Genomic DNA, 46,680 nt, shown 5'->3' on the forward strand with positions numbered 1-46,680 from the left:
TTTAGATATACACATTAGTTTGCATATACTGGGAATTTTGCACAAACAGCTTCAACTTTTGCTTTCACATCAGCGATAACTTTTTCCTCACCTTTGCTGTCGATCACATCAGCGATCCAACCAGCAAGTTCGCGAACTTCCGCTTCACCGAAACCACGTGTTGTAACTGCTGGCGTACCAATACGGATACCAGAAGTGACAAATGGTGAACGTGGATCATTTGGAACCGCGTTTTTGTTTACAGTGATATGTGCAGCACCTAACCAAGCATCAGCATCTTTACCCGTTACGTCTTGCTTAATTAAAGACAATAAGAATAAATGGTTTTCTGTACCACCAGAAACAACATCATAACCACGCGAAATTAATACTTCAGCCATTGCTTGAGCATTTTTCACAACTTGTTGTTGGTAAGTTTTGAATTCATCAGACATCGCCTCTTTGAAGCAAATTGCTTTAGCAGCAATTGCATGCATCAAAGGACCGCCTTGGTTACCAGGGAATACAGCTGATTGAAGTTTTTTCTCGATTTCTTCGTTTGCTTTCGCAAGGATTAAACCAGAACGAGGACCACGAAGTGTTTTATGAGTCGTCGTTGTTGTTACATCAGCAATTTGAACTGGGTTAGGATAAACACCAGCAGCAACCAAGCCTGCAACGTGAGCCATATCAACAAAAAGATAAGCACCTACTTTATCCGCGATGTCACGGAAACGCTGCCAATCAACAACTTGGCTATAAGCAGAGAAACCAGCAACGATCATGCGTGGCTTATGTTCTAAAGCTAAACGTTCTACTTCTTCATAATCGATTTCGCCAGTTTCAGGGTTTAAGCCATACTGAATCGCATTATAAGTTTTACCAGAAAAACTTACTTTAGCACCGTGCGTCAAGTGACCACCGTGAGCTAAGCTCATACCCAAAACTGTATCGCCTGGGTTGAGAAGCGCTAAATAAACAGCAGAGTTTGCTTGTGAACCTGCATGTGGTTGAACGTTTGCATAGTCAGCACCAAACAACGCTTTTGCACGATCAATGGCAAGTTGTTCGATGACATCAACATATTCACAACCGCCGTAATAGCGTTTGCCAGGATAACCTTCTGCATATTTATTCGTAAGTTTTGAGCCTTGAGCTTCCATTACAGCTTTAGAGCAATAGTTTTCAGAAGCAATTAACTCGATGTGAGCTTCTTGGCGTTCACCTTCAGAAGCGATCGCTTGAGCTAATTCTGGATCAAATTCAGCAATAGAGATATTGGCAAACATTAGCGGAGGGTCCTATAAATTAGGGCTTTTAAGCCGTGCTAAAGATTGGTCCGAATTATAGCATGAAGTTTGCTGTTACAGAGCTTGATATTTATTTAATTATTGGTGAATTTTATTCATGCATGGCTATTTATTTCTTTTTTGAGAAACCAATTATTTCTTTTTTATACAATTCTATTTTTTAATTATTGAATCATTAAAGCCCAGTTATCTAAGACAATAGAAAACTGGGCTTCCCCTACCATGAAAATTATTAGTTCATTGGTGGCATAGCTGTTTTCACATCATTCACGATGTTTTGAATATTTAGGGCATAAGCTGTACCGTGATCCCAATCAGCGTTCGTTATATATTGCACCTGAGAACCCTTCAGCGTTGCAGCTGAAACTAGCGCATTTGTCGCAACCATCGGCACAGTTGTATCTTTAGCACCTTGATAGATCGTAACAGGTTGATCTAACTTAACCTGTGCAGGTTGCGAATCGCTCTCCAAGAAAGTTTTCACCAACGGTAATAACATGAAATTTTCTTGTGTCCGCGGGTAGTTTGTTAAATTACCATTTTGACCTGCATAGGTTTGCATCGCAGCAGCAAATTTACCTCCCAGAACATCATAACAATCTGACTCTGCATTGCTCGCAATTAAATCTGTTGGTGATTTAAAGACATTTGAATAGTTAAATGTTGGTTGAAGATTTCTCAAACCAGCTGTAATCAAAGCTGTAAAAGTATCCAATTGTGCATAAACAGGTATTTGCTGAGCAACTGGTGCATCTTTAACAGATAACTCTCCACCATATAAAATCGTACCTAAATTTGATGCTGGAGCGACAGCAACAGTCCCCTTATAGTCCAACTTTGCACGACTTGCATATTGAGCCGCACCTAGCGCTGCTTGACCACCTTGAGAATGACCTACAGCCATCCATTGACGTGATATAACTTTCCCTTGTCCTGCTAAATAAGAACGTGCTGCAACTACCGCATCAGTAATAGAATATGCTTCGCTTTTCACATTTAAGAATGGATGTAATTCTCGTCCGCTTGGCTCACCCAAACCTTCATAGTCTGGTGCAACAACTACATAACCCTCTGCAAGAAATTGACTAATCATTGCTTTAATATATGGATTTGTTTCGTTACGACTGGGTGCGCACTGATCTGCTACACCAGTTGTACCATGTGCCCACGCAACAATTTTCCATCCTCCAGCTGGCATAGGACCACCAGGAACAAATACTAAGCTCGTAGCCGTTGTTACTTTTCCATCCTGTCCTAACATTTTATAAGTCATGACTGAACTTTCAGAAGCAACTGCACTGAAATCCGACTTTACATAAGGGACAGGAATACCAACGACTGGATCAGCAATATTATTTTCAGGTACATCAGGTTTTGAAGAATAATAGTATGTATCACCATCACCACCACATGCTGTAAGCAATAAGCTAGAACTCAGCATAACCGCCGTAAGTAATTTCATCTTCATGAAGTTTTTCCTTAACTCTTTTATTTATTGTTTTCCTTAGGTCTGAATTTCTAAGGCATTAACCTTTATAAGAATTACGCCCAATATTGCTTTGATTCAAGTACTTTTTTCATTTTCATCATTTTTTGACTTTTATTTAGGCAGAAAGCACACTAGAACATATAAAATATCGTTATGCCTTCCCTTAGTGATTGTCTTATGTAAATTTCTTGTAAGATAATAAAATTCTAAATTCAACTCGAGCCATTTTTTATGCAAGCCATTATTTTAGATACAGAAACACATACATTAAATGGTTTGCCTATTGAAATTGCTTACGCGCCCATTGAAATTCAAGCTGGCAAATTAAGTTTAGATAAGTCACAAATCTTTGACCAACTCTACCAAGTTGGACAACCGATCTCATTTGCTGCAATGGCGGTACATCACATTTTAGAATCTGATTTAATCGATCAGCCCTTTTATAATGAATTTCAACTTCCACCAGAAACTCAATATATTATTGGCCATAACGTTGATTATGATATTGCTGCTATTGCTAGATGTGGGGTAGATACTTCAGCTCTAAAACCTATTTGTACTTTGGCTTTGGCTCGTCGCGTATGGGAAAATGCAGAAGCTCATAACATTTCGGCTTTGATTTATTTAATTTCAAAAGGCAGTGACAAAGCGCGGGAAATGTTAAAAGGTGCACATCGTGCGGATGCTGACATTATTTTAACGGCCAATATTTTGATGCATATCATTCATCAATTAGATATCCAAAATATAGAAGAACTCTATATTGCTTCAGAAGAAGCGCGTGTTCCTAAAAGTATTACTTTTGGAAAACATAAAGGTACAGCTATTCAAGACCTCCCTGCCGATTACATTCAATGGCTTTTACGCCAAGAAGATCTTGATCCCTATTTACGTAAAGCTCTTGAAGCAAAATTGATTAAATAACCCCTGCTCATAGAACATTTGGAACTGTTTTCCAAACAATCTATTCAAGACAATGATATTTAATAATTTGTTAACATTATTGTCATTTTTTAACCTTATCTTAATCTCCATCTAAATCTTGGTTGGGGGAGATTAAGAAATGTCACATTTTTTCAAAACAGAACTCGGGCAAAGTGCCTTGCAACAACGCAATATTGCTTTGACAGCACGTCAACGCCGTTTATTACTTTTGATAGACCATGATGATTTCAAAGATCTTGATAAAGACTACAAAGAAAGAATTGCACCCTCTGAGTTAGTAAAACAACTCATTGACATGGGACTTTTAGCTGAGCAAGAGACTCGTTCAAATAAAGTTGAAGCTAAAGAAAACGACTCATTCATACAAGAAGAAATTGTCAAAGCTGAAAATACTGAGGCCATTCATAAAGAACAGACAAAAGAAATTTCAGAAGTTAAAACACCTGCTTCTGAAACCATTGAATTAGAAAAATTACCTTTTATCGAAATTCAGCAAGTTATGATTCAAACACTAACAACGTTTTGTGGACTAATGGCACGTCCGCTAATACAAAAAATTCAGTCCATAAAAACCGTACAGCAATTAAAAGCATGTCAAATGCAGTGGATTACTTCTTTGCAAGAATCTCGTATTCCACCCGCACAACTGAATCAGACTCTTAAACTCATTAATTATTCAGTTCAGCATTTATGATTGAGATATTGTTAAACATCTCGATAAGTTGAGAATAAAATTGATGTTTTAATAAACAAGAAGCATCTTTGTTTCATGCTATATATTTACCTGCATGTATTTTTTGCCTATGATGTGGCACGCATGCGCTCATAGCTCAACTGGATAGAGTACAGGTCTCCGAAGCCTGTGGCGTGGGTTCGAGTCCCGCTGAGCGCACCATTTTATGGTCTAATTCAGTATCTACATAGATATACAATACAATAAATTAATATAAATCAATATTTTAATTAATATAAAAGTTAATAACTGTCTCTATTGATCTACCAAAATCCATGTTTCTTTACGGTAATTTATACGGTAAACTCGTTTTACCGTATAAACTAATACCGCAAAAATGCCAAAAGTTGTTGTACCACTTACAGATACCAAAATAAAAAAGACCAAAGCTGATCCTGAAAACATACAAAAGCTATCTGATGGAAAAGGCTTATTTTTAATGATTACCAAGAATGGAGAAAAATTCTGGCGTTTTGACTATGCTCGTCCTTATACAAAGAAACGTAACTCTATAAGCTTCGGTAATTACCCTATCATTGGTTTGGCAGAAGCAAGGCAACGACGTGATGACGCTCGTACATTACTTGCTCAGAACATTGATCCTCAAGTAGAGAAATTAAGAATTGAGAATGAGATTCTAAATGCAAATAAGAATATATTCTCAATTGTAGCTCTAGAATGGGCAACAAAGCAGAATTTTGCTGAAGCTACAGTTAAAGGACAACAACGTTTATTTGAAGTGATTTTCAAACATATTGGCAGGATTCCTATCCATGAACTAAAGCCAATGGATATTTTAAATATTTGTCGTATTTACGAAAAAGAAGGCAAACATGAAACAGCAAAGAAGGTAAAAACTAAATGTGGTCAAATTTTCCGTTACGCTGTCTCATTAGGCTTATGTGAACGCGATGTAACACAAGATTTAAGAGGGGTTTTAACTACACCTGAGACTAAACATATGGCAGCAATCATAGATCCAGATGAGTTTGCTAAACTTCTAAATGATCTAGATCATTATGATGGTTCAGTTATCACGCAATATGCTTTGCGTATTGCTCCTCTAGTCTTTGTTCGCCCAGGCGAATTACGCCATGCGAAATGGGCTGATATTGACTTAGGAAAAGGTCGTTGGGAATACACGCCACCTAAAACCAAGAAAAAAACAGGTGTATCACATATCGTTCCATTATCGACTCAAGTCGTTCAAATGCTGAAAGAGCTTGCCAAAATAACTCAGGCAAACAGCGAATACGTTTTCCCCTCTCTTACCACATGGCAACGCCCGATGTCTGAAAATACAGTTAATCAGGCTTTACGTCGCTTAGGCTATACATCAGAGGAAGCATGTGGGCACGGTTTTCGAGCTTCTGCTAGAACTATTTTAGAAGAAGTACTTGAATACCCTGTTGAATGGATTGAGCAACAACTAGCTCATAAAGTCAGAGATATGCATGGAACAGCTTACAATCGTACTAAGCACTTAGACAAACGTACTGAAATGATGCAAGCTTGGGCGGATTATTGTGAAAATATTAAACTGCTTCATTCAACTCTTTAAAGAAGTATCCATCTACTTTCGTATTAAGTTAAACTAACATCCATAAGATTAAAATTACTTAACCATCAATCTATTAAAGAAATTTGATAAACTATACTTCACTACAACAAGGTAAGTAAATGCTTCAACTAGACTAGAGATAATATTCATCACAGCGTAGATAATTTAGAAAAAAGAAAAATTACTTTCTAGTAGTTTTTCCCTTATTAATTGATAAGATAGCTAAAAAATTTCGGTAGATAAATTATGAAAATTAACTCCATCGAACTAACAGATGTAGGTGGAATACCCCATCTAAATTTGGAATTTTTGAATACACAGATGAACATTATTTGTGGTGAAAATGGTGTAGGCAAGACAACCTTATTGGATAGTATTGGACATATTTTTACAAATCAATATTCACATATTCTCAAAAAAAACATTAATTCGAATAGGGCTACAATTAATGGGAATGTAACCGATGATAGAGGGAATAAACTTAACCCTATATTACTTTTTAATCAATCCAGACCAGATCAAGGGAGTCCTATGAATGGATTAGGACATTTATCCTTTAAATTAATATCCTTAAAGGTTGATCGTACATTTTCTTATCAAAAGTTAGATGCTATAACTAAAGATCAGACTAAACAAGAAGATCATGCTTCCCATCAATCAATTAATGGAATTGATTATAGAGATATTAAAAGTTGGTTTTTACATAGGCATTTATACTCAGCTCATCCAGAAGCATTAAAAAAAGAGCAATTAGAAAATTTTGCACTTGCAAAAAGATGTTTTTCTATTCTAAATCCAGCTTTTAATTTTAGTAGGGTTGATGCAAATGATAATGAAATCATGTTAAATACTCCGAGTGGAGAGATCTATTATGAGTATTTATCATCGGGTTTTAAATCTACAATATCGATTGTATTTGGAATAATAAAAGAAATTGAGTTGCGATTTAAATCACCATATATGCTAGCACATGAATTTGATGGAATTATTTTAGTTGATGAAATTGAATTACATCTTCATCCAGAATGGCAAGGTAGAATTTGTTCTGTTTTAAAAGAAGTTTTTCCAAGAGCGCAATTTTTTATTTCCACACATAGCCCACATGTTGTACAAACTGCTTTACGTGGTGAAGTTATCGCCTTGGAGCGCAATGAAACTGGCGTGTCAAAACGCGAATTGCCAACATCTGAATATGGCTATCAAGGTTGGACTATTGAGGAAATTCTAGAAGATATAATGGGAATGCCAGATCTTCGAACACAGAAATATAATGAGATTAAAAAAAGATTTGAAGATGCTTTGGATGAGATGAATAAAGTTGAAGCACAAAATGCATATAATGAATTGAATAAGATGTTACATCCTGATTATCCATTACGTCCTGTTTTCCAAATGCAGCTTGACAGTCTTGGGGAATAATCCATGATTAAGCTGGAAAGAAAAGAGAAGCCTGAATACTTAAGTAATGAAAAAGTAGCTGAACTAACTGAACGATTTAAGATAAACAAAAAAGATACTGTTTGGAAACATACTGACATCCATAGTGCCCTGCTTTTATCTAGTTCATCTAAATGTGCATTTTGTGAAGCACAATTACAAACTGGTACAGCTTACATGGAAATTGAGCATTTTAAAGATAAGGATACATACCCAGAGCATGTAGTTGATTGGGAAAACCTTTTACCATCTTGTAAGCGTTGCAATACTACGAAAGGAACTCATGATGTAGTTACTGAACCAATTATTAATCCTTTTGATACCGATCCCAAAGAACATTTAACTCAAGCTGTATGTAGGATTTATTTTAAGACACAACTTGGAGAGTCAACGAGGGATGTATTAAATCTTAATGATGATCGTTTATTGCGCCTCCGATTTGAGACTTGGAACTATGTTATCAATCAGGTTGAAAGTATCTATTATGATATGGAGAGAAAAACTACTTTAAATAGACGAGAAAGGAATAAACTTGCAAATTTATTAACTTCTTGCCAATCTGATCGTGCATTTTCGGGATTTGCATCTACAGCATTGCATCAATCGGTTGAATATACAAAGATTATTGCGTTACTAAAAAACCATAACCTGTGGGATGATCATTTAGAGTTATTGCACACTAGCTCATTAAACCTTATCCTAGATTGTCGCACATAAACTAAAGTCCGGAATGGGGCTTTTATGATCTAGGCGGTATAACTATTATATCACTACACCACAGATTGTTATTAACAGCTTAAACGATGACTTAGAAAACAAATTTTGCATTCTATTAGGTTCATGTACTAGTTCAATCCTAGTCTGACAGTCAGCATTTTTCAATGTATCTATCAGGCTAAATTGAGGTAAGCAACTTTCGCAAATCAACAACTGCTTGTTTTTTCGTAAGATCAAGTACAGACTTAGGAAAAAGTATCATATAGCTCTTTGCTTCTGTTGGTTGACCTGCTAATTGAGGGTGTAAAGACTTTTTGCATAATTCAGAAGTTTCAGGAATTCTTTGCCTTAAAATATCTAGCAGCATACCCTCTAAACATAAAGGCTCAGATAGTAAAATAATAATATTATTTCTCTTAGCTAAACTAATATCTTGCTGCTTTATAGCAACGTCACTATCCATAAAAATGTATTTTTTATCATAGGCAGCATGACTGGTCTTTTTAATTGCTGTCTTAATTACATCGTGAGGTGAACCACCATCTGCTGAATTAATCGTAACTTTTTGACCAGAATCCCGATGGTCATAAAGACTTTTCATGTGATCTAAAAAGGCTTTATCGTGCGCTCCCTCTGCAACAATGATGAGTGTTGTTTTTTTAATGTGACGAGTTCTAGCCATAATGCATAACCTCACACATTTGGAACAGCATCAAATGCGCCAGCCATGTACTTCGCATATAAATTATCATCTGCCCTGACACCAACTACATCATCTAAACGCCAAGCTTCTGATTCTTGATTTTCTTTCTGCACAAGATAAATTTGATGCTTCTGAAGTATGTTAAATACCTCAGGTGTGTGACAGCTAAAAATAAGTTGTGCTTGATAAGGATTTGTTTGTTCAAATTTAAATAAATCAATTAAATGAGGTAAAAGATGTGGATGCAAGTCGTTATCAATTTCATCAATAATTGCTAAACCACCTTTCTGTAAAATTGGCAAAATTATACTTAACAAAATAAAAGCAGAGCGAGTGCCATTAGATTCATTAATGAACCAGAATTTTAATTCTTCATTGCCATATTGATGTATTGCTACTGGCATTAAAACTTCTTTAGCTTGTTGATCTAAATCAAATGAAACAACCTGCTCAAATTTTAACTTTGAAATTCCAATATCGAACTTACACAGTAAATTTTCTACTTGATTTTTAAGAATTTCATTATCATTAAACAACTCAGCAGCTTCAATTAAAGCCTCGCTAGAGTGTTCCTCTCGTCCCGTTGGATGAACATTAAAAGCAAAACTGCTAAAGAAATGAACAACTTTTTTAGCTACCGGACTGTCTAACAAGTTAGCATAAGCAATCAAAGAAACATTTGTATTAGCATCATCAGCTAATGAGGGTGAAAGGAAATGACGGTGTTTATAACTTACAATTTCTTCATCATTTATTCTCTCAAAAATATAACTAAAACTACGACTAGTTTTCTGATACAAAGCTTCCCGATAAACTTTCTTTGTTGTAACACTTAACTCGTAACGATACTCGTCATATAAATCATCCTCGTTTTTTAATAAAAATCCAACTTCAAAATTTGATATCTTTTCTTCAGTACCTTTGAATGGAGAAAATAAAATAGCATCATTAGATTCTAGTCGTTTCGCAGAACGTGCAATAAACCAACTTAAAAAAGGTAAAACTTTTAAAAACTGAGTCTTACCAGAGCCATTTGCTCCCAAAACCCCAGTTACTTTATTTAACCGAAACTTATCATAGGTAGTTTTCAAATTAATATCATATAAAGACTCAGCTGGCTGTTTGCCAACTTTAAAAGACCACTCTCCCTCTCCTGCAAAGGAGAAGAAATTATTAAAACGAATATAGAGCAGCATAGAAACGCCTATTCAACAAAATTTTGTTAAGTTCTTTACAATATAGCACATAGAGTATACTTTCCTAGCTCAATTAACTACTGCAATCAATTTATCACCCAAATACAACACATTTTTTATCAAAAAAATAAGGAGGCTCTCGCCTCCCACTTATTTTCGACTAGCTAACTTAGTCTCAATCCATTGATTGATTTCTAAAGCTGACCAAGCGACACGATTGACAGATAACTTTATCGGTTTAGGAAAAGTCACATCATAGCGTGGCGATTTCTGATTCATCATTAAATATATAGTTGGTCGACTTAACCCCGTAATTTCACAAACTTGTGAGATTTTAAGCAATTGATTCATCTGAAAAGTTTGACCTGTGAACGCATTCATGATGTTTTTCTCCCAATCAATGATGCGAGCGCAATTTCGCTCAAATAATAGAGCTCGCTGTAAGAAAAAACGTCCTGCTTCCACCCAATCAATTCAAAGCCTGAACTGACTGCTGCAACCCTTTCTGAATATCCTGAACATGAGTCAAATCATGGGACTGCTGATGCTGTTCTGATTTAGATTCATCCGTGTAAAACTCCTCAACAATATCCAGACCCTCTTCACTTCCCACTTCAAAGCTGGCATTACTGTAACTCTGCCGTGCTACATGATATAAAGCCTCCTGATAAAACCCTGCTGCCTTACTCTATTCATCCATCAGCTTGGCTGAAGTAATTGATTCCTGCAAATTCACACCATCACGTAAAGTTAAGTGCACATACTAGATTGGGATACGGTAGCTTTAGTTGATAATTACGCCTCAGTAAGAAAAATCGCAATAAATAGTTGGTATAAGATTAAACCACCAAAAGTAATATGAATAAGTTTAGCTTATTAAATTTAGTTCATAATTATTATAGGAAATAAAAGTTGTAGGGTAGCTAACTACCCTACGACACTTAAATATTAATAGATGATGGACTGATTCATTGTTAAATCTGCTATAGACAATGAGTCAGCTTGGTTAGTAAAAATTAGAAGATCTTTCGAAAGTTCGGTTGGCTGATTACGAGCACTCAATGTATTAGTTTTTGCATTAGCATCATAAATAATCTCGATATAATCGGAAAGATTAGAGCTGTTTGCATGATTATCTAATATTTGAGACAAATCAATTTGATCTTCTGTCATATCAAAATCAGTCACAAAGTCGACAGGAGTTTCACCTGAAGCATTGAGCAACAATTCAAGAATATCATTGCCCTCATTTAGGACAAATAATTCACTCACAGCTGCATCACTGCTCAGAATATTGTTACCTGAATCACCCATTACAATACTGGTGACTTCGTCCTCAGCATTAACAGGACGGTCCACACCAAACACCTGATAAATCTGCTGTGAGGAAATACTGCCCCCTGTTTCGAAATTAAAAGATTCGACCTCATGCGCACCACCAAGGAAGAAGTCTTTTACCGTAATCTTGTCACTATTACTACCATTCACCTTAAGGATCAGGTCATCGCCTGATTTAGTTAAATAGTTACCCACCTGACTAAAGGCAATATCATTGCCAAAAAGCACCTGATCTGTACCCAGCTTTTCATCAATGACCATCACACCTGAACTATAGTTATAGATCGTGTTAAAGGCATCTGAATCTATATTTTCAGGTGGAATGTTTGCTGGCGCACTTTGCTGTGGCATGGTGATTCCAAATGCCCCAAAAATCTGCTCAGCAGTAATTTGTCCTCCAGTCTCAAACTGGAATGTCTCAACCAAATACTCACCAGCCAAGAAGAAATTTTTTACTGTGACTTTATTGGTGTTACTACCGTTCACTTTCAAAATCAGGTCATCACCTGATTTAGTCAAATAACTTCCCACCTGATTTAAAGTAATACCATTTTTAAAGATGACTTTATCATTGCCTGATTGTTCTGTGATAGTTAACGCACCAGAAGTGTAATTATAAGTCGTATCTCCAACAACTTCACTTGATCCTTGATTACCTGAACCACCAGTAGATGGAAGAGTGAGACCAAATGCATCAAAGATTTGCTGTGCAGTAAGCGCTCCACCCGTCTCAAACTCAAAGTTCTCAACTAAAGAATTTCCTGCGAGAAAGAAGTTCTTTACTGTGACTTTATTAGTATTACTACCATTGATCTTAAGAACTAAATCATCACCCGATTTACTCAGATAATTTCCAACTTGACTAAAAGTAATCCCATTTTTAAAGATGACTTTGTCAGTGCCAGATTGTTCATTGATCGTCAATTCTCCGGCTGTATAACTATAAATAGTATCCCCGACAGGATTAGCTGGTTGAGTACCACCACCAGTTGTTGGAATGGTTAAGCCAAATGCACCAAAAATTTGTTCCGCTGTCAGTTGGCCACCTGTTTCAAAGTCAATCGTTTCAACTAAATTGTTACCCGCAAGAAAGTAGTTTTTCAATGTAACTTGATTAGCTGAGCTGCCATTTACTTTCAAGATGAGATCATTCCCAGATTTCATTAGCCCAGATCCAACCTGATTGAAGGTAATTCCATTACTAAAACGTAATACGTCTATACCACCAACTTCTTGTAGAACATCTTTCCCCCCTGTGTAGAAGAAAATATTATCCTCATCACCACCAATCAATGAATCATTTCCCAATGTGTCATAAATTGCCCCAGGAATAGGTGTATTTGCAGATGGCTGAATATTTATATTCACGCCGACCCCTGTACCTACCCCATAGAGGTCAGTCCCCCACAAATAGAAATTTAATTGCCCAACATCAACTCCTTCAGGTGGACTGACAGTAATAGTTAAAGTCAGTGGGTCAAAGATGATCCATTCAGGAATATCTTGATAGTCACCACTGGCATCTTGAGTTTGTAGAGTCAGTTTAAAGCTGAGTTGGTCATCCGCATCTGGATCGGTAATAATATTACTAAAAGTATACTGGAGGACTTCTTCAATTTTTACATTTAGAGTTGAAGGATACTGTTGAATAACAGGTGCTTGGTTATTCTCAGCTCGAAGTAGAAGTGAGTCAATTTCACTTGTTGTCCATATCTCCCCTGAATCAAATACGATTTGATCAAATTTATTGCTAAATGTAGTATTTTCACTATCTTGATAATCAGCTAAGTTATAATTTGACAACCATATTTTATCAGTACTATTTCTAAATCCAATTAGAACACTTTCACCGAATTTTTGAGCATATAAGCTATTAGCCTCATGACCCTCAATTTTCAAAATATTTACAGCAGATAACTCATCCTCGAAACTAAAAGTATCCGTTCCTCCGCCCTTTTTGTAGATATAAGTATCATCTCCAGCAAGACCGTTAATAAAATTATCTTGCTCATTTCCTGTAATGATATTATCTAACTCGTTACCAAAAGCTACTTTGGCATCACCTTTTAAGATTACATTTTCTACATTAGATTGTAGGTTATGGTAATTCCCTGTATCGAACCAGTTTCCATTTGAATCTTGCGAATAAAATCTTTTATCATCCCATTGCTCAATAGTATCTATGCCACCACTATCACCAAAAACATAGCCAGCAGGGTTTAAAATACCTTCTACAACTTGATCACCTCGAATTAAAGTCGTAGTTCCATCAGAATTTGTTATGAGCTTGTCGTACTGGTTCACAACATAATAGTCGTCACCAGCGCCACCACTCATGATATCGGCACCACCTTTGCCATCTAGATAGTTATTTCCAGAATTTCCATAAAGCCCATTTTCTTTAGCATCACCGATAGCATTAAAGTCTCCACTTCCTTTTAAATGAATTTCCTCAAGATTAGTCCCCTCAAGATCAAAATTATTCTCGATGAAAATAGCATCATAACCCTCATCTTCATTTTCAATGATTGTGTCGGTTCCATTAACATCATAAGAGTCATCCCCTAATCCACCGATCAATATATTGGCTCCCTCATCACCTTGAAGCCAGTCTCTACCATTGCCACCAATAATTAGGTCATCACCCGCACCACCAAATAAAGTATCGTCGCCTTCACCACCATGTATTTCATCATTACCTGCTAAACCAAATATAAAATCATCGCCAAACCCGCCTTGTATATGATCTATTTCGTTCCCACCATGAAGTCGATCATCCCCTAAGCCGCCATCAATTAAATTTTGTGCGACTAGATTTCCACGAACTTCATCATTTCCATCGTAAGCATTAATAATATTTAGTCGATTATTTAATGTACCAACAATAACCTCACTGTTATCACTACCTTCAAAGGTAACTCTAGACATCAGATCACTATTGTTCCATATCGCTTGATCAGCAAACTGTATCTTTAAAGCTGAATTTTGAGAGTTCAGAATATAGTTTTTTAATACAATTGTGTCAGTTAAGCCATATTGAATAATGAGATCACTATCTTGGAAAGTAATATTGGAAATATCTGAAGTATATATATTTTGAAAAACTACTTTATTTTCTTCTAAAGAATAGTCAAGTTCATGAATCTCATCAATACCATCACCTAACTCAAAGTGATATGTATCGTTGCCACTGCCTCCATACAGTCGATCACTACCTTTTTTCCCAATTAATGTATCATTCCCATCAAAACCATAAATTTGGTTTCCTAAATCATTACCTGTAAGTAGATCTACACCTCTCCAGCCATTAATATATAACTCATCTGAAGAATCACTAATGTTTTGAAGGGGAGATTCAAGTATTGTAGTTAAAGAAAAAACTTGATCCTTGAACCTAAAAGAAATATTTTTTATTGAAGTAGAATCCAATGCCCCTAGCAGGGTTACTTCATCAGTTCCATATTTAATTACTAAATTATGACCTTGTTGAAAGAATGTAGCTTCAGTAGAAATAACATCAGTAAACGCAATTTTATCAGTACCAGTAGAGAGATTTTCATAATTGACAAAATCTTTACCTGCACCTTTAAATAGAATATAGGTATTGTTACCTTCACCACCATTTAAAAAGTCATTATTTTTTCCCGAAACTATAATATCATTACCACTGTCACCATTAACAGTTATACCAATATCGGTATCAATAATTACAATATCATCTCCACTTCCCGCATCGAAGATCGTATTTGCTGAATTACCAATTACACTAAAATCATTTCCATTCGTTCCATTAGTTGAAGGAGTATCTACATCAGCAAAAACTTGATCGATTAATAACTTTAAAGCTGGATCATTTGAAAAATCATCTCTCCACTGCTGGAGCAAAACAAAACCTTTCTCCCAACCAGCAATATCTAAAAAATTTCCATTAATTTCTAATAAATCTTTCAAATCTTCAATAGCGGCTAAAGGTGATAAGATAATTTTCTGCGAAAAAATTTGTTCTAAGTTAGAAAAATCAAAATAGACTTCATCCTCCTCTAACCCTAAGTACATATCTACAGAATCTAAATAAGGCTTTAGAATAGTTTGATTCAACAAGTCAGAAAATATAGATTCCTTAACAAAATCATAAATTTGCTCGACGCTAGATATTTGATCAGCAAGATATTGATTTAATTGGGTTGTAGGTTCCCTACCTAAAAATGCATCAACGAATCTAACCTTCGCTGTAAGATTAGCATCTGCAATTTCTGGTGGAGGTGGTGGTGTAGTTAAATAGGTTGGAACAGGATCACCTCTCCGTACATAAATTACATTTTCTGAGTTTGATGATTGATACCACTCTACATTTATTAACCGGATAATTTCAATAGGATCATTTGAATAAGCAGGATCAGACTTAGCCCAAGATTTAACTAAGCTGTCGAGTAACTCTTTTTGCTGAGATCTTGTAGTAGCATTAACATATTGTGATAATAAATTTTTAAATTCTGTAGATTGCATAGCAACCTGATGCAGATCTTGCAGTCGACCATAACCTTTTAATTGAGGGAGAACAGAGACATCTTGTGTAACCTCAACTTGGCTAGTAAATTTACTATAGATATCCTGATTTTCGAAATTAACATCAGCCATTTTCCCAAGGGAGCCATCTGCTTTAGTATATGAACCTGTTTCAGCTAAATAACCACCTTCTACTTGCTCATTTTTTATTTCATTAATATTTACGTTTAGACTCTGTATACCCACGTCATTTAAAGAAAAAAGCTCTGAAGCTTGACTGACACCATCTCCATTTATGTCTTTCCAAATTTTTAACTCATTAAAACTTGCGTCATTACTATCAACTTTTCCATCCCCATTACTATCTAAATCAGACAATGCTGCAAAACCATTTTTGGCATTTGTACCATTCGCTAATTTTGTACTGTCGCCAAATAGTTCAGCACCTGAGTTTATGGTTCCATCACTGTTTATATCTCTAACTAGAAGACCATCTTCAGGTGAAACCCACCCCGTAGCTGTTTTAATCCCATCATTATCCCCATCAAAAACAGCTCCTTGAAATTTATTTGCTGCAATTGTTCCTATCTCGCCATCCCCATTCAAATCTAGGATTAAAGGATCATAGTATTCAATACGATAATCCCTAGATGGGGGATTTCCATTGTTTGGATTTGATGAATTAGGATCAGGAAATAGAGGATCAAGCCATTGGGGATTCTCTTGTATTAAATCAATTATTTCATTCCAACCCTCCCCTGCATACCAAACAGCTCCAGCAACAGCTAATCCAGTAAGAATTACAGGCGATCCAGCAGCAATAGCGGTTGCGCCGACAGCACCAGCTGCTATACCCATAGCAGTTTGAAGTGCAGCGACACCAATATCTTGAGCAACATTTTCATATTCACCTGCCATTGCATGTTTTCCTGCTTGCAATGCTGTGGTCATATTCCCTAACTTTGCATATGCTGGTACTTCAGCAGCACCAACAGCTGCCCTTAGCGTATCCCTTGCTGTATCAAAACCATCAGCTATATTTCCTACTGCATCTGGAAAATCATTGTTCTGATCTGTCATTTTTATTTAATCCTATGTAGATAATGTTTGATCTCAAATGCCCAAACTATTAATATTGTAAAACTTAGAAAAACAGCATAAAAAAAAAGCGAATATATAATCGTAGTAAAAGTTCCAGACCCATATATCCAGTAATATTTTGGTGAATCTGATGCTGAAGTAAAAAACATTTTTATAAATAGCAAAAAATATATAAAACAAAGAAACCAAGACATATTTTTGAGATATACTCCTGTTTCTTTTTCTTTCTGCTTGAAACTAACAAAATTTATTGCTTTTAACATCCGATTATGAAGCTCTCTAGAAACCCCTATAAATCTATACTTTATAAAAATATATAGACTCATAAAAATTGTCATAAATAAAAATGTATCTGTTAAAATTTTAGCTTTTTCATCCAAAAATGAAGTTTGAGACTTTATACTGATTCCAGAGTAATCATCGTATGGGATAAAGACTGATATAGATATCATAAAAGGAACAAATATCAGAAAAAAATATTTTTGTTTAAAAGGAGACAACTCTTTTAGCAAATCTAAAGCATACTTATCATTACCCATTAAAAACTCCTAGGCACGAGGTACTAATAAAATCCCTTTTTTTAAAGGTTACTCAATTTTCTACTTTTAAATTCGTTCAATCTTCGACAATGCTACCTATTTATTCTCTGTCTAAAAAAATAGCAAAAATTGAGATATAAAATTTATGTAGGTTTTTCATCTTTTAGTATTACTTTATTTTTTTTATTAATCTATACAGACAAGTATATTTATTTTGACAAATTAAACAAATTCAATATATAATGTGATTCTCATCACTTTAAAATTACAAAAAAAAGAGAGTCGAAACTCTCTTTATCTTTGTACCATTTTAGATTCAATCCATTGATTTATTTCCCTCACTGACCAACAAATGCGATTTTGTGTCATTTTAATTTTCTTTGGAAAAGTAGGATCGTAGTATGGAGATTTTTCATTCATTATTTCATAAACAGTGGAACGATTAAGACCTGTATACTCTACAACTTGTTTAATGCTAATAAGTTTATGCATCTGAAAAGTTTGACCTGTGAACGCATTCATGATGTTTTTCTCCCAATCAATGATGCGAGCGCAATTTCGCTCAAATAATAGAGATCGCTGTAAGAAAAAACGTCCTGCTTCCACCCAATCAATTCAAAGCCTGAACTGACTGCTGCAACCCTTTCTGAATATCCTGAACATGAGTCAAATCAGGATTTTGTTGAGACTGTTCTGCTTTAGATTCATCGTTATAAAACTCCTCAACAATATCCAGCCCCTCTTCACCACCAACCTCAAAACTGGCATTTCCATAACCCTGCCGTGCCACATGATCCAACGCCTCCTGATAAAACCCTGCTGCCTTGCTCTGCTCATCAATCTGTTTGGCTGAAGTAATGGCTTCACTTAAGTTCACACCATCACGTAAGGTCAAGTCCACATAATAGATCGGAGTACGATAACTTTGAGTTGTGCTTTTACCTCTTAAGGTTAATTGCAATGGCAAACACGAAAGCAAATCACCTGATGCTGCATGATAGTAACGAAGTCGAGCGGCCAAAGTACGAATACTATTAAAGCCTGTGGTTCTAAAGATGAAGGTGCCAAACTCATCTGATTCATCTAGGTTGACGTAGAGCCGTCCATAAGGCTTGCACAGCCCACCTTGTGCCAGTGGGCATAGATCAGGTGATGGGCATGGATGTTGCTCAATACCATTCTGTCCGAGTCGCTGGCAGGTTTCGCCATTGCCTGAACAGATTAAACGTCCAGTCTGGCGGTCAAATAGACTGTACTCTGCCCGTAGGTTCAATTCAGGATCATTGAAGATCATACGGACAGGAATGCTTCTTAGCTTTTGGTTTTGATTCGGCGCTTTTGCTCGAAGCTGTTCATCCAGTGGATGTTTGACCCAGCCATCCTTATTTTGGATTTGGCTAGTAATGGTAAATTGGTCATCCTTTTCAGGCAGACGTTTACCGTTCTTTTCGACAATCTTGCCGATACTGATACGACCCAACACTGGTGGAGTGATTGCTAAACCTTTAATCATGGTGATGTCCTCTATATAGATGTTGAAATGGCGTTTAAATTTGGATAAATAAATTTTGGGCATAAAAAAACCCATACTTGTTTGGGGTATGGGATCATGGTAGTTGGATAATGAATTGTGGATGTCAGTAATATCCGTTTTATCCACCATTCGGATAAATCTGAAATCTTCGTGTGCCTGCTTTGGTCTGTGGAAATTGCTGTAGATATTCAGGGTGCTGTTTAAGCAAGGATTTACTGTCTAGACTGATGGAGTCCTGTGATTTCTTCCATGTCACTGAACCACCTGTAAATACCGCTCGCTCTGCTTCTTTCATCATCATTTGTAGTTGATGTTTGAGTTCATCAAAATACTGCTGATGTTGTTCAACCTTATGTCGCTCTTCTAACAATTGGTTAAATAAATAGTTGGCTTGTTCATTTTGAGTCAGGTCTTCTACCAATAATGGAATCTGTTCAGGATAAAGTTGTTGCAAAGCTTTAGCTGTTGAATCAGAGGCATCGACACTGGGCGGAATACCTGTTTCAACACATTGCCAAAAGTGACGTTCTGCATTGATGATGTGCTGGATCACCGTTTCATTACGTGTGACCTTATAGATTTTAGTTTCATGTCCACAGATCAAGGCACAGATATGCGCTGCCTGTTTGCCTGTCACCGCCAATTGATGCTGTACCTGACACAGCACATACAGCGGTACGCCATCTCGCCACAGTTTTGCTCCATATTCCCCTACGGTTTTACATTCAAGAATTTGCACCTCTTCATTACCTACCACGGCATAATCCAAATTGGCGAGCATAAAATGCTTGTCTTCATCAGGATGTTGTAGCACTGCATTGACTCGACGAACTTTATGATTGGTGTGCATGCTGTAGTACTCAGCGACTAAAGGTTCGAGTTGTTTACCCCAATACAAGGGCGCATAGCCTGCACTTTCATCCTCGATGTTTTGTTGCATTCGCCCTGTTTTGATCATCCATAGTTCCAGCATCGACATATACGGATTCAGTCCACAGGCGGTTGCGGCATCACTGCTACCAATACCCTGCTTTCGAACTTCAAGCCATTGCTGGTAATTCATCTGCTTGGTATTGGCGAGACGTTTCGCCACAGCGGTTTTGGTTTTTCGTGGTTGCGTATTCGATCGGTCTCGTTTGGTTCGGGTTCCTACCTCAACCTGTTGAGTCAATGAGTTCTGGATGGGTAGATTCAGGTTTGGTGAATACGGCTGTAATGGTGGATGATTTAAAGTGTTTTGAATTTGAGTATGGCTATTCATTAGAAATATTCCTGTATCGGTAAAAGTGTAAAAGCTGAATTTTGGGCATAAAAAAAGCAGCATCTGAGAGTGCGGCTAAAGATGTTGCTGTGCTTGTACGGTGTTACCGTATGCTTAGGCTAATGTAGAAGGTTTAACTGAAACTGAATTTAGGCAACCATTCGAAGTGCTTGTTCTAAGCCACGTTGCTTAATGGCTGCCCCTGCTCCAAACCATGCAGAATCGAGTCGGTGATCGGTACTCATGGCTCGGCGTTCATGATCGGTGAATTCGGTGATCGAACAGAGTAATCCATAAACGGTATCTTTGGCTGAACTCAGTTCTGCCCCACGCCCATGTCCGTTAAACATGGTCATGACTTTTGACATGGCACGTCCATTCTGTTCAGTTTTATTGTCTGATCGGGATGAGTTGGCTTGATTCGTCGTCGCTGCATTGCGGTAGAACTGAATGATGCTTTCATCCTGTTCGACACTGCTTAAATTAGTATTGTTAAATACTGCGTCAAAGTAGGCAGCAGCTTCCTGCTGAGTCACCTTACGCTGGCTCAGTTGCTTCATTTCATACATGTGTTCATCCCATGCACGGACTGAAATACCAAGTTGATGTTTGACTTTATCGGCATCGAATTTGGTACTGTGAGGGACTTTGACAATACCTGTATTGGTATTCTGTCCTTTGAGGGCAATCGCCAAAGTGTTATTACATACCACTCGGATACTGGTAAATTGGGCTGTCGTGGCAAGCGTGCCATCACAAGCGGTTGCCAATAAAATATAGCCATTACTGACATCCTTACCTTTTAAGGCGGAAGTTTGCCCTGTTCGTGCCAGTGCCCAGAATTTCTTACCGCCCTTGAGCACGCCTGCGGTTTCCAGTTCAAAGCCTGATTGTTCAGTCAGATCCCGATAAAATTCTAAAATCTCTTTGGGCTGAACTTCCTGAAATCTTTGGCTGACCACAGATAAAGGAGCATGGGTATCTGAACGATACAGTACTCGCTGTTCCTCAAAAGGCATGATGATGCTCTGCCCCCGATGATTCTGAGCCATGTAACTGACATCCGAGGATTCAATCCGCCAATCCATGCCTGCCTGCTGTGCCCAGACCTCAATCGGTTGGTTTGGGGTAAGTTGATTACCTAAGCCATGCCAAGGGGTTTGTCCAGTGAATGCCATTGTTTCAACTAAATGTGCCATAAGAATAATTCCTGTATCAATTTTAAATGGGTAAAAGGGTTTGGTTTGTGAATTTTGATAAATGCTTAATTGCGTAAATTTGGGCTAAAGCTGCGGTCACAGTTGTTGCAGTAATACTGCCTGCGAGAAATGGGTTGTTGCTGTTCATCTTCAGTGATCAACATCCAGATACCACCGATCAGCACTCCAACGAGTGCGCCTGCAATCGGAGGAATATTCAGACTTTTGGAAACACTGACACCTAATGTGGCAAGTGCCATTGGTGACATCACACTATTGGAGATAGAGTTATTTGTTGAGGTACTGGGTAAATGTTGGGTTGATTCAAGCATTACCGTCTCTCTAGACTGGCAATAAGGACATGGCAAACTCATCTGAATAATTCCTGTAATAAAAAATGAGCGAAATAAAAAAAACCTGCTGAGGGAAGCAGGCAAAATGATTGCGATGTAACTGAAGCATGTATTGGTGCGGTCTCAAATGGAGACGTACCGTTCTCATTTAGATGCTATGTATTTGTATTTTTTTAGAATGCGTTTTTTATCATCAGTTTTAGGTGATTTTTGAATGATGCTTAAACAGATCAATTGACCTGTTTTTTAGCAACGATTATGATGCAAGGGCTGACCTACATTGTCAGTCGGTTTTGACAGACCGCAGATCCAGCACGATATATGAAAGTAATTTTGTATGTTGTGGGAACCCTCGCGTCCCCCTTTTTTCTATGGTAGGGCGAGAGGGGGACGCCTCGTGCGTGCTGGTTCCTTGGATCCCAGTCTGTCAACCCCCTTTCGTTCTGCCACCATAATCAATTGACAGTGATTCGGCAGAACTTCTTGTAATTCCAAGGAGTCAACCATAATGCAATTTACTGTGCTTTATTCACCTGCACTTTCTCCGCCTCTTCGGCATTTCATTCCAATTCATTTATCACATGCTTTCACTGTGCCCTGATTGATTCAAGGCATTAATTAACTACTGCATCCTTTTTGGTCAGTGGTGTTTTGTGCTGGATAAAAATCATGGAACGTGCTGTACCGCTTATTCGGATTGTCCTTATTGTGCTCTGTAACAGCCTAGCTAGAGCCTATGACAGCCAAGCAGAATGTATTTGAAATTACAGTCAATTTCATAATTCATTTTAAAAAAATTTAAAAATATTGGATGGGGAAATAATAGGATGAAATACGTTTCAATTGCGCTGCTCACCAGCCTTGCGTTGGTCGGCTGCTCAAAACCACAACAAGATGATGTACAGAAAGAAGAGCTTTCTCAAAAGATCGAAAAAATGTCATTGAATGATGCTGCCCCTGGACAGGCTGTTTCTTCTCCTTTGATTATCGCTCGAAATCAAATTACACCTCCGCTAACAAAGACTGGAGAAAACTTTCAGGAACTCATCAAAGACGAGGGTTATTTTTCCTTTTATCCGCCGTATAAAACCATCTCTGGATTACAGATGTTTGCTGAAAATTCGGATGTGGCTGACTATTGTGCAAATTGCGTACATTTCCAGTCTGTTCTCAATGATTTAAGAAATGTGCTGGCTTTAAAAAACAATCAGGTTTTAGTGATCGGTCATCCAGGTCAACAGTTTCCTGCATTCACATTTGCTTTAGGTGACGACTATTCCATACGTGCAGCGCATGATACAGCCATCAATTATATAAGATCGACAATGCAGGTCATTCCACCAAAAAAAGATCAATTTGAAAGTACCGAACAATATCAACAACGTATTCAGACACTTCAAAAAGAATTGGATACAAAAAATACCCATCTAAATTATGACTTGAAGCTTTTAGAACTCAGTTTAAATGCGACTTCTTCACAAAGTCAGTTCATGCCGAGCAGCTATACACCCAATGATCGACCAAGTGGTTCGATTGATAACTTTGTTTATTACGATGCTGACTCGAAACAATTACATTTTGAGAATATGAATTTCTCATCTGATCTTATTGTGAATTTCACTGCCCCATCTACGCCTGAGTTAGCACAAAATATCATTATGGCTGGTGGACAAAAGTATGTCGGTTATATTTTCAACTTCAATAACCATAAATTGGAATTAGATAGCTTAGTCATTTATCAAACCAATATTACTCAAGCTGATTCTGCAAATGAGCCGATCGCAATCCTTGAACCGAGTACCATGTCCTTTCAACGCAAACATTTCAACGGCATAGAAAATGCTCGATTAAAGCAATTTGATGTGTCGCTGAAAAAGCCAATTCCTTTTGATTTTAGCTTGGAAAACTACACGCCGATCGAAAAGGTATTTAAAAAGATCGATGAGTAATTCCCACTTTTATAAAAAGTAAAAAATTGATTGACCAAACCATTAAATACACAGAGTTGGGCTTTCGCCCAACCCTGTAGATCACAATATTCAATTAAATATAGGCATGTGTAATGAATTTTATTCCATCTATTGTTTTATCCAGTGTGTTGCTACTGACTTTAACCGCATGTAATTCAGGCAATGATGCACCAAAGCCCAAAGATGCCCAAACTCAAACAACTGAAAATAGTACTGCTGAAACAACTGAAATAGCCCCTCAATCCGAAGATGATTTTCCAGCCGTGGATAAATCATTTCTGGAAGATGAGCCATATAATGCTGAGGAAGTGGCTGAACCCACTGTTCAGGAACAGTTTGAAGTCCGTGTTCGTCGTGAAGAATCACAATACTCCATGACAGGCTATAGCGATTTGTTAAACATCATGTCCTTGAACGATGCTCCAACCACCATTACAGGTGTGTTAATCAACCGTGGCAATTGTAGAAGTAAAGGTACTTACGATTACCAGAATATGCGCTATGGTTCGGTAGCAAAAGTTTACTTAGGCTGTTCGGCTGAATATGTCCGTGAAGTGACCATCACGACCAGCAGTGGCTTGACCTATACCTATAATTTCTAGGCATTCGTCCATTCATGCTTCAGTGGATTAGTGGTCTAAGCGCATTGTTTTTCTTAGACCATTATTCGATGACAACTCGCTTGATTTTTCTGAACAAAATTAATTCAGCTTTAAAGGGATGCGTTCACAGTCAAAAGTTTTGCGACGAGTTCGCATCACCCTTAAATAATGATTTTTACTATTCGCATTGAAATCACTCTTGAGCAATTGCAAGGTACGTTGAATCTGCCTGTCATCCTGACAATTCACGAACCAGCCTTTCTTGGCTTGCTCCTCAATGTGGGCTTCACCATAACCATTACTGAGTTCTTCCCACTTCGCTGCCAATTTATTGGCATGGTCAGATAAAGTCGTGTCCTGTGCCTGTCCTGCATAAATGAAGTAGATCTGGAGGTAGTAACCCCGATCAGGATGATGTTTCATTTTCCAAATCACTGAATGGATGCAACGGAATAAATTGATCTCCCTTGCCCTAACCTCTCTCAACAAGGCATAGACATAACATTCAAATTCGTGAAATGCTAATGACGATACATCTTCCCTGATACCCAACCGCATTGGAAAGATCATTAAGCAGTCCTTGTTTTGTACTAAATCCAAGAAGAAACGTTCAACCTTTTTCATTTCAGATTTATTCTGCTTCTGATCGTATTGATGACCATGCTGTATCAATTCAGATTTTGACTGAATATCGGCAATCATCAACTGAATGACATGATCAGGTAGGTCTTTAATATTTTCATACAGCTTAAATTTATTGGCTTGAAACAAGGCTCGTTCAATCTGCTTAAAAATAATGATGGAATCAACATAGTCATAACCAGCAATAAAAAAACGTCTAGACTTGATGATTAAAGGAACAATTTGTTGCTTGAATTGTTCACAACTGATTTGGTCATCCACCACATCCTTGATAAATTTTTCAATTTCACAAAAGGTTTGAGCTTCGTTGTAGGTCGTCATGAGAAAACACATCCTAGGTTATTTGTTCATATCACTAGGATTGCCGTAGTTTTTTAATCGTTGTTTGATTTAAATCCACATCGCTGCAAGGTTTGGGCAACACCTCTACGCCAATGCACTTCAAATTGACCTGTCCCGAAACTACGCATATACGGTATCTTTGCTCGTAGATGCTGTGCATACTTTTCAGGATTGACCAGATACATAGCAGCATTCAAGGCATTCGTTACTTCCACGGGGTTATCGCATCGAATAGGTCCTACCCCTAAGCGATCATTCCGCATAAAGTTCTGCTTATATTCCGTAGTATTACAATTAAAATGCACACCGATATTACCCGTAATATTGTTCCACATTTGCCAAACTTGATCAGCGAGATACCAGTCATTCTGACGTTTGGATGGATCATAAATCAGCAATAAGTGGCAATGGTAGCCTTTATCTACGCCTTGCTCTAATGCCCATGCATATCCTTGTAACCCCATGAAACAACCATCTTGATTGGCTATACGATTTCTCAAAATACTCATATGCTGTTGAACATTCTCGATACCAATATAAACCTGTTGCTCTTTGAGATAACCCAAATCGACACGTACAAATAACAGTTCAGAATAATGTGTCATGAGTTTAGTCAGATACTGATACAGTGACCTTCGATTCTGCTCTTCTTGCTGAATAAAACGAGCATGCTCATTCCAATAATCATTTCGATATCGGCCAAGTACAGAGTATAGGGTTTGAACCTGTTGAATATTAAAATTCAAGATATGTGTTGCAGATTGACCATTTAGAAAATGATCAATCCAATACTTACACTGAATAAAATATTGGATGGATTTCGTGTAGTGAATCTGTGCTGAATAGAAGTACTGAAAGGCTTCATATAATGTACTGAGTGTTTGTTTGAATTGTTGTTCACCCATCTGTTCAAAACAGACATCGTAAACAAAGTCTTCAATCGCAGTACAAACACTGGATTCATTCCAAATAACTGTAGTCAAATTCATGTCGTGATACTCATCATGTTAGGATTCATATCACTGACTGATCTGTAATTTATTAATTATGTCGCATATTTATGAGCAAATAATCATTTAAGATATTGATAAGTATATAATAACTTTAATAACCTGCTAAGAGTGATGAACCATTCGACAATAGTTTGAGATGCTGACCTTACCTTTACCCAATGAAAATACTGAATCAGGATAAGCTAAAGTTAGTTTTTAGCACTTTTTTCAATATTTACCTTTGACCCCTTGATTAATACCTTCCTAATAGGGACTACTGGTCTTGGTTGGAAAATCTCATTGTAGGCTAAATATTTGATGACTGTTTGTTTGAACAGGTTTTGCTTTTTTCTGTTCTTAGCATCAAATATTACGAATTTTGAATTAAATTCTGGTTGAGATAAAAATATCTCAATCGACTTCGAACTATTGATAATATCTTGAGGCTCACAATTAATTTTAGTTTGTATGTGTTTATAAAGAAATCTATCCCAATACTCTACTATAGATTCCCCTATTTTATCGGATTGCTTAATTTTTGTTCTGGGAAAGAAAAATAATACATCAGCAAATATCCTATTTTCATAACCGATATTCCAGCTTCCTAAATATCCTACGCCCATCGAAAGCGGCTTGGATCGTTTAGCAAAACGTACAAAACTGGTAAAAAGCTTGGAAAACTCCTCTTGAAGTAAGCCACTCCTGTATTTTTCCAATCTAAATTGCACCCTATACACCACTAGATCTTGCGTAAACAGATGATCGATATAATCAGTTGCTGTTACATAACGTCTCGCACAGACTTTGTGCTGAACAATATTTGCCTCAACTTTATTAAAATTTTGAGAAACTTGATTGGTCCGTATCTGAAGCCTACCATCATGAAAAGTTTGCACTTGATATCTTTTTTTCAATGCTAGACTTTTAATATTTAACTCATCGATTTTTTGTAAATCTAAATTAAACTTACCACCATCTTGTATTTTTGAAAAAAATGATCTGATTTGTATCGCAGTACTTGTAAGGAATAGGCTCGCCATACCATCAGATGAGTAGTCGAATAATCTCTTAATTTTTTCTTGCTCATCAAGTAGACTGAAATATTGTTGGCAGGATCTAGTGATCGAATAAGTCAGCTCATCCGTAGTTAACGGATTAAACTCATTCCATTGACGTGGAAAATCAAAAAGACCTCCATTAGAAACCAATAAGTTTTCAATAAAAATCTCTAGGCGTAACCCAACCTCAGCCAAGTCTGTAAATCTTGTATCCGATTTTGCGTATTCCTTATAAACAATTTCGGTAACTTTTATTCGTTCAATTGCATCCCGACTAAGATTTTGATACTGCCAGATTTTCTGAGGATTCTTACCTTCAATAAGTTTTTGCCAAAATTCAATGTGCTGACGATATGCTTCATGAGGATCAAGATGCTCAGACCGATCTTGCTTCCAAAAGATACCATTGATTGACAAAGATTCATTTTGGCTATCTTTATAGTCCAGCTTTATAATTCTATCGATATAAGCATAGTAACCCAAAATCCAAGTTTTGAACTGCTGGATAAGTTCTTGTTGATGGGATGAAATTTTTGAGAAATCCTGCTTAGTGATTTTCTTGGATTCTGCTAACCAGTCGCTAATCTCTACGCCTGTTTCAAACTTATCTTGTATAATTTTTTCTTTTAGTTGCTCGATTTTAGCCTTTGTGCTTAGCTTTCCTTTCCCATCAAAGAATAAGATGCAATGTAAATTCAAACCATGCTGATGATCATTTTCATATTTAAAAAACCCATGTAAAAAATCAGGGAAGTCATTCAAATAATGATGAATTTTACCCGTATACCCCCAATTAATACGTCTAAAATCTTCATCAAAGTTTTCGTAATTATCTGTATGATTGTTTTTAAGTCGAATATCTAGACATAAAATTCTTATATTTTGATGATATGCAATGATTTCATCAAAGCAACTACATAGCCTATATAACTCACTTACACATATTTTATCATCAGCAACTCCATTCCAAGAAATGCTTCTTTTACTCCCCTTAATCCAATTAATTAGTTTTCTTATTTGTCTAGGAGAGAAATTTTGCTTAGGCGATTTATCCAAAAAATACGAGCTTTCACTACCTTTTATTTTTACTAAAAACTTAAATAGCCCAGAGGGAAGAATATCCTGACCTAACTTATAACCCAATCTTGGAATGAACATTGGCAAGATCTTAAGCTGATCAAAATATTGATAAGCATCCTTACCAAAATCACCATCCTCATTTCTATGATTCAGTTCGAATTCTTTTAATACCGAACTTTTTTCACCTAAAACATCCTCTATGAATTTGGAGTAATTTTCCAAGACCTCAACAGACTCCTTAAAAAAGGTCGTTCTATCCTGCTCTTCTTGTGACAATTCTGCATATGAGTGATGGGTCCGCAGTCTGAATAGCTTAAACACATCCATTTTATTGATATACATATTAAATTCAGAAAAAATAACAATAAACTATTGAATATACAATTATTAAAAATAAAAAACAATGAATTAGAATCCTATTAATCACATCATATCATCTCAAAAAATATATATTTTATTCTTACTAATTACACTTATGTCTAGTTTTTCCTTGAGTTTAAAATTCAGCAAAAAGACAATAGCACTGAACTAAAGAAAGTTTGGATTGACAGATCAAGGAATGCGGGAATTAGGCTTATAATTAGTTTTCAGTTTGACTTTTGAAACAAATCGAAGAAAAGTTCAATTCATCTTTAAGCATTAGTTACTCCAAAGATAACCAGTCCATTTAAAAATTATTTTTTGTTATAATGATTTAAATCAAGCTAATAATTATTTACCAAATTAAGGCTCCGAGAAAAGACTAGTGGATGATCATATTATTTTTACGGTAAATAATGCGGTAACAGACCATTACCGCATAAATAATTATCAAATAATTCAAATAAATAAAATTATAGTTCGAGTCCCGCTGAGCGCACCATCTTCTTATTTTACTCAATCCAATTAATGATAAAAATTATTACTTAGATCAAAAAATCCGCCTAGCAACCCAAACCTGTTTTAAGTTATTAATTTTTATGGCAATCCAAATTTAGCGAAATTGTGATACCAAAATTATTTATGAATTAATATAAAAAATTCAGCTTCCGATTAAAAATGCTTTTTGCTTAATCACATTCTTATAAAAATAACGCCAAAATGTTCATATATAATTTATCAACAATCTACCTAAGCATTTACTTTTAGATCACATGTCTAGTTTTATTTTTGACTAACCCATAAAAAAACAATAAAATCAATTAATTAATAGCACATACTCTTTTTGAAGTATTTTGATTCATTAAAAACTTATCTAGTTGATTTTAGGAGTTTTGTTTCTACTTAACTCTAGGTTTGTCATCGTTTAGATGATTTAGAAATAGATCAAGCCATGTTCTTAATTGCTTTTTCTGTTTGTCATCGTTTAGATGATTTAGAAATGCTGCTTGAGCATTTGCCCCTGCCATAGTGTGTTTGTCATCGTTTAGATGATTTAGAAAAACTATACAACCGCAGCAGGGCGCTATCAGTTGTTTGTCATCGTTTAGATGATTTAGAAATTTTTGCCAACATGTCCCACATCCCCCTTAGAGTTTTTCATCGTTTAGATGATTTAGTAAGAAATGAGTGTGATTCCATCTGTAGCCGCAGGGTTTGTCATCGTTTAGATGATTTAGAAAGTCATGAAATACAAAGTTGTATTGTCTGAAATGTTTGTCATCGTTTAGATGATTTAGAAATTGACAGGTATCACTGGCTTGGGTGTAAACCCGTTTGTCATCGTTTTGATGATTTATCTGTCTTGTCCAATATCAAATTTTTTAGCTAAGCACTTTTAAAACAAGGAGTTAGCTTTTAGCAATATTATTAAGTAACTCTGGCTCTAGCATAAAAAAATCTTTCCCAAAATTTTCTAAAGGAACTTCCGAAACATTAATTTGATATTCAATATCACCATTCAAAAAACTTTGTGATTTCTGTATAGAACGCTCCCAGCCAAACCTCTTTCCGCATTGCATCAGTAAATACTGATAGACCTTTACATTATTAATTTTTAATAAGAATGTGTTATCAGATAATTGGTGTATCGAGACATTTTCAGAATATTGCACATCAATCATGATCTACCCCCTAGAATGAATAATAAATGTTCAATATTTATCATTATAGATAATTGATGTGATTTCAATTAATTTTCCATAATTATTAATAAGTTAAACCACATTTAAAACATAAATAACCACACAAGTCTCGATCTGGCAAAAAATGTCACACTGTTGATTATTAATAATTGCTTAGGCTAAATATCTAAACTTTTCTTTCAAAGTGCTTGCCACAGATGACTATCCAGATTTGGTCAACTAAGATAAATAAAATAGATAGTTTGCCTATCTCTGTAATCGTTCTGTTTTTAACACGCCATAAACCTATTTTTCTACTTGGTTTATTTTTTTATATCACTCAAAATACCCATCATATTTAACAACGTGAGACGTTCATGACTGATGCTTTGGTATTGAGTGATTTGTCCAAAACTTATCGTAATGGTTTTCAGGCGTTAAAAGGTATCGATCTAACTGTACCTGAAGGTGAGTTTTATGCCTTATTGGGGCCCAATGGTGCAGGAAAATCGACTACGATTAGTATCATCAGTTCTTTAACTAAAAAAACATCTGGTTCAGTTGAGATTTTTGGTCATAATTTAGATACCCACCCCTCTCATGCAAAACAATGTCTTGGTGTTGTTCCTCAGGAATTTAACTTTGGTCAATTCGAAAAAACATTTGATATTTTAGTGACCCAAGCGGGATATTACGGGATTTCTAAAAAGTTAGCAGAACAACGTGCTGAACTATATTTAGAAAAATTAGGTTTATGGGATAAGCGTAATATCCAATCACGTATGTTATCTGGTGGTATGAAACGCCGCCTAATGATCGCACGTGCAATGATGCATGAACCAAAACTTCTTATTCTTGATGAGCCTACCGCTGGTGTAGATATTGAGTTACGCCGTTCAATGTGGGATTTCCTCATCGAAATGAATGAAAAAGGGACATCCATTATTCTCACAACGCATTATTTAGAAGAAGCTGAAATGCTATGTCGCCGTATTGCGATCATTGATCGTGGTGTCATCAAAGAAGACACTACCATGAAAGGCTTCCTCAATCAGCTCAATGAGGAAACATTTATATTTGACTTAGCAGAGCCGATTACATCTATCAATTTCAACATTATTGGTTTTAAATTTAATCTCATCGACCCAGTGACATTAGAAGTTACAATGGATAAGGCTCATAGCATGAATGACTTATTCTTATTACTTCAATCACAAAATATCCAAGTTAGCAGTATGCGTAATAAGTCGAACCGTTTAGAAGAATTGTTCGTAAAAATGGTTGAGAAAAATCTTGCTGGAGCAGATCAATGAACTTCAATCAATTAAAAACAGCACTGTGGACTTTGGTTGTTAAAGAAATTCGTCGCTTTATGCGAATCTGGCCTCAAACATTACTTCCACCAGCGATCACGATGAGTTTGTACTTCGTGATCTTTGGTAATTTAGTTGGTTCTCGCATCGGTGAAATGGGTGGCTTTAGCTACATGCAATTCATTGTACCTGGCTTAATTATGATGGCGGTGATTACCAATAGTTATGCTAACGTTTCTTCCAGCTTCTTTAGTGCAAAATTCCAAAAGAGCATTGAAGAGTTGATCATGAGCCCCGTACCATTGCATTTAATTCTTTGGGGTTATGTTATAGGTGGTGTTTGTCGAGGTGTGTTGGTTGGCTTAATCGTAACCATCATGAGCCTATTCTTTACTCATTTAGAAATTTACAACCTCTTTGTGACTATATATACAGTCATTATTACTTCATTATTATTTTCGCTTGGTGGCTTTATTAATGCTGTTTATGCGAAATCGTTTGATGATATTTCGATTATCCCGACATTCGTATTGACACCACTTACCTATTTAGGTGGAGTTTTTTATGCCATCAGTGCTTTAAGCCCTTTTTGGCAAAATGTCTCTTTAGTTAATCCAATTGTGTATATGGTCAATGCCTTCCGTTTCGGCATTCTAGGTCACAGTGACGTGAATGTTGCATTCTCTCTAGGTGTTGTGACCCTTTGTTGCGTTGTCCTCTATGCAATTGCATATCATTTATTAGCTCGTGGTTCAGGAATGCGTGAATGAGTGTTGAACATTCTTTATTGGGGAAAGACACCCAATACCCTACTCAATATCAGCCAGAGGTTTTATTTCCAATCGCCCGTGCAGAATCGCGCAAGCAATATGCACATATTGAGGGTATCACCCAAGGTAAAGACTGGTGGCATGTTTTTGAAATTTCATGGCTCAATCAACTTGGACTACCTCAAGTTGCGATTGGTCGGATCACACTGCCTGCAAGTTCGCCCAACTTAATCGAATCTAAATCACTTAAGCTGTATTTTAACAGTTTAAACTTCACACAATTCGAGTCAAAGCAAATATTCATCGAAACAGTTGAACGTGATTTATCAAATGCTGCCGGTGCTCAAATCAAATTAGATTTATTTCAAGTCGATGATTTAGAAATTTCTAAACCTAAAGGTATTTGTATTGATGATTTGATTCCTGAGCGTTTATCTGAGCATCCAGATTCAACATTATTACAACTTGATCAAACAACAGATGATCATGTTGAAATTGAGCTATATTCACATCTGTTAAGAAGTAACTGTCCAGTCACTGGTCAACCCGACTGGGGGACTGTTTTTATTCGTTTTCAAGGTAAAAAACCTTGTTATCGCAGCATTTTAGCTTATATTATCTCGTACCGTCAGCATAATGGTTTCCACGAACAATGCGTTGAACAAATATTCTCTGATATTTGGCAACTTTTGAAACCTGAAAAGCTTATGGTCTATGCAACTTATACTCGACGTGGTGGTTTAGATATTAATCCTTGTCGAGTATCTGATTTGTCATGGATGCCCGAGCCAATTCGCTTGGCGCGACAATAAAACGAATAAATTTGATATAGAGGACGTTCTTCAATGACCAGTTATTTCGGTATTCTTCCGTCAGCAAGTTTGAGTCAGGATATTCAACTTGCGCAAGCAAATCGTGATAGTAAAGAGCCACAATACCCTTTACGTGACAAAATTTCTCTTCAACTTACAGATGAGTTAATTGACACGATGCTCGTTCATTTGGTGCAACAATTTCCACCAAGCGAAAAACGAGATACGACTGAAGGACTTGCGATTAAAATTCGTGGCATTGTTGAAACTTTGATGAAACAGCTTTTAGGCAAAGCATCAAATGAGCAAGTTTTAGAATCATTAGCATTCATGGAAAAAAGCTTGTTCGTTGACAATGAAGGTCAGCAACGTATCGGTGCAGTTCTTCCTGATAGCCTTGTAGCAGACATGAAGAAAAGTTTTGCGGAAGTTGCAGCTGGAAATGGCAAAGAACAACGTGAAGCTTTAACAAAGCAGTTTAAAGCTTTTGCTGATGCTTTAATTCAACACTTTATGACAGACTTCAATAAAACATTGGGTCTCGGCATGGTAAAACGTGGTGTAGCAAGCGTTGCAACAAGTGGTGTTGAAACAGCTGTTCATATTGTGATTAAGAAATTAATTCCAAGCCTCAGCCAAGCTGAACTTGATGTATTCACCAAGCACTTTGATCAGTTATTGGTTCAAAAATAAGCTGTGATTTATAAAAAGGCGGTCATTGTAAAATGGTCGCCTTTTTTGTACCAATTTTTATAAGAATAAAGTCGATATAAATGTCACAATTTCTAAATTTGCATTGTCTAAATCAGCGTTTATGTTAGCATTCGCGAAGCGTTGATTGACTAGATTTAGAATCGCATGGCACCAAGTTCACAATACAAATTTTTACGTCAAGCCCCTCGTGATGGTTTAAGTACAGCCTCCCAGCCTTCCCGATGGCAACAGCTACATATTGATCCTTGGCTTTGTCTATTTTTGATTCTAAATGCAATGCTTGGTTTGACTGTTTTATACAGTGCTTCCGCCCAAGACGTTGGACTAGTCACTAAACAAGCAATTAGTTTCGCTATTGGCTTTGTCGTGATGTTCAGCTTGGCTCAGATCCCCCCAAAAGTCTATCAGGCATTTTCCCCCTACTTTTATATCTTTGGGGTTTTATCATTATTGGCTGTGATGATATTTGGTGAAGTCCGCATGGGCGCTCAACGTTGGATTGATATTCCTGGTTTTGGTAGTGTGCAACCCAGTGAATTCATGAAAATCGGTATGCCAATGATGATTGCATGGTTTCTTTCACGTAAAGCATTACCACCGAGCTTTTCTCAGGTCATCCTTTCTTTAATGCTGATTGTTGTTCCGTTTTTATTAATCGCTGAACAACCTGACTTAGGAACTTCATTACTTGTACTTGCAAGTGGAATCTTTGTCCTGTTTTTAAGTGGACTTTCATGGAAATTGATCGCTGCTGCCGCGGGCGCTGCAGGCATAATTATTCCGATCGCTTGGGAATTTTTACTACATGATTATCAACGTCAACGTGTTTTAACGCTTTTTAACCCTGAGGCGGATGCACTAGGTACAGGTTGGAATATTATCCAATCGAAAACCGCTATTGGTTCAGGTGGTTTTTCAGGCAAAGGTTTCTTAGAAGGTACGCAATCACATCTTCACTTCTTACCAGAAGGACATACCGACTTTATTATTGCAGCTTATTCTGAAGAGTTTGGCTTGATTGGTGTTACCCTACTTATTCTGCTTTATTGTGCGATTATTATTAGAACTTTCCAAATCGGTTTACAAAGCTTCCATAACTATGGTCGCTTAGTTGCGGGTGCATTTGGTTTGTCGTTTTTTGTTTATGTATTTGTAAATGCAGGTATGGTCAGTGGTATTTTACCTGTTGTAGGTGTGCCTTTACCCTTTATGAGCTATGGCGGTACTGCAATCATCACACTGATGTCTACTTTTGGACTGGTTATGTCTATTCATACACACCGATAATGAGGAACTTAAAAAACATATGTTTCATCAAACTTTCAATAAAACTTTTAAATTTTTGACTTTAGGTGCCAGCTTATTTTTGAGCAGTAATTGGGCACAAGCAAACGAGTTTTATACTAATCCGAATTATCCAGCTTTTAAACAAAAAGCGATGACAACATATGGCTTGAGTAGTGAGCAAGTTGATGCAGCAATGAGTGGTGCTCGCAACTTACCTAATATTTTAAATATTATGACTCGCCCAGGTGAAAGTAAACCTTGGTATGAATATCGCTCTATGTTTTTAGTTGAAGGTACAATTCAACGTGGTGCTCGCTTTAAAGGTCAGTATGAAGATGCGCTCAATCGCGCAGAACAGCAATTTGGTGTCCCTAAAGCAGTCATATTGGGTATTTTAGGTGTAGAAACTGGATACGGTGCAAATAAAGGCTCTTTCATTACTCGAGATGCACTTGCAACACTTGCTTTTGGCTACCCACGCCGTGCTGAGTATTTTGGTGATGAATTAGCTGCGCTTATCTCTTGGACTTATAAAGAAGGCTATCCAACAAATAGTATTGTAGGTTCATACGCTGGTGCGATTGGCTATCCACAGTTTATGCCTAGTAATATTCAGAAGCTTGGTGTCGACTATGATGGAAATGGTCATATTGATCTAAGAAACTCTGCTGTTGATGCAATTGGTTCTATTGCAAACTATTTAGCTCAACATGGTTGGCAACGTGATCGACCAATTGGCTTTCAAGCACGCTACTTAGGCAATAACCCAGATAGTATAATTGCAAAGGATTTAACTCAACCAACTCCTTACGGAGAGTTGAAAAGATTAGGTATTGCGCCTATTGATCCACTTGTAAAAATTGATGATTTAGATTTGGTAAATGTCATCCAACTGCAAGATCAATTTGGTCCAATTTACTATATTACTTATCCTAATTTCCAAGTGATAACGACCTACAACAAAAGCCGTATGTATGCAACTGCAGTATGGTTATTAGGCACAGAAGTAGCTAGTCGATAGACTAGCTTTTTCACAACATTCTGAAAAGTCAATAAATTTTTAATTAAAAAAGTTTAAACAATCAGCAAAATTCATATTTTGTTACAATATTGGTTTTTTTTTAACCATAAACTGTAAGTTTTTGCCCTTTTTGTAACTATTTATCGTTAAAGACTAGACACACTTCGTAAGCGCTGAATATTATCGCCACAAGTTAAAGTAATTGCAAAAGTGAATAATTAGACATGTGCACTATATTTCAAGGTGGTTTTATTGAAATAGAAAAGCATGATCTCTAGGAGTTTATACAATGCAGTTTTCGCTAAAATATATTCTAGCGCTGACGGCAGGCTTAAGTTTAAGCCCGTTACATGCAGAAATGGTACAATCTTCATCATTAACTAATGATGTAGAAGGTTCTAACCTAGCTGCACGCGTTTTAAGCAAAGATTCTCAAAATTTTAATTCTCGTTTCTCTAACGTTAATAGTCTTTCAATCACTGAGAGTTCAGGTGACAAAGTCCGTCGCCAGACGATTGCTGCAAAGATCGATATCCCTGAAGAAGAGCCTTCAGTGATTGAAAAACTGAATACTGTTGCTTCAAACACCGTTCGTAAATTTACCCAAAATGGCGTTGCATCTTGGTATGGCCGTCAATTCCATGGTCGTAAAACTGCAAGTGGTGAAACATTCGATATGAATGCAATGACTGCTGCACACCGTAGCCTTCCTTTAAACTGTTACATCCGCGTAACAAATAAAGACAATGGTAAAAGCGTAGTTGTGAAAGTAAATGATCGCGGTCCATTCCATGGCAATCGTGTGTTAGATCTATCTTACGCTGCTGCGAAGCAACTAGGTATGTCTAGTGCAGGAACAGGCAATGTAAGTATTGAACGTGTTGATGGTCCAAACTCTTAATTTATAAGTTTAGATACTCAACCAATAAAAGCCACTTATAAAAGTGGCTTTTATGTTTTCCAGCGTCTTGTTTTATTTTTGACCGCTATTAAATTCTTCGGTATATTGGTGACATAACACATTGTCATTATTGCAAGGAGTGCGTGCTGTGAAATCAATAGATGAATGGTTTGATGAGTATAGCGATAGTCACCAAAATCAAACCAATAAGAAAATTCACTGGGTATGCGTCCCTGCTATTCTATTTTCAATAATTGGCATTCTTTCCCATTTTAGTATGCTACTTACCGCATTATTGCTTGTACTTACTTTAGTATTCTATGCTCGTTTAGATATCGTTTTAGCTGTTGCTATGGCAGCTTTACTTGCTGTAATGGCTTGGTTGATTGTGATTTTACCTGTAGGCGTTGGATTTTATATCGGCGTTTTTGTGATTGCTTGGATTGGACAATTTTATGGTCACAAAGTTGAAGGAAAGAAACCTTCATTCTTTAAAGACCTCCAGTTCCTCCTGATCGGCCCCGTATGGTGTATGGATGCTTATTTAGCTAAAATCCTACCTAAATGGAAATCTCGTCAAAAATTGGCGCTTACAAGCTAATTTAGCGCATATTTAAAAAATTAAAATTTAGGGAAGGTATTATTGATATACCTTTCCTTTATATTTCAGCCATCCATCAGTATGTTTTCCGCGTGGATCATGATGAGTCCAATGAATCACACCACCTTTTTCGCTATATTCATATTCACCGTAGAACTCAACGATATCTCCTTTTTTAAGCCCCTCTATTCTTGGCGCTAAATCAATATTGTGCGCAATCAGAACGGTTAAACCATTCTCTAGCTTAAGAATCATTTTTTGATGTCTTGAACCTTCATTATCATCAGCCAAGATTGCTTTTACTTCACCTCTGGATTGAGCTTGAATATTGCTGCGTTGCTGCTGATAAGCTTGCATGATCTTTTGCTGATCATCTATGCTAAGTTGTTGCGCAGAATCCTGAAGATCAGAATTATTTAATGCGTTTTGTTTTAAATCTATACCGAAATATGTGGCAATAAGTAGAACTATAATTGCAACGATTACTAAATTATTTTTTTGAGTTTTCATATCAACCTTTTTTATCCAAAACAAATAGCAAAATGCCAATCATATAGATTGGCATTTTAATCTTACAATGTCTGTATCGCTTAGAATAGTCGATTCATACCATTCAAAGCAGCCACACGATATGCCTCAGCCATGGTTGGGTAGTTAAATGTGGTTTCTACAAAATATTTTAAGGTATTGTTTGGGCTATGCATAACGACCTGACCAATGTGAATAATCTCAGCCGCATTGTTACCAAAGCAGTGAATACCTAACACCTCTAATGTATCGCGGTGGAATAAGATTTTTAATTCGCCAACAGTATCCCCCGTAATTTGCGCACGCGCTAAATGACGGAAAGATGCCTGACCTACTTCATATGGTACTTTTTCTTCAGTTAGCTCTTGTTCAGTTTTACCGATCGAAGAAATTTCTGGAATGGTATAAATTCCAGTCGGCACATCTTTGATTGGTTTAACATTCTTTTCGCCAACCATGTTAGCACCAGCACAGCGCCCTTGGTCATATGCTGCTGAAGCAAGTGATGGCCAACCGATTACATCACCTGCAGCAAAAATATTTTCTGCTTCAGTTTGATATTGATCATTTACCGTTAATTGACCACGGCTGTTCGGCACTAAACCAACATTTTCCAAACCTAGACCATCGGTATTTCCTGAACGACCATTACACCATAGGATCGCATCCGCTTTGATTTTCTTACCACTTAATAAATGCAGAACGACATGATCATCAAAAGTTTCAAGTCGATCAATTTGCTCATTATGGCGAATCAATACACCTTGTTCACGTAAGTGATAAGAAAGCGCATCTGCGATTTCATCATCTAAATAACTTAATAATTTTTGCTGAGTATTGATCAAATCAACTTTGTGATCTAAACCGATAAAAATTGACGCGTATTCACAACCAATAACGCCTGCACCATAAATGATGATTTTTTGAATTGCGAAATCCAAATCAAGGATCTTGTCCGAATCAAAAACACGTGGATGCGTAAAATCTAAACCTTGAGGTTGATAAGGGCGACTTCCTGTTGCGATCACAATTTGCTTGCAAATGATCGTGTCTTTGATTCCATCTGGTCCAAAGATCAAAACAGTATTTTTATCTTGGATGTATGCACGACCGTGAAATACATCAATTTTGTTGCGATCATAGAAACGAGTATGCGTATCTACTTGTTGTTGAATCACCTTATGAGCATTACGTAATACTTGTTTCATAGTGAATTGTTTCCATTCACCTACTTTTTGAAACATTGGATCACGTTGATAACGGATAATACTTGATACTGTTTGACGCAATGCCTTACTTGGGATTGTACCTACGTGTGCACAGTTACCACCGAGTTGATCACGAACATCAACAATTGCAACACGTCTACCTGCTTTAGCTAGCTTCATTGCCGCGCCTTCACCAGCTGGGCCAGAACCGAGAACTACTGCATCAAATTTAACAATGTTCCCACCAACGACCTCTTTCTTACGTGGCATTCAAAGCTCCTTTAATTTCTAACCGTTTATTGCTTAATATATGATAACTAATATGCAGCGGGTTGATGTATTTCTCAACCATATATTTTTATATATTCACATTTTCAAAATGAATACCTGTTTTCAACCTAAAAACCTATAAATTTGACTATAATATTCCAGTATTTCAAGTCAAAGGTTGTGGAAAATATATGTCTGAACACCGTAAACCTGAACAGGGTATAAAACTTCGTGGCGCAGAAAAAGTCGCAAGAATTCCTGTTAAAGTTATTCCTACGGTTGAAGTACCTCGTAAACCAGACTGGATTCGCGTCAAAATGACTGCACCTGAAGAGGTTCAGCGTATAAAAACAACTCTACGTTCGCAAAAACTCCATACTGTTTGTGAAGAAGCTGCCTGCCCTAACCTACCTGAGTGTTTTGGTGGTGGTACTGCGACTTTTATGATTATGGGCGATATTTGTACTCGCCGTTGTCCGTTCTGTGATGTTGCACATGGTCGACCAAATGCTCTCGATCCTGATGAGCCACGTCACATGGCAGAAACCATTTCTAATCTAGGTCTTAAATACGCAGTGATTACCTCTGTAGACCGTGATGATTTGCTAGATGGTGGTGCTCAACATTTTGTTGACTGTATTAAAGAAGCTCGTGAGTTAAGCCCAAAAACATTATTAGAAATTTTGGTTCCTGATTTCCGTGGTCGTATGGATATTGCCTTACGTATCATGACTGAATGCCCACCAGACGTTTTCAATCATAATATTGAAACTGTTCCTCGTCTGTATAAGGCAATGCGTCCAGGTTCAGACTATCAGCACTCTTTAAATCTATTAAAAATGTTTAAAGAATACTGCCCTGATGTCCCAACTAAATGTGGTTTGATGGTCGGCATTGGTGAAACTGAAGAAGAAGTTATTGCATTACTCGATGATCTTCGTGCGCACGATGTAGATTACGTGACCATTGGTCAATATCTACAACCATCGAAGCAACATGCTCCAATTGACCGTTTTGTGACACCAGAAGAGTTTGAGCGCTATGCTGAACATGGTCGTAAACTCGGTTTCCGTAACATTTGGTCTGCGCCAATGGTTCGCTCAAGTTACTTTGCTGATCGTCAATATCACGGCGAACCAGTTCCAGCAGTACGTCGTAAAGTTGACCCAGCTAAAAAGATCGCAGTTCAAACTGTAGAAGCCTAAGCTTTGATCCTAATAAAAAAGAGAACACAAGTGTTCTCTTTTTATTTCCAAAAATTTACATTAATTATAAATTCAATGTTTCTTAGCGCCTGTGAATTCGGCGTGAATAATTACAACATAGAACTCAAATACAGAAAAATCACATAAAAACATTGTTTTACTTATTGCTCCCCCACGAATAACCTATTTACAAGAAAAAAGATCATTGAAAATAAAAAGCTAGAAAATTTTCAGTTTTTTTATTCAAAACTTTTTACTGAGCATAAAACAACACAAGAAGCGAAAACTTTAATTGCGTTATTGGATCAGTTAACGCTTTCTTAGCAAACAATATCAGGATGAAAATAATGAATAAACAACTTGCTACACTGACCGTAACCGCACTCACGAGTCTGGCACTATTCGGCTGTAACAGTGACTCAAACAATGATACTGAATCATCAAGCTCCAATACTGGTGATACCTTAATTCTCACCAGCAACGGTATGATTAGTTCAGTTGACCGTATGATGCCAAATAAAATCGTATCCAACATGAAAGTTAAAGGTCTTCAATCAGGAGATGAACTTGTAGGTATAGATTACAGACCTAAAAATAGTATGCTCTATGCAGTAGGATTATTAGGAAATATCTATACCCTTAACCCATCAACGGGTGTTGCTACTTTTGTAAAAAAACTAGTTGCTGATCCAAATGATACGACTGACGGAAATGCGCCTTTTAGTAAAATTATGGGTGATGCCAATTTAATTACAGTGAACTTCAACCCAGTCGCGGATCGACTACGGGTCATGACCAACACAGGACAAAACTTACGAATAAATGTTGATACTGGTGCCACAATTACAGATGGTACTCTTAGTTTAACGGGTAGTAGCCCAGCAGTCATTGCAGGAGCATACACCAATGCATTTGACGGTACTGGCTCAACTAAGCTCTATAGTATTGACCAAAACTCTGATCGAATTTATCTACAAAATGCCAATGCAGGCACACTTGGTATATCTACCATGCTGGGTGACGATGTAAATACAAATGGTGGCGGTGGCTTCGACATTGATCCAGTCAATAATGTTGGATTTGCAGCATTAAAACTCAACACTGGGAATTATAAATTTTATCAACTTAATCTTGCCAATGTCGGAACAAGCAATGCTGCTATTTTCACAACGGGTGATTTAGCAACAAGCTTTAACTCAATGGGTGTTCGAGGTATTGCACTAAAACGGGCCAACGATGCAATGGCACAAGGGTTTGGTCTTACTCAAAATAATAAATTAGTAAGTTTTGCTTTAAATAACCCAAATATGGTGACAGAAAAAAATATTACAGGTCTGTTAGTTGATGAGAAATTTATCGGGATTGATTATCGCCTTAGAACGATGACAGATCATTCAGGAAAATTGTATGGTCTGACCAATAAAGCCAATATTTATACAATTAATACAGATTCAGGTGTTAGCACCTTGGTTTCTTCTCTAAAAGCAGCAATGGGAAGTAGCTATACAACTTTAGATGGTACAAGCTTCGCTGTAGACTTTAATCCAGCGGCTGATCGTTTACGTGTGATAAGCAATACTGGGCAGAATTTAAGAATCAATGTTGATACTGGAGACACCATTAAAGATGGTGATTTAAATGGTGTAATGAACGCCAAAGTTACGGCGGCAGCTTATACCAATAGCTTCAAGACTTCAGTGACAGGCTTAGGCACAGAATTGTTTGATTTAGATCAGATGAGTCAAATGCTTCTTAAACAAAGCCCACCAAACGACGGTACACTAAATAGTATTGGTAATCTTGGTATTAACCTTGGAACTGATAATGGTTTTGATATTGCGGGCGGTGACAATGGTTACGCTCTTGCAACGGTTTCAGGTAGTACAGGTCCATCTATTCTCTATCGAATTGATTTGAATAGCGACACCACTATTACCACTCCACGAGCAAGATTTGCATTGAGTGCCGATGGTATGCCAAGCTCATCGGCCTCTACAATTGGTAATAGCACAACTCCTCCACTCATTGATTTAGCGATTCTTTTAAAATAAGACATAAAAAAACACCACATGATTACATGTGGTGTTTTTTATTTATAAATGCTTAAGCAATATGCTTTTGTACTACGATTGAACCAACCGAATAACCCGCACCAAATGATGAAATCACAGCATATTCACCATTGTTGACTTGCTCACCTGTACGGTGCATTGCAATGATTACACCAGCAGAAGAAGTATTAGCAAACTCATCTAAAATAATTGGTGCACGATCTAAATCAGCATCTTTACCAACCACCAATTTTAAAATCAGTTCATTCATATTGGCATTGGCTTGATGCAACCAGAAACGTTTCACTTGTTCAGGTGTTAATTCTAATTTCTCTAATTGCGCAGTAATAATTTTTGCAACTAGCGGACAAACTTCTTTAAATACCTTACGTCCATCTTGACGGAACAATTTATCGTCAACCACTGCATCTTCACTACGGTTTAAGAAACCAAAGTTATTGCGAATGTTATTTGAGAATTGGGTAAATAAATGAATATCTAAGATTTCATAACCTGATTTTGTTTCAGTTTCTTCAATAATCGAAGCTGTCGCAACATCACCAAAAATAAAGTGAGCATCACGAGTACGATAATCTAAGTGACCTGATGTAATTTCGACATTTAGTAATAAAACACGGCGAGCACCACATTTCACAGCATCATAAGCTTGCTTTAAACCAAATGTTGCAGCAGAACATGCTACATTCATATCGTAAGCATAACCCTGAATACCAAGTGCAGACTGAATTTCAATCGCAACAGCTGGATAGGCACGTTGCATATTTGAACAAGCCAAAATAACTACATCAATATCTTCCGCTGTTACGCCTGCATTTTCCATTGCTTGTTTCGCGGCGATAACACCCCACTCTGCTTGCAGGGAAAGTTCTTCATTGCTACGTTCTTGTAAATGTGGACGCAAACGCTTTGGATCCAGAATACCTGTTTTTTCTACGACATAACGGCTTTTGATGCCTGATGCTTTTTCAATAAATTCAGGACTTGAACCACGTAGAGCTTCTAGCTCGCCTGCTTCAATTTTATCTGCATTTTCTTGATTATATTGTTCTACATAAGCATTTAAACTTTCTACCAATTCTTCATTGGAAATAGATTCGGTCGGGTGAAATAGACCTGTACCTGTTATACGGATGCCCATGTAAAACTCCTGTAAAGAATGGTTCTAGCTTTCATCATTGCTCAGTTTAACCGATTGCTAAACGATCCCATAGTTTTTGTAATCTATTTGGCGAAATTGGCATCTTTGTTTTCATCGGTTGAGAAAATAAAGAAATACGAAGCTCTTCCAACATCAAATACAATTCTTTGATTTTAGGATCATTTTTAAATTTAAACACTTTGTCCATCCAAGGATCGACATCATCAATTGCAGCAAGGTCACGTTGTAGATTATTTGGCAAACGATCTAAACGCAATAGCAGTGCTTTCAAATAACGCGGGTATTCCTGCCAAATTTCAGTAGGTCGCGTATAAACAAAGTTAGCTAAAGACATTAAATCAAGTTGGTCCTCAATGTCATCTACACTCCGACCAAAGATAGTTTGATCTAGCACAAGTAATTCTCGACGAATTTGCTGCCACTGTGTAAAGATCTCGGTGAGATCACTTAATGCTTGCTGTCCATTGGCTAAAAATTGCTTTTTAGTATCTTGCAACAGCTTTTCAAACTCATCTGCATTTTTAGGAAGCACTGTAATCGACAGCTGTAAAGTTGCATAAACCAACATTTGTTCGAGCTTTGCGCGTTCACCTAATGGTGAGTATGCGAGTGCCAATGGTTTAGAAATTTGCTTTTTCAACTGACGGATCAGATCTCCCAATTGCATATGAATTAGGCGAATAATCCCCTCTCGATGTTGTTTAATCGCTTCTTCTTGATCATTGAATGTTTGAACCACCACGCCAGATTCATCTTTGCTCTCAAGTTCAGCAAATGATTTAGTTGGAACTAAAGCTTGATACTGCTTAACAACAACCCCTGTGACCTTTTGTGACGCCTCAAAAATAAAACTTTCAGGGAATGTTTGAAATTCACCTTGTTGCTGTTTGACTGGCCGATGTGTTTCAACTCGGCAACGTGCTTTTAATTCATCTAAATCACGCCCTTGTGCAATCAGCTTGCCTTTTTCATCAACCACCTTAATAAAAGGCACAAGATATTGGTCAATACGCTCAAATGAAAAATCTTTTTCTGTAATCTGCTCACCACGTAAAGCAAAAGCTAGATAAGTGAATAAATGCTCACGTAAATGCGTTGCATCTATACCTTTGATTAATTTTCTAGCTGTGTCTGGAATAGGCACGAGATTGCGACGCTTATCTTTTGGTAATGCTTTGAGCAATGCTTCGATTAAATCTTGTCTCCAGCCGGGTATACCCCACGACCACGGTTTCTCATCAACTTGTGGTAGTGCTTGCACTGGAATCTTAACCGTTGCTCCATCTTCATCATGGCTTGGATCGAAGCGATAGCTTGCAGCCAAACGCAGCTGACCATTATGTAGATAATCAGGAAATTGTTGTGTTGTTGGTCGATCATTGAGCCACAGCGCATCATCTTCAACGAAAAGATAACGTGGCTCTTTAGATTCAACTGTAGCACGCCAATCTTCAAAGCTATGACGACTCGCAACATCAGTGGGCACTTTGGCGGCATAAAATTGGTAAATGGTTTCCTCATCTACCACCAAATCACGGCGACGTAATTTATCTTCAACTCGCTCAACTTCTTCTAGCTTGAGCAAGTTATGTTTTAAAAACGGTGGCGTTATTCCTAGATTCCCAGTCGTGAGTGCATCGCGCAAAAAGATTTCGTGCGCTGCTGGTTGATCTACTTTTTCAAAATTGATTAAACGCTTCGGTTCAATAATCAGACCAAATAATGAAATCTGCGCATAAGCATTGACCACGCCTGTTTTCTTCGACCAATGCGGTTCAAAGTAGTGATATTTCAATAAGTCACGTGCAGCTAATAAAATCCATTCAGGATCAATTTTTGCCAAGGTTCGCAGATAAACTTGCGACGTTTCCACCATCTCAAATGCCATGATCCAAGAGGTATTGGTTTTATGTAAGGTACTGGCTGGAAAGACTTTAGCTTTTTGCTGGCGTACTGCCATAAAAGTATTACGTTCATCGGTTTTATTGGCGATGAATGAAAGCAAACCTGTTAATAATGCACGATGCAGATTTTCATAATTTGCACCTTTTTCATTAAAACTCAACTTCAAACTTTCAGCGAGCTCAACGAGTTGTTGATGTGTTTGTTTCCACTCACGCAAACGCAACCAGCTCAAAAAGTGCTGACGTGCAAACTGACGACGCTTATTCTCAGATTGCGTATCTGGGC

At 37.0% G+C, this 46,680-nt stretch carries 37 protein-coding genes, 1 tRNA gene, 1 pseudogene and 1 CRISPR repeat array; of the genes and pseudogenes, 18 read left to right on the forward strand and 21 right to left on the reverse strand.

The annotated features are described in order from the left end of the window. Positions 1–14: 14 nt before the first annotated feature. Complete coding sequence (glyA, locus tag B4237_RS16725) at positions 15–1,268, reverse strand: serine hydroxymethyltransferase (RefSeq protein ID WP_278596475.1); 1,254 nt, start codon at positions 1,266–1,268, stop codon at positions 15–17. Positions 1,269–1,521: 253 nt separating this feature from the next. Then, entirely contained in the window at positions 1,522–2,757 is a 1,236-nt protein-coding gene (locus B4237_RS16730; protein WP_004880114.1) for an alpha/beta hydrolase, read from the reverse strand. 252 nt (positions 2,758–3,009) lie between these two features. On the opposite strand from B4237_RS16730, the gene B4237_RS16735 reads away from it, so the two are divergent. The 6 genes from B4237_RS16735 (at position 3,010) to B4237_RS16760 (ending at position 8,171) form a co-directional block, all read left to right on the forward strand. Then, a complete protein-coding gene (locus tag B4237_RS16735; protein ID WP_023012498.1) occupies positions 3,010–3,702 on the forward strand; it encodes a putative quorum-sensing-regulated virulence factor in 693 nt (230 codons plus the stop codon). A 139-nt stretch (positions 3,703–3,841) separates the two neighbouring features. Further along, positions 3,842–4,417: a hypothetical protein gene (locus B4237_RS16740; protein WP_278596476.1), complete on the forward strand. Its 576-nt coding sequence runs from the start codon at positions 3,842–3,844 to the stop codon at positions 4,415–4,417. 125 nt (positions 4,418–4,542) lie between these two features. Next, positions 4,543–4,618, forward strand: a tRNA-Arg gene (locus B4237_RS16745). A gap of 175 nt (positions 4,619–4,793) precedes the next feature. Continuing rightward, complete coding sequence (locus tag B4237_RS16750) at positions 4,794–6,017, forward strand: tyrosine-type recombinase/integrase (RefSeq protein WP_061526716.1); 1,224 nt, start codon at positions 4,794–4,796, stop codon at positions 6,015–6,017. A 246-nt stretch (positions 6,018–6,263) separates the two neighbouring features. Beyond that, complete coding sequence (locus tag B4237_RS16755) at positions 6,264–7,436, forward strand: AAA family ATPase (protein WP_004963725.1); 1,173 nt, start codon at positions 6,264–6,266, stop codon at positions 7,434–7,436. A gap of 3 nt (positions 7,437–7,439) precedes the next feature. After that, positions 7,440–8,171, forward strand: a complete 732-nt coding sequence (locus B4237_RS16760) for a hypothetical protein (RefSeq protein WP_004963727.1) — start codon at positions 7,440–7,442, stop codon at positions 8,169–8,171. 178 nt (positions 8,172–8,349) lie between these two features. Here B4237_RS16760 and B4237_RS16765 read toward each other — a convergent pair whose 3' ends face one another. The 11 genes and pseudogenes from B4237_RS16765 to B4237_RS16815 all read right to left on the reverse strand — a co-directional run bounded on the left by B4237_RS16765 (position 8,350) and on the right by B4237_RS16815 (position 21,922). Further along, positions 8,350–8,853, reverse strand: coding sequence for a hypothetical protein (locus B4237_RS16765; RefSeq protein ID WP_007484243.1), 504 nt, complete (start codon positions 8,851–8,853; stop codon positions 8,350–8,352). 11 nt (positions 8,854–8,864) lie between these two features. Continuing rightward, positions 8,865–10,070, reverse strand: coding sequence for an AAA family ATPase (locus B4237_RS16770; RefSeq protein WP_004963733.1), 1,206 nt, complete (start codon positions 10,068–10,070; stop codon positions 8,865–8,867). Between the two features lie 150 nt (positions 10,071–10,220). Then, on the reverse strand, positions 10,221–10,451 hold the full coding sequence (locus B4237_RS16775; protein ID WP_004963736.1) for a helix-turn-helix transcriptional regulator: 231 nt from the start codon (positions 10,449–10,451) through the stop codon (positions 10,221–10,223). Between the two features lie 88 nt (positions 10,452–10,539). Then, positions 10,540–10,854 (reverse strand): annotated as a pseudogene (locus B4237_RS16780) (hypothetical protein); the annotation flags it as partial. A gap of 164 nt (positions 10,855–11,018) precedes the next feature. Further along, positions 11,019–16,994 carry a calcium-binding protein gene (locus tag B4237_RS16785; protein WP_286944039.1) on the reverse strand — a complete coding sequence of 1,992 codons (5,976 nt, stop codon included), beginning with the start codon at positions 16,992–16,994 and terminating at the stop codon, positions 11,019–11,021. Between the two features lie 2 nt (positions 16,995–16,996). Beyond that, positions 16,997–17,554: a hypothetical protein gene (locus B4237_RS16790; RefSeq protein WP_004963743.1), complete on the reverse strand. Its 558-nt coding sequence runs from the start codon at positions 17,552–17,554 to the stop codon at positions 16,997–16,999. Between the two features lie 294 nt (positions 17,555–17,848). After that, on the reverse strand, positions 17,849–18,076 hold the full coding sequence (locus B4237_RS16795; RefSeq protein WP_004963746.1) for a helix-turn-helix transcriptional regulator: 228 nt from the start codon (positions 18,074–18,076) through the stop codon (positions 17,849–17,851). Positions 18,077–18,164: 88 nt separating this feature from the next. Continuing rightward, positions 18,165–19,067, reverse strand: coding sequence for a hypothetical protein (locus B4237_RS16800; protein ID WP_004963748.1), 903 nt, complete (start codon positions 19,065–19,067; stop codon positions 18,165–18,167). Positions 19,068–19,206: 139 nt separating this feature from the next. After that, a complete protein-coding gene (locus B4237_RS16805) occupies positions 19,207–20,349 on the reverse strand; it encodes a YqaJ viral recombinase family protein (protein WP_004963751.1) in 1,143 nt (380 codons plus the stop codon). Positions 20,350–20,498: 149 nt separating this feature from the next. Continuing rightward, positions 20,499–21,548 carry a DUF932 domain-containing protein gene (locus B4237_RS16810; RefSeq protein WP_004963754.1) on the reverse strand — a complete coding sequence of 350 codons (1,050 nt, stop codon included), beginning with the start codon at positions 21,546–21,548 and terminating at the stop codon, positions 20,499–20,501. A 65-nt stretch (positions 21,549–21,613) separates the two neighbouring features. Beyond that, positions 21,614–21,922: a hypothetical protein gene (locus B4237_RS16815; RefSeq protein WP_004963757.1), complete on the reverse strand. Its 309-nt coding sequence runs from the start codon at positions 21,920–21,922 to the stop codon at positions 21,614–21,616. Positions 21,923–22,728: 806 nt separating this feature from the next. On the opposite strand from B4237_RS16815, the gene B4237_RS16820 reads away from it, so the two are divergent. Both B4237_RS16820 and B4237_RS16825 read left to right on the forward strand, forming a co-directional pair. Beyond that, a complete protein-coding gene (locus B4237_RS16820; RefSeq protein ID WP_286944044.1) occupies positions 22,729–23,850 on the forward strand; it encodes a hypothetical protein in 1,122 nt (373 codons plus the stop codon). Positions 23,851–23,963: 113 nt separating this feature from the next. Next, complete coding sequence (locus B4237_RS16825) at positions 23,964–24,473, forward strand: hypothetical protein (RefSeq protein ID WP_278595430.1); 510 nt, start codon at positions 23,964–23,966, stop codon at positions 24,471–24,473. A gap of 99 nt (positions 24,474–24,572) precedes the next feature. Here B4237_RS16825 and B4237_RS16830 read toward each other — a convergent pair whose 3' ends face one another. From B4237_RS16830 to B4237_RS16845, 4 genes are all read right to left on the reverse strand, one after another. Next, on the reverse strand, positions 24,573–25,436 hold the full coding sequence (locus B4237_RS16830) for a hypothetical protein (protein ID WP_004963767.1): 864 nt from the start codon (positions 25,434–25,436) through the stop codon (positions 24,573–24,575). A 53-nt stretch (positions 25,437–25,489) separates the two neighbouring features. Next, the gene (locus B4237_RS16835; protein WP_136700442.1) at positions 25,490–26,446 is read right to left on the reverse strand and encodes a YagK/YfjJ domain-containing protein; all 957 of its coding nucleotides are present in this window, start codon (positions 26,444–26,446) and stop codon (positions 25,490–25,492) included. Positions 26,447–26,658: 212 nt separating this feature from the next. Further along, a complete protein-coding gene (locus tag B4237_RS16840; protein WP_286944047.1) occupies positions 26,659–28,863 on the reverse strand; it encodes a hypothetical protein in 2,205 nt (734 codons plus the stop codon). Positions 28,864–29,859: 996 nt separating this feature from the next. Further along, positions 29,860–30,248: direct repeats of the CRISPR family, unit length 29 nt; unit sequence TGTTTGTCATCGTTTAGATGATTTAGAAA. Positions 30,249–30,356: 108 nt separating this feature from the next. Further along, a complete protein-coding gene (locus B4237_RS16845; protein WP_278595428.1) occupies positions 30,357–30,629 on the reverse strand; it encodes a hypothetical protein in 273 nt (90 codons plus the stop codon). A gap of 377 nt (positions 30,630–31,006) precedes the next feature. On the opposite strand from B4237_RS16845, the gene B4237_RS16850 reads away from it, so the two are divergent. From B4237_RS16850 to B4237_RS16885, 8 genes are all read left to right on the forward strand, one after another. Then, a complete protein-coding gene (locus tag B4237_RS16850; protein ID WP_278595427.1) occupies positions 31,007–31,942 on the forward strand; it encodes an ABC transporter ATP-binding protein in 936 nt (311 codons plus the stop codon). Continuing rightward, complete coding sequence (locus B4237_RS16855) at positions 31,939–32,712, forward strand: ABC transporter permease (protein WP_007482100.1); 774 nt, start codon at positions 31,939–31,941, stop codon at positions 32,710–32,712. The genes B4237_RS16850 and B4237_RS16855 overlap by 4 nt, the downstream gene beginning before the upstream one ends. After that, positions 32,709–33,524 carry an NADPH-dependent 7-cyano-7-deazaguanine reductase QueF gene (gene queF / locus B4237_RS16860; protein ID WP_004880135.1) on the forward strand — a complete coding sequence of 272 codons (816 nt, stop codon included), beginning with the start codon at positions 32,709–32,711 and terminating at the stop codon, positions 33,522–33,524. The genes B4237_RS16855 and queF overlap by 4 nt, the downstream gene beginning before the upstream one ends. A 33-nt stretch (positions 33,525–33,557) precedes the next feature. Further along, the gene (locus tag B4237_RS16865) at positions 33,558–34,217 is read left to right on the forward strand and encodes a hypothetical protein (RefSeq protein WP_004880138.1); all 660 of its coding nucleotides are present in this window, start codon (positions 33,558–33,560) and stop codon (positions 34,215–34,217) included. A 165-nt stretch (positions 34,218–34,382) separates the two neighbouring features. Further along, the gene (rodA, locus tag B4237_RS16870; protein WP_061392195.1) at positions 34,383–35,525 is read left to right on the forward strand and encodes a rod shape-determining protein RodA; all 1,143 of its coding nucleotides are present in this window, start codon (positions 34,383–34,385) and stop codon (positions 35,523–35,525) included. 19 nt (positions 35,526–35,544) lie between these two features. Further along, positions 35,545–36,546 (forward strand): lytic murein transglycosylase B, encoded by a 1,002-nt coding sequence (mltB, locus tag B4237_RS16875; RefSeq protein ID WP_004880141.1) that lies wholly within the window; start codon positions 35,545–35,547, stop codon positions 36,544–36,546. A gap of 289 nt (positions 36,547–36,835) precedes the next feature. Beyond that, positions 36,836–37,447 (forward strand): septal ring lytic transglycosylase RlpA family protein, encoded by a 612-nt coding sequence (locus B4237_RS16880; protein ID WP_004880143.1) that lies wholly within the window; start codon positions 36,836–36,838, stop codon positions 37,445–37,447. Positions 37,448–37,595: 148 nt separating this feature from the next. Further along, positions 37,596–38,048, forward strand: a complete 453-nt coding sequence (locus B4237_RS16885; protein ID WP_004880144.1) for a DUF962 domain-containing protein — start codon at positions 37,596–37,598, stop codon at positions 38,046–38,048. Positions 38,049–38,087: 39 nt separating this feature from the next. Here B4237_RS16885 and B4237_RS16890 read toward each other — a convergent pair whose 3' ends face one another. Further along, on the reverse strand, positions 38,088–38,558 hold the full coding sequence (locus B4237_RS16890) for a DUF3465 domain-containing protein (RefSeq protein WP_061518448.1): 471 nt from the start codon (positions 38,556–38,558) through the stop codon (positions 38,088–38,090). 80 nt (positions 38,559–38,638) lie between these two features. Continuing rightward, positions 38,639–40,054, reverse strand: a complete 1,416-nt coding sequence (gene sthA, locus B4237_RS16895) for a Si-specific NAD(P)(+) transhydrogenase (RefSeq protein ID WP_004880147.1) — start codon at positions 40,052–40,054, stop codon at positions 38,639–38,641. A 191-nt stretch (positions 40,055–40,245) separates the two neighbouring features. On the opposite strand from sthA, the gene lipA reads away from it, so the two are divergent. Next, positions 40,246–41,259, forward strand: coding sequence for a lipoyl synthase (gene lipA / locus B4237_RS16900; RefSeq protein WP_007482791.1), 1,014 nt, complete (start codon positions 40,246–40,248; stop codon positions 41,257–41,259). 347 nt (positions 41,260–41,606) lie between these two features. Further along, positions 41,607–43,310 carry a DUF4394 domain-containing protein gene (locus B4237_RS16905; protein WP_061392197.1) on the forward strand — a complete coding sequence of 568 codons (1,704 nt, stop codon included), beginning with the start codon at positions 41,607–41,609 and terminating at the stop codon, positions 43,308–43,310. 52 nt (positions 43,311–43,362) lie between these two features. On the opposite strand, the gene B4237_RS16910 is transcribed toward B4237_RS16905, so the two are convergent. Both B4237_RS16910 and B4237_RS16915 read right to left on the reverse strand, forming a co-directional pair. Beyond that, positions 43,363–44,469, reverse strand: a complete 1,107-nt coding sequence (locus B4237_RS16910) for a beta-ketoacyl-ACP synthase III (RefSeq protein ID WP_007482793.1) — start codon at positions 44,467–44,469, stop codon at positions 43,363–43,365. A gap of 46 nt (positions 44,470–44,515) precedes the next feature. After that, the coding region (locus B4237_RS16915) for a DUF3418 domain-containing protein (protein WP_286944056.1) at positions 44,516–46,680 on the reverse strand (2,165 nt) is incomplete at its 5' end.

It is taken from the genome of Acinetobacter sp. UBA6526 (assembly GCF_002434875.1).
Lineage (GTDB): Bacteria > Pseudomonadota > Gammaproteobacteria > Pseudomonadales > Moraxellaceae > Acinetobacter > Acinetobacter venetianus.

Bases quoted from the DNA above. Each gene is read 5' to 3' on its own strand.
- B4237_RS16755 (WP_004963725.1), top strand. From the start codon at position 6,264: ATGAAAATTAACTCCATCGAACTAACAGATGTAGGTGGAATACCCCAT.
- B4237_RS16905 (WP_061392197.1), top strand. From the start codon at position 41,607: ATGAATAAACAACTTGCTACACTGACCGTAACCGCACTCACGAGTCTG.
- B4237_RS16750 (WP_061526716.1), top strand. From the start codon at position 4,794: ATGCCAAAAGTTGTTGTACCACTTACAGATACCAAAATAAAAAAGACC.
- B4237_RS16835 (WP_136700442.1), bottom strand. From the start codon at position 26,446: ATGAATTTGACTACAGTTATTTGGAATGAATCCAGTGTTTGTACTGCG.
- mltB (WP_004880141.1), top strand. From the start codon at position 35,545: ATGTTTCATCAAACTTTCAATAAAACTTTTAAATTTTTGACTTTAGGT.
- B4237_RS16855 (WP_007482100.1), top strand. From the start codon at position 31,939: ATGAACTTCAATCAATTAAAAACAGCACTGTGGACTTTGGTTGTTAAA.
- B4237_RS16805 (WP_004963751.1), bottom strand. From the start codon at position 20,349: ATGAATAGCCATACTCAAATTCAAAACACTTTAAATCATCCACCATTA.
- B4237_RS16830 (WP_004963767.1), bottom strand. From the start codon at position 25,436: ATGACGACCTACAACGAAGCTCAAACCTTTTGTGAAATTGAAAAATTT.
- B4237_RS16810 (WP_004963754.1), bottom strand. From the start codon at position 21,548: ATGGCACATTTAGTTGAAACAATGGCATTCACTGGACAAACCCCTTGG.
- B4237_RS16765 (WP_007484243.1), bottom strand. From the start codon at position 8,853: ATGGCTAGAACTCGTCACATTAAAAAAACAACACTCATCATTGTTGCA.
- B4237_RS16910 (WP_007482793.1), bottom strand. From the start codon at position 44,469: ATGGGCATCCGTATAACAGGTACAGGTCTATTTCACCCGACCGAATCT.
- B4237_RS16820 (WP_286944044.1), top strand. From the start codon at position 22,729: ATGAAATACGTTTCAATTGCGCTGCTCACCAGCCTTGCGTTGGTCGGC.
- B4237_RS16740 (WP_278596476.1), top strand. From the start codon at position 3,842: ATGTCACATTTTTTCAAAACAGAACTCGGGCAAAGTGCCTTGCAACAA.
- B4237_RS16795 (WP_004963746.1), bottom strand. From the start codon at position 18,076: ATGAATGCGTTCACAGGTCAAACTTTTCAGATGCATAAACTTATTAGC.
- B4237_RS16815 (WP_004963757.1), bottom strand. From the start codon at position 21,922: ATGAGTTTGCCATGTCCTTATTGCCAGTCTAGAGAGACGGTAATGCTT.
- lipA (WP_007482791.1), top strand. From the start codon at position 40,246: ATGTCTGAACACCGTAAACCTGAACAGGGTATAAAACTTCGTGGCGCA.
- B4237_RS16880 (WP_004880143.1), top strand. From the start codon at position 36,836: ATGCAGTTTTCGCTAAAATATATTCTAGCGCTGACGGCAGGCTTAAGT.
- B4237_RS16800 (WP_004963748.1), bottom strand. From the start codon at position 19,067: ATGATTAAAGGTTTAGCAATCACTCCACCAGTGTTGGGTCGTATCAGT.
- glyA (WP_278596475.1), bottom strand. From the start codon at position 1,268: ATGTTTGCCAATATCTCTATTGCTGAATTTGATCCAGAATTAGCTCAA.
- queF (WP_004880135.1), top strand. From the start codon at position 32,709: ATGAGTGTTGAACATTCTTTATTGGGGAAAGACACCCAATACCCTACT.
- B4237_RS16770 (WP_004963733.1), bottom strand. From the start codon at position 10,070: ATGCTGCTCTATATTCGTTTTAATAATTTCTTCTCCTTTGCAGGAGAG.
- B4237_RS16775 (WP_004963736.1), bottom strand. From the start codon at position 10,451: ATGAATGCGTTCACAGGTCAAACTTTTCAGATGAATCAATTGCTTAAA.
- B4237_RS16790 (WP_004963743.1), bottom strand. From the start codon at position 17,554: ATGGGTAATGATAAGTATGCTTTAGATTTGCTAAAAGAGTTGTCTCCT.
- B4237_RS16735 (WP_023012498.1), top strand. From the start codon at position 3,010: ATGCAAGCCATTATTTTAGATACAGAAACACATACATTAAATGGTTTG.
- B4237_RS16785 (WP_286944039.1), bottom strand. From the start codon at position 16,994: ATGACAGATCAGAACAATGATTTTCCAGATGCAGTAGGAAATATAGCT.
- B4237_RS16865 (WP_004880138.1), top strand. From the start codon at position 33,558: ATGACCAGTTATTTCGGTATTCTTCCGTCAGCAAGTTTGAGTCAGGAT.
- B4237_RS16845 (WP_278595428.1), bottom strand. From the start codon at position 30,629: ATGATTGATGTGCAATATTCTGAAAATGTCTCGATACACCAATTATCT.
- B4237_RS16825 (WP_278595430.1), top strand. From the start codon at position 23,964: ATGAATTTTATTCCATCTATTGTTTTATCCAGTGTGTTGCTACTGACT.
- B4237_RS16850 (WP_278595427.1), top strand. From the start codon at position 31,007: ATGACTGATGCTTTGGTATTGAGTGATTTGTCCAAAACTTATCGTAAT.
- sthA (WP_004880147.1), bottom strand. From the start codon at position 40,054: ATGCCACGTAAGAAAGAGGTCGTTGGTGGGAACATTGTTAAATTTGAT.
- B4237_RS16760 (WP_004963727.1), top strand. From the start codon at position 7,440: ATGATTAAGCTGGAAAGAAAAGAGAAGCCTGAATACTTAAGTAATGAA.
- rodA (WP_061392195.1), top strand. From the start codon at position 34,383: ATGGCACCAAGTTCACAATACAAATTTTTACGTCAAGCCCCTCGTGAT.
- B4237_RS16730 (WP_004880114.1), bottom strand. From the start codon at position 2,757: ATGAAGATGAAATTACTTACGGCGGTTATGCTGAGTTCTAGCTTATTG.
- B4237_RS16890 (WP_061518448.1), bottom strand. From the start codon at position 38,558: ATGAAAACTCAAAAAAATAATTTAGTAATCGTTGCAATTATAGTTCTA.